Raw genomic sequence first — 54637 nt, forward strand, 5'->3', positions numbered from 1 at the left:
CGCGTCCACGCGCTGACAGCCCGCCGTATTCGCGGTACCGGACGCCGGGCAGTCGCTATTTTCTGCAGTCGCTATCGGGACTGATGTCGATCTGGTCGACTCGAGATTTGCCGCGTTTGACGTTCCCCTTCCGGGACAGTCGCTACGTACTAGTGACCGTAGTGATAGCGGCATCCGGCAATGCGAATCTCATCGCTGTCGACTTTGTAAACGAGGCGATGTTCGTCGGTGATTCGTCGTGACCAATAGCCGTGAAAACCGTGCTTCAGTGGCTCCGGCTTTCCGATGCCTTCGTTTCCGTTTCGTGCGATATCTCGCAGCAGGATGTTGATGCGCTTGAGGACCTTTCGATCCTGCGTCTGCCACCATTCATAGTCGGCCCACGCATCCTCGTCCCAGGTCAACTTCATTCTGTGATGTCGTGCTCGACACCTTTACCGGATTCGAGCCGTTCTATTGAGCGAAGGAGCCGCGCGGCGTTTGCCGGAGATTTCAGCAGGTATGCGGTTTCTTTCAATGACTCGTAATCATCTAGCGAGACGATGACCACCGGCTCATGGCCCGCCCGAGTGATGATGACTTCCTCGCGGTCGTCGACCACAGCGGACAGCGTCGCGGCATATTTTGCTCGAGACTCTGAGTAGGTCATTGTGCGCATGAGATTCCCTTCTAGGCGTACAACTTATTGTACTTTATCATCCAAGTCGCGTAAGAGGTTCCGCTCACGGGCCGCCGATCCGGGCGAAAAGTGGTCCAGAGCGGGCTCTCTCGATGGTGGAGAGGGCCGCCCGGTGATGGTCCGGCCCGGGAACGCTTCAGGTGCCCGCCGTTCACGTCCTCTCAGCTGTCACCTTCCAGCGCAGCAGATCCAAGGCTTTCCTGCCCGGACCTAGGGCGAAAGTCTCGATCTGCTTGAGACAAGTCTCGATTTGCTTGAGAACTGACAACTCAGCTCATTAACAGCACAGGGACTTGCACCGCGATAGTCAACGATATATCTTTGACCCATCGCAGAAACTCTGCGATGGCTCAGCAAAGCATCACGTAGCTGGGCGAACGAAAGGACATGCGATCATGAAACGCAATCACGATATCCACAACAGAAGCTTCCATCACTCCGACCACCACCCGCTTCGGTTCAATCACGAGTCCGCCGGTTCCGGCGAAGGCCGCGGTCGTGGCCCCGGATTCGGCGGCTTCGGCGGACCGGGCTTCGGCTCCGGTTTCGGCGGGCCCGGGTTCGGACCACGCGGTCCTCGCAGGGCAGGCAAGGGCGATGTACGCTCGGTCATCCTCTCCCTTCTGGCCGAGGGCCCGTCCAACGGCTACGGCCTGATCAAGGCGATCGCGGAGAAGACCAGTGGTGCCTGGCGCCCGAGCCCCGGCTCGGTCTATCCCACGCTGCAGCAGCTCGTCGACGAGGACCTCATCGTCTCCGTCGGCGACGGTCGGAAGACCGAATTCGAACTCACCGATGCCGGCAAGACCTACGTCAGCGAGCATGCGGATGATTTCGCCAAGGCCTGGGAGGCGACCCCCGGTCGCTCCGAACAGGCTGGAGCGTTCTTCGAGAGCGTCGGCAAGCTGATGGGCGTCGCCCAGCAGTTCCGTCACTCGGCAACAGACGCCCAGCGGGCTGCCGCCATCGAAAAGCTGGATGAGGCGCGCCGCGCCCTCTACCTGATCCTGGCGGACTGAAACCAGAACGCGATCACCCCGAAGGCCGGGTCCCGCTGCGGTGGGACCCGGCCTTCGGTGCGTTCACGGCGGGGCGAGTACGCCCGCCGGAGTATGGCCCGTGGCTGCTCCGCGGGGTACGGTTGCCCCATGAGCACGTCGAAGGCACAGCCTGTCGCAATCGCGACACGGCTTCTGAGTGCCCTGGCGGCTGTGCTTCCGGGCGGATTCGCGGCGCTTCTTCTCGTGTCCATCGCGTTATCGGATGGCAGCCACAGTTCGCTCACCGTTCTCGGCATCGCCGCTGTGACGGTGGCGGGTGCGGCAGCCATCGGCTACTCGCTCGTGCTCGTGGGTTCCTCCGAGATGACCGTCGGCGCGCGAGCGCAGGTGCGGCGTTCCGTCGCCTTCGGCAGGCCTGCCCCGCAGCATCCGACCACCCCCGGGCGTCCGCGCACTCGGGCACCCTCGCAGTCGATCCCGGCCACCTAGCAGAGCCCCGCGCAAGCGGATGCCTCGTGGCCACACTCGGTCACCCATCCGTTTCGACTGCAAGGACTCTCATCGTGGACCTCTTTTCGTTTGCCCCCATCGCCTCTCTTCTCGACCTGGCCCATTCCCTCGTCGAGGGTCTCGCGGCGCTCGTCTCTCCCCTCGCCGGTGCGGCCAGCGCAACCGTCGCCATCATCCTGCTCACCGTGATCGTGCGCACGGTGCTCATCCCGGTGGGCGTCTCGCAGGTGAAGGCTGAGGGTACTCGCCGTCGACTTCACCCGCAGATCCTCGCCCTGCAGCGTCGACACCGGAAGGATCCGCTGCTGCTTCAACAGAAGACGGCGGCGCTGTACAAGGCCGAGAACACATCGCAATTCGCGGGCATCGTGCCCGCCCTCGCCCAGGCGCCGGTGCTCTCTCTCGTCTATGCACTCTTCATCCGCGTCACCGTGGACGGCCATCCGAACGCGCTCCTCACCGAGCGCCTGTTCGGAGTGCCGCTCGGCACCACCTTTGGGCACCTCGCAACGACCGGGGCGGCCGGCATCGCCGTCTACCTCGTGCTCTTCGCGATGATGGCCGGCGTCGCGTGGCTGTCCCGGAGAGTCGCACTGCGGCTCGTGTTGCCGAATCCGGATGCGCCGGAATCGGCTGCCACGATCGCCCGGGTTCTGAGCTGGATGCCGTTCCTCACCATCGTCTTCTCGGCATTCGTTCCTCTCGCCGCGACGATCTATCTCGCGGCGACGACCGCCTGGACCCTCGGCGAACGGGCGCTGCTGCGACGCCGCTATTGGCGCGCCGGGGAAACGGATCCGCCTCTCGCTCCCGCGATGAGCTGATGCCGGACGGGGCTCGGCGAAGCCCGCCGGGCCGTTCCGCGCCCGGCTCTAGCCGGCCATCGCCCGTCGCACCGCGTCGATGGCGATGGCCAGGTCCGCGTCATCCGTCGACCAGTTGCTCACGGAGATGCGCAGGATGTCGCGGTCCTGCCACCGCGATCCGCTCATCCAGACCGCGCCATCGGCGATGAGGTTCCGGGTGACCCGGCGGGTGTTCTCGTCATCCCCGAACGCGAGGCTCACCTGCGTGAAGACGACATCGTTGAGCACCTCGACACCGGGGAGAGACGAGAGTCCATCGGCGAGAGTGCGGGCGTTCGCGGCCAGACGCTCCACGAGCGCGATCACCCCCGAGCGTCCGAGCTCGTGCAGGGCGGCCCAGACGGGAACTCCTCGCGCCCGGCGCGACAGCTCCGGCACCCTGTCGAAGGGGTCTCCCGGTCCGTCGCTGGCATTGATGAGATAGCTGGTGTGCACCGCGAAGGCCGATCTCACCGCTTCCGGATGGGCGACGACCGCGATTCCACAGTCGTAGGGGACGTTGAGCGTCTTGTGCGCATCCGTCGCCCAGGAATCCGCCATCTCGAGCCCGTCGAGGTGCTTTCGGTAGAGCGGACTTGCCGCAGCCCAGAGACCGAAGGCGCCGTCCACGTGCACCCACGCGCCATGGTGATGGGCGATCTCGATCGACTCGCGCATCGGGTCGAAGGCGCCGGAGTGGAGGTTTCCGGCCTGGAGGCAGACGATCGCCGGCCCGTCGACATCGCGCATCGACTCGGCCAGAGCCGCGGGGATGATGCGCCCCTCGCGGTCGGCAGCCACCTCGATCGGCAGTCCAAGCCCGAGGTAGCGCAGGGCGAGATCGACGGAGGCGTGCCGCTCGCGTCCGGCGAAGACGGCGATCCGCGGGGCGCCACTCAGCCCGTCTGCCGAGAGATTCCAGCCGATCCGGTCGAGCACCTGCTGGCGCCCCGCCGCGATTCCCACGAAGTTCGCCGTGGTTCCTCCGGTCGTGAATCCGACATCCGATCCGGACGGGAGCCCGAGCAGGGCGAGGATTTCGGCCCCGGCTGCCTCCTCGATCGCGGCGACACCCGGTGTGGCGAAGCGCATCCCGGCGTTCTGGTCCCAGGCGCTCACGAGCCAGTCCGCCGCCATCGCCGAGGGGAGGGTGCCGCCCATGACCCAGCCGAAGAATCGACCGGAGGGGACCGCCATCAGGCCGGGCTCGACGATCTCGGAGAGCGAATCGACGACGTCTGCGGCATCGCGACCGTGCTCGGCGAGGGGCTGCATCAGGGTCTCAGCCACCTGGTCGGCTGTCAGCCGCGGAGGCACCGGTCGGGTGGGGATGGATTCGAGCCAGTCCCTGGCATGGGCATGGGCGCGCTCGAGGGGCTCTCTGTAGGCATCCGGGTCGGCCGTCACGGTCTGAGGCTAGACCCGCCGGATCGATCGCGGAAGGGTGAAATTGGCCCACCGGCCAACGGGCAGAATGAGACGATGACCATCACCTCGCCCTACGGAACCTGGCGCTCTCCGATCACCGCCCGCGACATCGCCGCGAGTGGGCATCCGGTGCAGGGTGGATGCTGGGTCGGCGAGCAGGCGTGGTGGTGCGAGGGGCGACCCGAGGAGGGCGGACGCTACGTCGTGGCGAATGCCGCGGGAGACGTGCTGCCCGCCCCGTGGAACGCCCGGAGCCGCGTGCACGAATACGGGGGAGGGGCCTGGGCTGTGACCGCCGATCGGGCGTTGGTCTTTGCCGAATTCAGCGACCAACGGCTGTACCGTCTGGATGACGGCGGCTCGGTTCCCGTGCCGCTCACGCCCGCGGGACGCGGCTTCCGCTTCGGTGACATCAGTATTCGGGGGTCGGAAGTGATCGCCGTCCGCGAGATCCACGCGGATGGCTCGGTCACCCGGGACATCGTGGCCGTGCCGCTAGACGGCACCGGGGCCGTCGAGGGCACCGGGGCTGTCGAGGGCACCGGGGCTGTCGAGGGCATCCGCTCTCTGGCATCCGGGTCGCATTTTCTCGCCTTCCCGCGTTTCTCGCCGGATGGCGCGAGGCTCGCCTGGATCGGATGGGAGCATCCCCAGATGCCGTGGGACGGCACCGAACTCCGCGTGACCGAACTGGAGAGCGGAACGGTCAGCACCCTCGCGGGTTCGGCCACCGAGAGTGTGCTGCAACCGGAGTGGATCGACGATGCCACGCTCACGATGGTGAGCGACCGGAGCGGCTGGTGGAACCTCTATTCCGTGACCCTTCACGGGGAGGTGGCCTCACTCCATCGGGAAGAGGCAGACTTCGGCGGCCCGCTCTGGCAGCTCGGCAACCGGTTCTACGACCTGCTCGACGATGGGCGGATCCTCGCGGTACGCACTCTCGGATCGGACGATCTCGTGATCGTCGACCCGGCCGATGGCACCTCGCAGGCCGTCGATCTGTCGCTGACAGGTATCCGGCTCGGGCCGCGTCGCGGCAGCCGCGTGCTGCTCACGGGAGGCAGCTCCGCACAGAGCGGTGGTCTCCGCGTCTTCGATCTCGACGACGGCTCCCTCACCGATCTTCGCTGGGACGTGGAAAGCATGCCGGATGCGGCATACGTGCCGATCGCGGAGGCGAGGACCTTCCTCGGTGCGCGCGATGTCCACAGCTTCGTCTATCCGCCGCGCAACGGCGACTATGACGCTCCGGCAGGCGAGAGACCGCCGTACATCGCCGTGGTCCACGGCGGTCCCACGGGCCACAGCTCCGGTGGGTACTCGCCCATCTACAGCTTCTTCACCAGTCGAGGAATCGGAATCATCGACGTGAACTACGGCGGGTCCACCGGCTACGGCCGTGAATACCGCAACCGGCTTCGCGGCCAGTGGGGCGTCGTCGACGTGGAAGACGTCATCGCCGCGGTGCGCGGGCTCGCGGATGCCGGTCTCGCCGACGCCAGTCGCCTCGCGATTCGCGGGGGATCGGCCGGCGGGTTCACGGTGCTCGCGGCGCTCACCCGATCCTCTGTCTTCGCGGCCGGAGCCTCGTACTACGGCGTATCCGACCTCGCCACCCTCGCCGCCGAGACCCACGACTTCGAGTCCCGCTATACGGATGGCCTGGTGGGCCCGCTGCCGGAAGCATCCGCCCTCTACGCGCAGCGATCGCCCATCACCCACGTCAATGACCTGACAACACCGGTGTTGTTGCTGCAGGGACTCGATGACGAGATCGTGCCACCGGCCCAGTCGGAGCTCTTTCGTGACCAGCTGGCCGCGCAGGGGCTCCCGCACGCCTACCTGGCCTACGAGGGTGAATCCCATGGGTTCCGGCGAGCGGAGACGATCGTCGATGCCACGGAGAGCGAGCTCTCGTTCTACGGCCAGGTGATGGGCTTCGATCCGCCGGATGTGCCGCGGCTCACGCTCTCGTAGGGTCGGGCCGTCGGAACGGCCGCGTCATCTTTCGCCCCAGACCATCGGGTCGCCTTGCGGGTGCCCCGCCGACCGAAGTGTGCGACTCAGCGGCGCGGCGATGACACCGCGTGAGTATGCGGCAGGTCCCCGAAGGCCACATTCTGCGCGATATCGAGGGTCACGGCGTCGCTCGCGAAGGCCAGGGTGACGGTGCGCGAATACGGGGTCACGACATCGAGCGCCCTAACGACGAGGGTGTCAGGGGAGACCCAGGCGCCGCTGGCCCACACCCGAGAATCGGCGGAACCCAGCCACCGGCCGTGTTCGAAGGCGAGCTCGGTGATCGCGCCGTGCTCGTCGACGATGAGTCGTCCCGGCTCCACCGTCACCGCCGAGACGGTGGGGTGGTCGAAGGAGAACCGCACTCCGGCGACCAGCTCCGCCGTTGCGCTCGTGGCGTCCCCGGCCACGGTCGGGATACTGAGATCTGCGAGCACCCCGTCCAGCGGGCTGTCCGCCGGAGGAAGCGCCGAGTCGCCGAAGGCCGGGAGCAGGTGCTCCCACACGAGGTCGAGGGCGAGCTGCGCGACCGGCAGGGCGGAGGTGAGCACCACGACGGAATCCTGCTCGGGAAGCACCAGGCAGAACTGTCCGAACGCGCCGTCCGCCCGATACCCGGCCAACCGGTTGCGCCAGAACTGGAAGCCGTACCCCTGGCGGCCGTCGAGATCATGATCGGCCGCAGCGGTGACCACCTGAAGGGAGGTGGCTTCATCGATCCACTCGGCGGGCACGAGTTGTCTGCCGTTCCACTGCCCCCGCTGCAGCAGGAGCTGACCGAAGGTGGCCAGCTGTTCGGTCGTGATGCTGAGCCCCCACCCTCCGGCGTCGATGCCCTGAGGGGAGCTCTCCCAGGTGGCATCCGTGATTCCGAGCGGCTCGAAGAGGCGTGGGCCGAGATAGTCGAGCAGGCGCTGTGCGGTGAGGCGCTGCACGATCGCCGAGAGCACGTGCGTCGCGCCACTGTTGTAGAGGTAGTGCGTGCCCGGCTCGAACTCGAGAGGCTGAGCGAGGATCGCGCGAGCCCAGTTGTCACCGTGGGTGCTGTCCGCGAGCGAGACGGTGTCGACGGCGTGGCCGGTCGTCATCGTGAGCAGGTGGCGCACGGTCAGGGCACCGAGGCGCGCGTCGATCTCGGTCGGGAGATCATCGGGCAGCAGGTCGACGACGCGGTCGTCGAGGGACAGGAGCCCTTCGCTGATCGTGAGCCCGACGGCCATCGCGGTGAAGCTCTTGCTCACCGAGAACATCATGTGCGGATGCCCCGCCGAATAGGGCGCCCACCACCCCTCGGCGATCACCCGACCGTGCCGCACGATCATCATGCTGTGCAGGCTGTCGAGGCCCGCGTCGGCGGCGCGGATGAAGTCGAGGATGGCGGACGAGGCCATGCCCTCGGCCTCCGGGGTGCTGCGGGGGATCGTCATGGCACCATTCTGCCGTGCCCGCAGCCCCGAAGCGGTCAGCCGGTCGGAGAGGCCGCTGCCCTCAGTCTGATGCGACGGGAGTTGTTCGCCCCGCCGTCATCCATCTCCACCTGGCCGCTGCGGGACTTCACGAAGTCGGTGAAGCTCTTGTATCCCAGGGCCGACTCGCTGAACGCGGGGTCCATGCGCCGCATCTGTTTCTTGACCTCTGAGCTCGGCATCCACTCGCTGTCGCTCTTGGCGATCCCCAGCCGGAGTGCCCGCATCATGAGGTTCGTGGCCGCGCGCGGGGAGAGCTTGATTGGCGCGTCGTCATCGGTCACCAGCGACTTCGGCCGATCGGCAGCGGGCTGTTTTCGCGGCGCTTTCGGCGGAGGCTCGGATGCCGTCACGGCAACCTCTGCTGGCGGATCGGCCATCGCGACGGTGTCGTCCTCGCCGGCACTCACCAGACCGGGCAGGTCGTCGTAGTCCTGGAACTCATCGCAGGCGGCCACCAGGGATCGGCTGGTGGCACCGGCGACGCCGATGCCGACGACGTAGCGACCGAGCCGCTTGCAGCGCTGGGCGAGAGCGATGTAGTCGGAGTCTCCGGCGACGATAACCACGTGGGTGAGATCGTCGAGACGGAAGAGGTCTTCGACAACGTCGACGGCGAGGCGGATGTCGGCACCGTTCTTCATCGCCTGGGTTGTGGGAAAGAGCTGGGTGAGGTCCACTGCCCGGTCGATGAGCTGCTTCTGGTAGCTGGCGTTCGCCTTGGCCGACCAGTCTGCGTAGGCGCGACTGATCACGATGGGCCCGAACGAGGAGGCGTAGTCGAGCACCGCGCCGAAGTCGACGGTCGCCTCACGGAGCCTGGTGCCGATGACCCCGGCGGCGCCGGCGACAGTGGCGCTGTCGGGTCCGAAGTTGCGCGCGCCGTCGGTGCTGAATCGGCGTGCACCATGGAGCTGGTTGTATCTCGAGACGACGATGTTGTCGAAATCGATGTAGACGGCTACACGGGTGTCGGTGGCTTCAGGCATGCGGCGCCTCTCGGTTCGGTGGGCACCAGTCTCGTAGCCCACATGTTAGGCGCGCATCCGCGCCGTGGCCAGACCGCGCGCCCACTCGAGTCTGATCTACTGGAGGTGAGGAGGAGCACTGGATGACGGATGCACGGGCGAGTGCCAGCGAGACGTCCCCCGATCCCCGTCGCTGGCGCGGGCTCTGGGTACTGCTTCTCGGCCAATTTGCCGCGCTGCTCGATGTCAGCGTCACCAATGTCGCCCTTCCGTCGATCGGGCGCTCCACCGGCTCCAGCCCGTCGGAGCTGCAGTGGATCGTCACCGGCTACGTCTTGGCCTTCGGCCTCATGCCGATCATCGGGGGCCGACTCGGTGACATCGGGGGCCGTCGCCGCATCTTCATCGTCGGTCTCGTCGGATTCGTCGTCTCGAGCGCCGCTGTGGGTCTTTCCCCCGATCCGGTGTTCATCATCGTGGCCCGCGTCGTCCAGGGGCTCTTCGGGGGCGTGCTCGGTCCCCAGGTGTCGGGATACATCCAGAACGCCTTTCCCCGGGCGGAGCGGGGTCGCGCATTCGGGCGACTGGGGCTCGCCCTCGCGGTGGCCACCGCACTCGGCCCCGTCGTCGGTGGGCTGCTCATCGCCCTCGGCGGCCCGGAGTTCGGCTGGCGGCTCGTCTTCTTCATCAACCTGCCGATCGGGATCACGGCCATCGTGCTCGCCCTCGCCTGGGTGACAGAGGCACGAAAGCCCTCATCGACCCGGCGCCAGAGCCTGGATGTGCCCGGCGCGATTCTGCTCGGGATCGCCATCCTCTGCGTACTCTTCCCGATCGTGGAATTCAGCACCTTCCGCTCGGGATGGATCTTCCTGCTGCTCCTCCCCGGGGCCGCCTTCGCCGCCCTGTTCCTCCGACGCGAGGCCCGGCTCACCTCGGCAGAGGCCTCTCCGTTGCTCGATCTGCGTCTCTTCCGCCAGCCGTCCTTCACCATCGGGGTCACCTTCATCCTGTTGTATTTCTGCGGTTCCACCGGTCTCCCACTGGTGCTCACGCTCTACCTTCAGCAGGGGACCGGGTTCGAGCCGCTCCAGGCGGCGCTCGCTGTCACCTCGCTCGCCGTCGGTTCCGCCGTGTCGGCCCCGATCGCTGGCCGACTGGTGCCTCGCATCGGTCGTCCGCTGGTGGTTGTCGGCGTCAGCCTGTTCATCGTCGGCGCGGCCTGGATCGCGATCGTGGTGGCGGCCGCTCCCGCGCTCACGGATCCCGGTGCGATCATCCTGCGCCTGGCCTTTCCGCTCTTCCTCATCGGGGTCGGCGGAGGCGCAGTGATCACGCCCAATCAGACCCTCTCCCTTGCGGATGTCGACAGGCGGATCGGAGGATCGGCCGGCGGTGTTCTCCAGACCTCCCAGAGAGTCGGTGCGGCGATCGGGCAGGCCGCGATCGGGGCGGTGTTCTTCGCTGTCGTCGCCGGCGGTGCGGCGTCCACGGCGACGGGCACGCCGGCCGCGCATCCGCAGGACTTCGCGACGGCATTCGTCGCCGGGGTCATGGCCGCCGTCGTATTCTCCCTCGCGGCCCTGGCCCTCGGCCTGCTCGACCTGCGGGCCACCCGCCGGCGGTCCGCGGCGCGCCTAGGCTGACCCCATGGAATCGTCGAAGGCCAGCGCAGCGCGACCGACGAGATGACAGTCTCAGCGGGCGCCTATCTCGACACCGTCGACGCGGTCATCGGCGAGTTCGAGACCAGGCCGACCGGGCTCAGTACCGAAGAGGTGGCTTCTCACCGGTTGCGGTTCGGCAGCAACGTCATCGTCGAGCTCACGAAGGAATCGGGACTCCGACACTACCTGCGCCAGTTCGCCGACTGGATGATCGTGTTGCTGTTGACGAGCGCCGCCATCACCGGGGTGCTCGGTGACCTCGGAACTGCGGCCGTGCTCGTGGGGCTCGTCGCGCTCAACACGCTGATCGGATTCGTGCAGGAGTATCGCGCGGAAAAGACGATGGAGGCGCTGGAGAGGCTCGTCGCACCCACCAGCGAGGCCTACCGCGACGGTGAACTCGCGGAGATTGAGTCGAAGAGCCTCGTGGTCGGGGACGTCGTGCGCCTCGCGGAAGGCGTGTCCGTGCCCGCGGACGTGCGACTGATCGAGGCGACCGCGTTCTCGACGAACGAGTTCGCCCTCACCGGAGAGAGCGATCCGACCCGTAAGAACGCGAATCGGATCCCGCACGAAGTGCCGGTGGCCGATCGTCACAACATGGCGTTCGCGGGAACGACGGTGGCCACCGGCCAGGCCTTCGCCGTGGTCGTCGCCACGGGGCTGCAGACCGAACTGGGTCGGATCGCCCGACTGAGCCAGTCGGCTCCGACCACCCGGAGCCCGCTGCAGCTCGAGACCTCCAACATCGCCAAGTACGTGAGCTTCGGGGTCGGCGCCGTCTCGATAGTCGTGCTGGTGATCGCCGTGCGGGCCGACCTTCCGATCAAGGAGGCCATGCTCTTCGCCGTCGGATTCGCCTGTGCCCTCATTCCCCAGGGTCTTCCGGCAGAAGTGAACACCGCCCTCGCGTCCGCGGCGGGCGCTCTCGCCAAACGGAACGCCCTGGTGAAGCGTCTCAGCTCCGTGGAGACGCTCGGAGCGACCCATGTGATCTGCACCGATAAAACGGGTACGCTCACCCGGAACGAGATGACGGTGACCGAAATCGTGATCGGGACGATGCCCTATAGCGTCACCGGGATCGGGTACGACCCGACCGGACGGATAGAGCCGGAGACAGCGGATGCGGATCACCGGTTGCGCGACTTCCTCGCCGTTGGGGTGCTCGCGAGCAACGCGCGGCTGGTGCCACCGGGCGACGACGTCCGGCACTGGCACGTGGTGGGCGATCCGACCGAGGGGGCGCTGCTCGTGGCAGCAGACAAGGCCGGCATGGACCGCGCGGCCCTGCTCGCCGGCACCGTCGAGATCGGCGAACTGCCCTTCGACTCGACGCGCAAACTGATGACCTCGATGCGCCGTGACGCCGGGGGCGCGGTCACGGCCTGGGTGAAGGGCGCACCGGAGAGCATCCTCTCCCGGTGTTCGACGATCGACGACGGCACGCGGATACGACCCATCACCGCGGAGGATAGTGCCGCTCTTCTCGCGCTCCACACCGAGAAGGCGGGTCGAGCTCTGCGCAACCTGGCGTTCGCCCGGCGGTCGATCACGGCTGTCGAAGCCGCGAGCGCCGAGCTCGCGGTGATCGAGAAAGATCTCACGATGCTCGGCCTGGTGTCCATGATCGATCCGATCCGCACTACCGTGCCGGACGCTATGACTGCTGTGCTCGCCGCCGGCGTGAAGGTCAACATCGTCACTGGCGATTTCTCCCTCACCGCCGCCGCGATCGCCCGGCAGGCCGGTCTCGTCGGGGACGACGGACTCGTCATCGTGACCGGCACCGAACTCGCGACGATGCCCGACGCCGAGGTCCTCGCCCACGCCCTGCGCGGGGGAACGGTATTCAGTCGGGTCGCTCCGGAAGACAAGGTGCTCATCGTCGACCTCGTGAAGGACTCGGGGTACATCGTGGCGGTCACCGGGGACGGGATCAACGACGCCCCCGCGCTGCGCCATGCGAACATCGGCGTCGCGATGGGGGAGTCGGGAACGGATGTGGCGAAGCAGGCGGCCGAGATCGTGCTGCTCGACGACAGTTTTGCGACCCTGGTCGGTGCCGTCCGCCAGGGGCGCACCATCTACCGCAACATCAGCAAGGGCGTGCTCAGCTGCCTCACCTCCAACGTCGCGGAGTTCGTCGTCAACTCCGTGAGCCTCGGTCTCACCTCCCTCTACGGTGTGCCCCTCGCGCTCAACGTGCTGCAGATCCTGGCCATCGACCTCTTGGGCGAGATCTTTCCGATCGCCGCTCTCGGGCGGGATCCGGAGGAGGGCGAGACGATGAAGGAGGCCCCGCGAGACCCGCGCGCACGCATCCTCAATGGCCGGTCGCTCTGGGACCTCGCGTGGTGTGGAGCGCTCATCGGAGGTTTCTCGATCGTGAACTACCTGCTCTTCTACCAGCGCAGCGGGGTCGACCCGTTCGTCGGCTCGGTGCCGTCGGCCGTCCTCGCACCGGCCATGTCCATCAGTTACGCGACGATCATGGTCTGCCAGCTCGTGAGCATCATCCAGCGCCGCAGTATCCACGGATTCTTCACGCGCTACCAGTTCTCCAACCGCACCTTCTGGCTTGCCATAGCGCTCGCCATCGGCATCATGGGCGTCATCCTGTACGTGCCGCTGGTCGCTGGCTTCTTCGGCACGGCACCCCTCGGAGCGGTCGACTGGGCCTTCGTCGGCACGGCCGCCGTCATCTTCCTCGGAATCCGCGAGGGTGCGAGGCTTCTCGCTCGCGATCGATCCCGCACGAGGATCCGCTAGCCCCACGCTCTGATCTTGCGCTGGCGACGATGGATTGGGGCCTCTCGCGGACTGACTCCTCGCGACGGCGCTAACCTGATGTTTTCCCAACCCTGACGCGAGGGAGGCGTAGCCGTGGACCAGCACTGGGTCGCAACAGACTTCGGGGGGCTCGATGTCTTCCGCCTCGACGGGGTGGAGGTCGCCCCTCCCGCACCCGGGCAGGTGACGATCTCGGTGCGTGCTGCCGGCATGAATCCCGCCGACTTCAAGCACATCGCGCGCGGTTCCGATCGCTCGCTCCTGCCGATCGCGGTCGGGTACGAGGTGGCGGGGGTCATCAGCGCGATCGGCCCGGACACCACCCTCGCGTCCGGTGGCGGCGCTGTGGGCGACGAGGTGATCGCGTTCCGGGTGCAGGGCGGATACGCCACCGCAATCACCGTCGACGCGAGGAACGTGTTCGCGAAACCCCCCTCGCTGGGATTCCCGGAAGCGGCGAACCTGTTGCTTGCGGCCACCACCGCCTCCGAGATGTTGCACGTCACCGGAGTCACCGCCGGCGACACCATGCTGGTGCACGGCGCATCCGGCGCGGTGGGGGTCAGTGTGATCCAGCTGGCGAGACTGCTCGGGGCACGCGTGATTGGCACGGCCAGTGAGGGCAGCTTCCCGGTGCTCGAGCGGTTCGGCGCCGAGCCGGTCGCCTACGGCGAGGGTCTCGAAGAGCGTGTCCGGCGCCTGGCCCCCGAGGGCATCGCCGCCGCGCTCGACACCGTCGGCACTGATGAGGCGGTGGATGTCTCGCTCGCCCTTGTCACGGACCGCGGCAGGATCGTCACGATCGCCGCCATGCAGCGGGCAGAGGGTGACGGCATCCGGGTGATCATGGGTGCGATTCCGGCGAGCGCCTCCTATCGCGATGCCGTGCGCGCGGAGTTGATCGCGCTGGCCGGGGAGGGAAAGCTCGTGGTGCCGATGGCGAGGACATTCCCGCTCTCCGAGGCGATCGACGCCCTCACGCTGCTCTCGGCCGGGCATCCGGGCGGCAAGCTCGCCCTCATCCCCTAGCCTAAAATCTCAGGGAATGCTCGCGCTGGACAGGAACTCTTGGGGAAGATCCTGGATGAAGGGGCTCGCCAGCACGCCGCTGACCGTTTTACCGCTGTCCGGGGGACGAATGTCCACAGTTCCGTCTTCGTTGATGGAGAAATCTCCACTAACTTCAGCATAGAAATTTGCGGGAGTTCGTTCCCGGAACGCGCGAAGATCTGCCGGTGCGTCACTGATGCTTCCCCGATACTCGCCATTGTCGGCGGTTGCGGGGGTTCGAAAAGTGGTGTCGCCGCACGCCCGATTGATGCCGATGAGGTATCCGCGGTTGCCGTTTCCGCTTCGCGGCTGATCTCTCGAGACCTCGATGAGCTGGCCGAGGCTGCCGCCAGTGCCTCCGTCGAGGTAGAACAATGGCCGGTCGTTCTGAGCCCCATCCCCGGAAGTCGATTGTTCCGCTCGGGAGATCGGCTTCGCCATCAGCGTGACCCGGGTTTGTGACGGGGTGGTGAAGCTCGGGGCGAGAGAGGGATCGCACACCAGGACCGAGAACAGCGCGATCGTGTTGTCTGGGCTGACGAGGACAGTGGCGGCATAGCTTCCGCTAACGAAGAGTTGCTGGCTCCATTCGGGGGCAGCCGGGATCACGCGTTTGGCAATCGGGGTCCCGGCTGCCTCGATCACCTTCGCCACCGGGTATCCCGTGTGGACGGACAGCAGAGGCTCCGTCGTTGGCGGCGTTGTGGTCGGGCTCGAGGCGGAGCTCGTCCCTGTTGCTCTCGGAGTTGCCGACGTCGGTGTCGCCGCATTGAGTCGATCGACAAGGAAGAACGCGAACCCGGCGATGGTGACGACGCTCGCGATCGCGCCGAGTATTGCACCGACAGGTACTCGCCGGGGTGCCGTCGCTTGCCCAGCGGGCAGGCGAGATTTCGAGTCAGTCATGGAAACGCTCCATCGAAAGGCGATACTGCGTGCGGGTTTCCACATCTTTGCAGTCCGGGGCATCCCGACGCTATCGCCTCCACGTAAATTTGCTTGGGCAAGCGTGTGTTAGTCCCGTAGCGTGGCAACCGCGTCTCCCCGCACCAGACACGCCCGCAGGCTGTTCGCTCGGAATCATCTGACACGATCAGGAAAGAGGTACTGAATGTCCGGACGAAGCGCCACCGCCGTCACTGAACTTCTCGCCACAGCCACCATCGATCACTCGTGGGATGTCGCGACGATGCACACGCCGGTCGGCCTCTACCCGCGGGCCGGCCTGCTGCCTGCCGTGATCGAGGTTCGCGACCAGACCGGCGACTGGGATGGTGTCGGTCAGACACGGCAGCTCATGCTCTCCGACGGCGGAAGCGTGATCGAGCACACGACGAACGTGGATCGGCTCGAATTCTTCGCCTACAACCTCACCGACTTCCAGAAGATCTTCGGTGTGATGGTGGAGAGCGCCCGCGCGGAATGGACCTTCACCGAGGCGCCCAACGGCACTCTCATCCGGTGGCGCTACACCTTCCATTCGAAGGCGGGATACGGCCTGCCGCTCGCCGCGATCATCAAGTTCCTCTGGGGCCCGTACATGGCGCGTGTGCTCCCGGGTATCGTCGCGGAGATCGAGCGCTCGCGCTGATCTCCGCCTCTCCCACCGCCCCTAGGCTGGCGGGGTGAGAGTCCCCCCGCTCGACCGCGAGATCCTGCGCCTCGCTCTCCCCACCCTTGCTGCGCTCGTCGCTGAGCCCCTCTTCCTTCTCGTGGACACCGCCCTCGTCGGACATCTCGGCAGAGTGCCCCTCGCGGCCCTCGGCATCGCGAGCGTCGTGCTGCAGACCGCTGTCGGCCTTCTCGTCTTCCTCGCCTACGCGACCACCCCGGCGGTCGCGCGACTGCTCGGCGCCGGAGACCGCCGGGCAGCGGTGCGCGCGGGAGTGGATGGCGCGTGGCTCGCCCTCGCGGTGGGTTCCGTGCTACTCGTGGCGGGGCTGGTCTTCGCCCCCGCGGTCATCTCGGCCTTCGGTGTCGCCCCGGATGTCTCGGCCGCGGCACTGCGCTACCTCGAGATCTCGGTCTGGGGACTCCCCCCGATGCTGTTCGTGCTCGCCGCCACCGGACTGCTTCGCGGCCTTCAAGACACCCGCACCCCGCTGGCGATCGTGACCCTCGGTTTCGCGGCCAACGCCATCCTCAACTCCTTCTTCATCTACGGACTCGGCTGGGGCATCGCCGGTTCGGCCGCGGGTACCGTTCTGGCCCAGTGGGGGATGGCGGTGCTCTTCGCCGTCTCGGTGGTGCGAGCCGCCAGGGCGATCGGAGCGCGGCTCAGGCCCGGGATTGCCGGACTGTCCGTTGCCGCGGCATCCGGGGGCTGGCTGCTATTGCGCACCGCTTCGCTGCGAGCGGCGATGCTCGCGACGGTTTTCGCGGCGAGCGTGGTCGGAGTGACAGCGCTCGCGACCCTTCAGGTGGCGCTCGTGGTGTTCTCCCTGCTCGCCTTCGCGCTCGATTCGCTCGCGATCGCGGGGCAGGCGATGATCGGGCATGGCCTCGGAGCGGCCCGGGTCGACCGGGTGAGGCTCGTGACCGCCCGCCTGGTGCGCTTCGGTGTGATCTCCGGCCTGCTGATCGGAGCCGTGATCGCCGCTGTATCGCCGGTGCTCCCACGGGTCTTCACGAGCGATGACGCTGTGCTTCGGGCGCTGTTGCCCGTGCTCCTGGTGATGGCCGCGGGAGTGCCGCTCGCGGGCTTCGTCTTCGTGCTGGACGGGGTGTTGATCGGGGCAGGGGACGGGCGGTATCTCGCGCTCAGTGGAATCCTCACCCTTGCCGTGTACCTTCCGCTGCTCGTGCTGGCCGGCCAGCAGCACAGTGCGCTTGCGGTGTGGTCGGTGTTCGGCCTCGGCTACATCGGGGCACGGGCGCTGGCGCTCGGGCTGCGGGTGCGGGGCACTGCCTGGCTGGGCAGACCGGCTCCCGCGCTCCAGTAGAGGCTTGACTCGACGTCGACGCTACTGCGAGTGTTGCAGCGGAAAACAGCCGAGGGAGCGTCAATGCCTGAGTTCGCGGAATCCGCCGATGGCACGTCCATCGCCTTCGACAGGGTGGGCACGGGGCCGGCCCTCGTGGTCGTGGGCGGGGCATTCAACACGCGGCTTTCGCCGTATCCGCTCGTGACCCTGCTGTCCGAACGATTCACCGTGTACAGCTACGACCGGCGCGGTCGGGGGGACAGCGGCTCGGCAGTCGACGAGACTGACAGCGTCACGCGGGAGGTGGAGGATCTTGCCGCGGTGGTCGCGGCAGCGGGTGGTTCCGCCAGGGTCTACGGTCACTCCTCGGGGGCGATTATCGCCCTCGAGGCGGCGATCGCTGGCGTGCCGCTGACGAGCATCGCTGTCTACGAGCCGCCGTACTCCTTCGATCCGCAACATCCGGAACCGGGGGATGACTTCGGATTCCCGGCGGCGATCGCCGCGGGGGATCGGGATGCGGCGGCTCGTGCCTTCCTGCAGATCACCGGAATGCCCGCCGGTGCCGTTGCCGGAATGACGGCTGCGCCGTGGTGGGGCGGCTTGGTCTCGACCGCCCTCACGCTTCCCCACGACATCGCGCTCACGGGCGACGGACGGATTCCCGAGCGACGACTGGCCGCGGTCGAGGCTCCCGTGCTGGCGATGGATGGTGGCAGCAGCCCGGAGTGGGCCGCTCGTGCGGCGATAGGCATCGCGTCCGCGGTCGGGCACGGCACGCGTCTCACCGTCGATGGCCAGAACCATGCGGTCGACCAGACGGTACTCGCACCGATCCTCTCCGGGTTCTTCAGCTCCTAGCCATCCTTCAGCTCCCAGCCAGAGGCAAGCGGTGGCGATACCGGGAAGCGTCGATGCGACGCGAGGTCGTCGGTGGCGCGTAGCGTTGGTTCCACCATGAAAGCAATCGTCTATAGCGAAACCGGCGCCCCCTCCGTTCTTCGGCTCGTGCAGCGGGCCCTCCCCGAACCCGAAGCCGGGGAGGTGCGGATTCGAGTCGTCGTCTCCGGCGTGAACCCCACGGACTGGAAGTCCCGCCGGGGGGCGAAGCCGGGGGAGGCGCTCGACTTCGCGGAGGTCGTGCCGAACCAGGACGGCGCCGGGGTCATCGACGCTGTGGGTGCCGGCGTGCACAAGTTCGCCGTGGGGGACAGGGTCTGGACGGCGATCGCGGCCTTCCAGAGCGCCAGCGGAGGAACAGCGCAGGAGTTCTGCGTGCTGCCGGAGAACCGTGTCTACCCGCTTCCGGATGCCGCCAGCTTCGATGTCGGTGCCACTCTCGGGGTGCCCGCCATGACCGCTCATCGTGCTCTCACCGTTGCCGAGGACGGTCCCTCCCGGCTCTCACCGGGTGCGCTCTCCGGGAAGACCGTCCTGGTCGCCGGTGGAGCAGGAGCCGTCGGGCACGCCGCCATCCAACTGGCCCGCTGGGCCGGGGCAACCGTCCTCACGACCATCAGCTCCCCGGTCAAAGCGACGCTCGCCGCCGCGGCTGGCGCCCACCACGTGGTGAACTACCGCGAATCGGACGCCGCGCTCGAGATCCGCCGACTCGCGCCGGACGGAGTAGACCTGATCGTCGAGGTCGCCCCCGACGCGAATGCAGAGCTCGACGGCAGGGTGATCCGCAATCGTGGCTCGATCGCCGTCTATGCGAGCACCGGTGAGCCACTGGTGCTGGACATCCGGGTGCTCATGACACTCAACGTGCGCTACCAGTTCCAGTTGCTGTACACGCAGGGGCAGGATGTGCGGGATGCTGCCGCCGAGGACATCAACGCGGCCATCGTCGACGGCGCACTTCCCATCGGGGATGATGCCGGGCTGCCGCTGCACCGGTTCTCGCTCGCCGACACCGGCCTCGCGCACGCCGCGGTGGAGGGCGACGTCGTGGGCAAAGTACTCATCGATGTCGAAAGCGGCAGCTGATTCCAGCCTGAGCGCGAATTGCTCGATTTCTGGGTAATCGCTGGGCATACTCGGCGCACGCTCGATGTTGGCCTCCAATGGAAATGCAACGAAAAGCTAGGAGATACACACAATGACCCATGTCCCCACCATCACCCTGAACAACGGGGTAGCCATCCCGCAGCTCGGATTCGGCACGTACCAGATCACCCCGGATGACGCGAAGCAGGCCACCCTCGATGCCCTCGAGGTCGGGTACCGCCACATCGACACCGCCGAGATGTACGGCAACGAGAAGCAGGTCGGCGAAGCGGTGGCGGCATCCGGCATCGACCGCTCCGAGATCTTCGTGACCAGCAAGCTCAACAACGGATTCCACGCGCGGGATGCCGCACTCACCGCTTTCGACGGCACCCTCGACGCCCTCGGCTTCGACTACCTGGACCTGTTCCTCATCCACTGGCCGCTGCCGACGATCGGCGACTTCGTCGAAACGTGGAAGGCGATGCAGGAGATGTACGAGTCGGGACGCGTCAAGGCGATCGGCGTCTCCAACTTCCAGCAGGCGCACCTGCAACGACTGTTCGACGAGACGAGCATCGTGCCCGCCGTCAACCAGATCGAGGTTCACCCCTACCTCGTGCAGGACGACCTCCGCGCCTTCGGCGAGGCACACGGCATCGCGACCGAGGCCTGGTCACCCATCGCCCAGGGCAAGGTGCTCGATGACGAGGTCATCGTCTCGATCGCCGAGAAGGTCGGCAAGACTCCCGCGCAGGTCACCCTTCGCTGGCACATCCAGCGCGGCGACATCGTCTTCCCCAAGTCGGTGACCCGCTCCCGTGTCGAGGAGAACTTCGCGCTCTTCGACTTCGAGCTGTCGGACGATGACATCCAGTCGATCACCGAGCTCGATCGCAACGAGCGCACCGGGCCAGACCCCGACACCTTCGACTACGTGCCGAAGGCGTGACCGTGGGAGCACTCGTTCTTGCCGGTGGCGGCATCGCCGGAATCGCGTGGGAGGTGGGCGTGCTCCTCGGTATCGAGGAGCAGCAGCCCGCCGCTGCCGCGCGGCTCTTCGCCGCCGATTCCACCTTCGTTGGAACCTCTGCGGGCTCGGTCGTGGCTTCGCAGGTCGCCGGGGGCGTACCCCTTCGCACGCTGTTCGAGCAGCAGCTCGAGCAGCACAGCGCGGAAGTGGGCGCCTCTTTCGATGTGCAGGAGTTCCAGGAGACCCTCGCGCGTCTTCTCGAGGGGGTCACCTCCGCCGAGGAGGGACGTCGTCGGGTCGGCAGGTTCGCCCTGGATGCCGTTACCGTGTCGGCCGGCGATCGCCGCGCGGTCATCGGCGCGCGTCTGATCGCGAAGGATTGGCCAGAACGGCGCCTGCTGGTGACCGCGGTGAACGCCCACACGGGGGAACTGCGTGTCTTCGACCGGGATTCCGGTGTCGACCTGATCGACGCCGTCTCCGCGAGTTGCGCCGTTCCCGGGATCTGGCCGACCGTCGAGATCGACGCCCAGCGCTACACCGACGGGGGAGTGCGCACGATCGCGAATTCCGACCTCGCCGCAGGCTCGGACCCGGTGCTGATCCTCGCTCCTCTCGCCGAGGCGAACGTGCCCGTGGCCATCCCGGCCCACGAGCTGGCCGCGCTTGCGCCCGCGAGAGTGCACGTCGTCGGCGCGGATGAGGCATCGCTCGTGGCATTCGGCAACAATCCCCTCGACCCCGCAACGGCATCCGTCTCGGCGCTGGCGGGCCGAGAACAGGGGCGGCGCGTCGCCGCGGAGATCGCGGCGTTCATCGGCTAGTTTCTCCGCCCCTTTTCTCTGTGGCGAGATGCGAAAAGTTCACCAGCATCCTCGGTTGCAACAGGCTCAGCGTTCCCGAGACGGAAACGAAGAGGAGACTCTAGAGTCGGCCTCGTGACAGTGGCGAAGGGGCGGCGGTACCGCCGGTTCAGTCGTCCAGGTCTGGCAGTTCCAGATCCGCTGCCGCGGCGACCGCGGTGTTCAACGGTGGCCTGCTTCGACGGGGATGGATGATCGCCTCGTCGGCGAGGTAGACCTCCCGAGCCGCGCCCGCGTCGGACTGTTTGACCGATGAGATCCAGATGGATTCGGGGTGCACGTCGTCACCCGATCGCACATCTTCGGCGGTGCGCAGCTTTGCGATTCGGTGAATGAGGCCGCCGAAACCGATCTTGACCACTACATCGATGGCGCACAGCGCGATCTGCATGGTCGTGGTCCAGGCACCGCCGAAGGCGAAGATCTGAATGAGGAAGACCAGCGGATAGACCGCCCACCCTCCGAGCAGTAGCGCGGTGGCCTGGCGCAGCAGTTGCGCCGCCTCCGGGGTGAGTTCTCGTGCGGAGGCCCGCACGGTGCGAAGCAGAACAATCGTGGTGAAGATCCAGAACACGCCGCTGATCACACCCCACAGCAGGAGTTGGGCGGTGTCCTCACCGCCTCCGAAGATGAAGGTGCCGAGAAATCCACTGAAGATCATGAGGAAGGCACCGGCCCCCGCCAGCCACTGCGTTCGCCGGGCCGCCACGCCGACCAGGGTGCAGACGGCGAGCAGCTCCACGGTGAGGAGGGGCACGGTGATCGACCAGTCCATGAAACGCGGCGCGAAGGCCAGAATCGCCTCGGCATTGGGTCGATAGCCGTTGCCCGTGGCGTCATAGCCCCGCAGGAACTCCACGACGATGAGCACATAAGTGAGGCTCGCGATGATGGTGATACTCAGGCGCGCTACGACGGCGCCGCGATAACGCGAACCCACCTCATTGCGTGTCGTCCAGCTGCGCAGGAATCCCGCGAACAGTGCGAGGCCCGCGATCACCAGGAAATACAGCGACAGCAGGTATTCCGGCTGGGTGAGTGTCGCGTTCCAGGGAGCGTTGCTTGCGGAAATCATTACTCTCCAGTGTGCGCCGTGGTCGCGGCGCTACGGGAGGGCCTTGCGATCCGTCGGGAAAAATGAGAGACGGGCTGAATCGTCGATGTCATGAGCTCATCCCGCTCGGAGGTTCCGGGGTGAAGAACAGGCCGCTCGCGCTGTTGGCGGAGAGCATGAGCACTTCGATCCACTCGCGGTTGATGCTCGGGATGCGGCTGCCGGAGTAGCGGTAGAAGAGGGTGCTGCTCGGATCCAGCCAGATGGTGCTGCGTCCGCTTCCGAGCTCTGGAGCATTCACCCAGGTGAAGATGAAGCTCTCGTTGCGCCGGAGCTTGTTTGTGATCACGATCTGAAGGTGCATGAGCGCTCGATCGTCGAAAGCCACCTCGATGGTGGAATTCCCATACACCAAACTGCCCATGCTGTGTGTGTTCTCCTCGAGGTTCTGTGAGTACTGTATCCGAGGAACAGGGCGATCTCGTGCCGCGGCGATCAGTGAGAGGCGAGTTGCGCCGGTGCCTCCGGGATTTCGTCCGTGCGCTGCTTGCGCACGAAGAAAGCGGCGGGGATCGCGAAGAGCGAGATTATCGCGCCATAGGTGAAGGCGACGCGGATGCCGGCCGCCGTCGCCGACTCCGAGGAGGCTCCGGATGCCATGAGAGTGGCCGCCTGCGCCGACATCACCGTCACGAAGAGTGCGGTTCCAGCCGCGCCGGCGAGTTGTTGCACGGTGCCGACGATGGCGCTGCCGTGTGAGTACAGCTCCGGCTTGAGGGATCCGAGGCTCGCGGTGAACAGGGGAGTGAAGAGCAGGGCGAGACCGATGCTCAGGGCAACATGGGCGGCGAGCACCCACAGGAACGAACTGTTCTCGTCGAGCATCCTCATCGCCCAGAGATCGGCACTCACGATGCTCGAGCCCACGATGAGAAGCACGGTCGGGCCGACGCGGTCGTAGATGCGACCGACGATGGGGGCGAGGAGGCCCATGATCAGCCCTCCCGGAAGCAAGAGCAGGCCGACGGTGATCACCGGAACGTGCAGTACCCCGACGAGATAGAACGGCAACAACACGATGGCGCCGAACATCGCCATCATGCTGATCGCGAACATCACGATCGAGAAGGTGAAATCGCGGGTCTTGAACGTGCGAAGGTCCAGCAGGGCACGGTCGCCGCGCTGGAGGCGCACTTGGCGCAGGATGAAGCTGGCGAGGGCCACGGCACCGATCGCCAGCGGCAGCCAGGTCGCCAGTGGGGTGGTCGCGGTGCCGAGGTTGCTGAGGCCGAAGACCAGACCACCGAAACCCAGGGCGGAGAGCACGACCGAGAGCAGGTCGATGCGGGTGGCCGCCGGTTCGGTCACATTGGTGATGAGGCTCGCGCCGACGATGAGTGCGGTGATCGCGATCGGCAGCACGAGGATGAACATGAACCGCCAGTCGAGCACGCTGAGGATCAGACCCGAGATCGTCGGGCCGATGGCCGGCGCGACAGAGATGACGATCGAGATGTTGCCCATCATCTGGCCGCGGGTGGCCGCCGGAACAAGGTTCATCACGGTGGTCATCAACAGCGGGAACATGATCGCGGTTCCGCTCGCCTGAACGATGCGGGCGACGAGCAGGATTTCGAAACCGGGGGCGACCGCCGCGATCAGTGTGCCGAGCGTGAAGAGTCCCATGGCCGCGATGAAGAGCGGCCGGGTGTGGAAGCGCTGCAGCAGGAAACCCGTGATCGGGATGATGACCGCCATCGTGAGCAGGAACGCCGCCGTGAGCCACTGCGCGGCGCTCGGGGTGATGCCGAGGTCCTTGGTGAGCGTGGGAAGCGCGACGCCCATGATCGTCTCATTGAGGATCATGACGAACACGGAGATCAGCAGCAGGAAGATCACGAGGCGATTGCGCGCGCCGATCGCGGCGGCTGGTTCGCCGTGAAGGGCGGTGGATTCGGTGGATTCGGTGGAGACGGTGCTGGTCATCGTGATTCCCGTCGGAAGAGACTGATCGTTGGTGGGGCCGGCGGCGCAGGGCTGAGCGCGTGGGCCGCGGTTCCCGCGAGGTGCAGGGGAGAAGCTGGATGCTGCGGGGCCCGGGTCAGTGAGCCGAGCGATCTCTAAGAGAGCATTCTCACAGTCTGCAGTATTCCCCCGACAGGAAGAAAGGTCTGGGAACGCATCAGCGGGCCAGCGCCAAGGACGGATCGCCGGCCTCGATGCGGCGGAGTTGGTCTCTCGCGGTGCGTTCGACGAGCACCGGAACGTAGTCCCGGATCGGATTGCCGTCGAGCAATGAGCGTGTATCCGCGACCACCTGCTCGACCCGTGCGCGACCGAGGGTCGGGAACCGCTCCGCCAGCCGGTCGATGACCTTGGCGATGCCCTGGTCCTCCTGCACCTGATCCATGGGTCGATTGTTGCGCCCGGAGGCCCGGGCCGTCAACCCGCGGTGTTCAGCTGATATTCGCTCGCAGGTCACCGACGCGGGCCGCGGTGCCGACGCGACGAGCCGTCACGCGCAGGAAACTTTGTCAGGCGGCCGACACGAGCGGACGAGCATCGCGGTGTGGCGGGTGAACCTCGTGCTGCAAGCGCGATCTCGCGCCGTGTTCGACGAGATTCGGGATGTACGTGGTGATGGGGCTGCCCGACAGCGCGGCGTATTCCTCGGCGACAGTGGACGCGATGTGCTCCCGCCGGGTGGTCGGAAAACGGAGCGCGAGGCGTTCGACGATTCTTCCGACAGCGGCTTCCGTTGACAGTGGGGGCATGTCGCAAGTGTGCGCCCTGCAGCGTGGCCCGTCAATGCGCGCGGTCGGTGAACCCGCGCGATGTCTTAACCCTGCGGTCGACCGGAGTTAACGCACATCGCCTACCGTGGCGTGATCGAGGGAGCGCTCTAACGTCAGAAGGAGCACAGGACATGAATTACGCGGAGGCATTCGACCTCGTCGAGGCGGGCCAGGGGCGCTGGGATGTGCAACATCACGGCACTCTCCTGATCGCGGGACAGGTCTGGCGAACGAGTGACGGTTTCGAGCTGATGGACTGGCTCGACCGGCCCACCGGTCACTTCGACACCGTTGAGGATGCGTTGAGATTTTTGGCGAAGTCCACCCTCGGACGTTCCCGCCGCCGGGAGGCATCCTGAGCCGGATGCCTTCGCGGGTTTGGGTCAGACGAAGTCGTAGAGCCCGTCGAGCGCCCGCTCGAGGGTGGGGAAGCTGCCGATCCGCTGCGACTGGTCGTCGGTGAGCACATAGCCGGCGGGGGTGCGCGTGACGGTGCCGGCCAGCTCACCGGTGACCTGGTGCCGGATCGTCCACCGACACAGTCCGCCCGACTCCACGAGAAACCACTCGGCGTGACTCACCGTCGCCACACTCATCGGATCGCTTCGCGGCGCAGGGAGCGCGTGCGGATACTGCTGCCGGTGCCCTCGAGAATGTGAGTGAGCGTCGTGCGTGCGCTCGTCGGAAGGGTGATCACCTCGAGTGGCTCCTGCGCGCCGGCGAGCACAAGCTCGACGGGCAAGCCGGAGTCGAAGATGCGCACGCCGGCGATGGCGGCCACCGCTTCACGGACCGCAGCAGTCTCTCGCCGGTGGGGCAGATAGACGAGCGGGGAGTCCGCGGCCTCCGACCGCACCCAGCGCAGGTAGCGGTCGACGGGCATCCGGCCGTCCGTCGGCAGGGCACTGCCCATCAGCACGCGATTGCCGGGCACGGCGATCGGCCGCGCGGTGCGACGCACCCAGTCGAAACGGTGCGAGGTGACGGGGATGCGCTGGTCGCTCAGCAGCACGGTGCGCACCGCCCCGAACTCGAAGGCGGTGGCGATCTCGAGGCTGTCGCGCGCGGCGAGGGCGAGCATCCGGTCTCGGGCCAGAATGCCGAGAGTGGTGAGTGCGGCCGACTCGCGGTGGTGCGGGCGGCCGAAGCTGGTGCGGCCGACGAGGGCGTCGACGATCTCTGCGGCCTGCGATCCGTCGTCGAGAAGGGTGAGGGAGTGCGGCGGGCGCGCGGTGATGGCGAGTCGGAACTGGCCGGAGAAAGCGTCACCCACCGCCCAGGAGCGGTGGCGGGACAGCAACTGCCATGGGATGCCGAAGTAGGGCAGGCACTGTGCGAAGCGGGCACCCCGGGAGAGCAGCTCCGCGGCCGTCGCAGGCATCTGCGGGCTCGTGATGCGGAGGGCAACGACGATCCGGTGCGGTTGGGTCTCTGCCCACTCCGCAGCGGCGACCAACTGGAGCGGAGACTCGACCCAGGCGATGGCGGGAGATTGCGCGGTATCAGCCGAGCGCATCGAGGCCCCTCGTCGTGCTGAGGCCGGACATGAGCGTGATTGCGATCATGACCCCAGCCTTGCCGCCTCGGGTGGCTCACAGCTTAACGGCGGTCGACGATCAGTCAAAGATGGGTTGTCACCGCCGTCCACACCGCGTCACTCACCCGCTTGGCATCTCGTTCACACCCTGAACTAGTGGTGAAAGTCGAGCGTAGGGTGACAGGCATTCCCCGTTTTCTCTTCGAAAGCCAGTGATGTCAGAACCCTCCAGCCCCGGCACCAACCTCAAGGTCATCGCCCTCGCGATCGCCGGCGCGGTCGGTGGCTTCCTCTTCGGTTTCGATTCCTCCGTCGTCAACGGAGCGGTCGACGCCGTGCAGAAGCAGTTCTCGCTGAGTGCATCCCTCACCGGCTTCGCGGTGGCGAGCGCCCTGTTCGGATGCGCGGTCGGCGCCTACCTCGCCGGTCGGCTCGCCGACCGCTTCGGACGCATCCCGGCGATGATCGTCGGGGCGATCCTGTTCCTCGCCAGCGCGATCGGCTGTGGGCTGTCGATCGGAGTCTGGGACCTCGTTGTCTGGCGCCTCGTCGGCGGGCTCGGCATCGGCATCGCATCGGTGATCGCACCGGCCTACATCGCGGAGATCTCGCCCCGCCAGTTGCGCGGTCGGCTCGGCTCCCTTCAACAGCTCGCCATCACCGTCGGAATCTTCGCTGCGCTGCTCTCCGACACGCTGTTCGCCAACGCCGCCGGGGCGGCCGACGCCACGTTCTGGCTCGGACTGGAGGCCTGGCGGTGGATGTTCCTCGCCGGCGTCGTGCCGGCCGTCGTCTACGGCGCGATCGCGTTCTTCCTCCCCGAGTCACCGAGATTCCTCGTGCTCAAGAAGCGCGACGACGACGTGCGCGCGATCTTCGCCCGGATCTGGCCCGACGACGATGTGGAGCGGGCCATCCGTGACATGAGGGATGCGATCCACACCGATGAGGAGGGTTCCAAGAAGGGAGCTCTCCGAGGGGATCGCTTCGGACTCAAACCGATCGTCTGGATCGGCATCATCCTGTCGATCTTCCAGCAATTCGTGGGGATCAACGTGATCTTCTACTACTCGACGACGCTGTGGAAGTCGGTCGGATTCCAGGAGAAGGACTCCTTCACGATCTCGGTGATCACGGCTGTCACCAACATCGCGGTGACCTTCGTCGCGATCGCCCTCGTCGATCGGGTGGGTCGCCGCCCCATCCTGCTGTTCGGATCCGCCGGCATGACCCTCTCGCTCGGCACCATGGCGCTGGCCTTCAGCCAGGCCGACATCGTGAAAGGTGCGCCCTCGCTCCCGGGCGCGTGGGGGCCGATCGCGCTCGTCGCCGCCAACGTCTTCGTGGTGAGCTTCGGCGCATCCTGGGGTCCCGTGGTGTGGGTGCTGCTCGGCGAGATCTTCCCCACCCGTATCCGGGCTCGGGCGCTCGGGGTCGCCGCGGCGGCACAGTGGATCGCCAACTTCCTCGTGACGGTGTCGTTCCCGCCGCTCGCGGCCCTCTCCCTCGTGCTCACGTACGGGCTCTATGCCGCGATGGCGCTGCTGTCGTTCCTGTTCGTCTCCCGCTTCATCCCCGAGACGAATGGGATGTCGCTCGAGGAGGCGAACACGCTGCTGCCGCAGAAGGGCAGTGCCACAGCCGGCGGGGCGGCGGCGCAGAGGGATCCCGCGCGCGGCTGACCCGCTATCCCGCCGTCTTCGCGCGCGAGACGTCACATCTGGCGCCCTTCTCGGCCTTAACCGACAGTCTGTGACGCCTCACCGCGAGATCAGCCCGGAAATGGCACCCCGGTGAGCTCCTCCGACACCGTCCACAGGCGGGTGGCGTCGGCGGCCGACAGGGCGCGCTTCGGCACGGCGGCGGGCTTCGGCGGGCCGGTGAGCTCGGCGAAACCACCGGGACCGTAATACGCTCCGCCCACCGCATCCTTCGCGATCGCGGCATACAGCGCCGGAAGGACGCCCTGCGGCGCCTGTTGCCAGAGCCACGGGATCCCCGAGGTCAGCTTCAGGTAGGCGGTCATCGCACCGCCGCTCGTGCCGCCGGACTGAGGACCCGTCACCTGGAGGTTGGTGAGGGTCGATCCGGGATGCGCGGCCAGGCTGCGGATGCCCCACCCGGCTGCATCGCTTCGACGCTGCAGTTCGCGGGCGAAGACCAGCATCGACAGCTTGGACAGGCCGTAGGAGCGCTGCGGGCTGTAGTGTTTCTCGGCCTGCAGGTCATCCCAGTCGAAGCGCCCGGCGCGCGCGAGGATGCTGCTGAGAGAGACGACGCGGGCGTTCCCCGCGGCGCGCAGCTGGGGCAGCAGGTGCGCGGTGAGGGCGAAATGGCCGAGATAGTTGCTTCCGAACTGCAGCTCGGAGCCGTCTGCGGTCGTCCCGCGCTTCGGCGGCATCATCACCCCCGCGTTGTTGATCAACAGGTCGAGGGCGCGGCCCTCCGCCGTGAACATGGCGGCGAAGGTGGAGATGTTGTCGAGCGAGGACAGGTCGAGCGGCAGCATCCTCAGTCGCGCCGTCGGCACGTCCGCGCGAATGCGCGCGATCGCCTCTTCTCCCTTGGCCCAGTTGCGCACCGCGAGCACCACTTCGGCACCCGCGGCGGCCAGTCGGGAGGTGAGAGCGAAGCCGAGGCCGCTGTTCGCGCCGGTGACGATCGCGAGTCGTCCGGAGAGGTCGGGCACGTCGATGTCGGGCAGAATTCGAGTCATGATCGAAGGCTACGCCCGGCCAGATCGGCCTCCGACCGGCGGTGTGGCAATTTAATGGTGCCCACACGCGTTATCCTGTATATGGTCTCGGACGTGGAACCGCTCGATGTCCCTCCAGGCAGCCATCCGCTCTCATCGCGCTCTCGTCGCGAGCGATAGGCCCCTGCGATACAGAATCAAGGATTGAAGGCATTACCGCATGATTTTCCAAGTCGGAGAGACTGTCGTCTACCCCCACCACGGCGCTGCCACGATCACAGCGGTGAAGACCCGCACGATCAAGGGCGAGCCGAAGGAATACATCACTCTCAACGTGCACGCCACGGACCTGACCATCGAATTGCCGATCGAGAACGTCGAGCTCATCGGAGTGCGCGACGTCATCGACAGCGCCGGCGTCGAGGCCGTCTTCGATGTGCTTCGCAGCGACATGGTGGAGGAGCCGGGCAACTGGTCTCGCCGGTTCAAGGCCAACACCGAGAAGATGGGCAGCGGAAGCGTCTACCGCGTCAGCGAGGTCGTTCGTGACCTGTGGCGTCGCGACCAGGACCACGGCGTCTCGGCCGGTGAGAAGCGGATGCTGCTCAAGGCCCGCCAGATTCTGATCTCAGAGCTCGCTCTCGCTCAGAACTCCACCGACGAAGAGGCTTCTGCCGTGCTCGACGAGGTGCTTGCAACAGTCTCGGTCTAGTCCCGACCGCTGCTGGTCGAGTAGCGAGCGCCAGCGAGCGTGTCGAGACCTACCAGCCCATCGTGCCCGGTTCTCCCTTGAACGGGCCGACCACGCGCGAGGTGATCCAGCCCCCGTAGAAGTCACCGGCCTGTGCCGTCACGGTCTCTCCGGCGACCTCGCACGAGTCCATCGCCGAGGGGTACACCGCCACCCGGTCAAGCAGGAGCTCGTAGCCCGGACTCGGAGTCGGGTAATACCAGCCGGCGGATTCGGCGCGCGCCGAACCACCACGCACGGTCACGTACTTCGCCGCCCCCTTGAACTCGCAGAAGCTCGCCCCCGGCGCCTTCTCCAGTGAGCCCGCGGGAAACGCGGAGCGAGGCAGGTAGTAGACCGGCGGATGGCTCGTCTCGAGCACTCTCACGGCATCCGTGGTGTCGACGATCGTCGCGCCGCCGAAACGGATGCGGATGCGATCGGTGGTGGCTTCGACCCGGGGCGGACGGGGGTAGTCCCACACCGACTCCTGTCCGGGGCCGGGGGTCAGGGGAGTGACATCATTGCGCATGGGGAGATCTTGCTCCTCCTAGCTTGGAAGTCCCTCGACCATTCCTCCCGGCCGGTGGCTCCGAACCAGTACGACAGAGCACACAGTTCCCCCTGAACACCGTCCGACCACCGAGGCACACATGACTCCATTCTCCGATCGTCCCTGGCTCAACTCCTACGCGCTCCGCGTGCCACACGACATCGCGGAGCCCACCGAGACTCTGAGCCAGATGCTGTCCGGCTCTGCGCGGAAATACCGACGGAACGTCGCCCTTCAGTTCTTCGGCGCCACCATGACCTATGGCGAGCTCGGTGACCGGATCTCGCACTTCGCGAACGGGCTTCGCGCCCGGGGAGTGGTGAAGGGGGATCGTGTCGCACTCGTGCTGCCGAACAGCCCCCAACACGTGATCGCCTTCTACGCGGTACTGCGTCTCGGAGCGATCGTCGTCGAACACAACCCGCTCTACACCGAGCGAGAGCTCCGACACCAGTTCGAGGATCACGGCGCGAGGGTCGCGATCGCGTGGGACAAGACGGTGCCGACGCTTCTCAACATGCCCGACGACCTCGGACTGGAGACCGTGGTCTCGGTCGACGTCACGCGGGCGATGCCGCTGCGCACCCGGGTCGCCCTGCGGCTCCCGGTGAAGAAGGCACGTGATGCGCGAGCCGCGCTAACCAGCGGACGCCGCGTGCGCGGCTCGATTCACTGGCACGACCTCGAGTCATCCCGACCGCTGCCCCGCCGTTTCCCCGGCCCGGCTCTCGAGGACACCGCGGTGCTGCAGTACACCAGCGGCACGACGGGAACGCCGAAGGGCGCCATCCTGTCGCACCGCAACCTGCGGGCGAATGCCATGCAGGGGGAGGCCTGGATTCCCGGACTGCGCGCCGGCCGCGAGGTCGTCTACGGGGTGCTCCCCCTTTTCCACGCCTACGGTCTCACCCTGTGCCTCAGCTTTGCGCTGAGCATCGGGGCCCGGCTCGTGCTGTTCCCCAAATTCGATGAACAGCTCGTGCTGGATGCGTTCCGCAAGACCCCCGCCACCTTCCTGCCCGCCGTGCCGCCGATCTACGAACGACTGGTCGCCGCGGCCGCGGACCGGGGCGTGGGCCTTCGCGGCATCCGGTTTGCGATCTCGGGAGCGATGAACCTGCCCACGCGCATCGTGGAGCTCTGGGAGCGGGCCACCGGGGGCCTGTTGGTCGAGGGCTACGGCATGACCGAGTCATCCCCGATCGTCGTCGGCAACCCGATGGGCCCTTCGCGGCGCCCCGGGACGGTGGGCGTGCCGTTCCCCAGCACGGACATCCGGGTTGTGGATCCCGACGACCCCTCGATCGATCGAGGGGTGAACGACGAGGGCGAATTGCTCGTGCGCGGACCGCAGGTCTTCAGCGGCTACTGGAACCGCCCGACCGAGACAGCCGAGACGCTGCTCGCCGGCGGATGGCTGCGCACCGGCGACATCGTCACAGTCTCCGCCGACGGTTTCGTCACCGTCGTCGACCGCATCAAGGAGCTCATCATCACGGGCGGATTCAACGTGGCCCCGACCGAGGTCGAGGAGGCCCTGATCTCGCATCCGGACATCCTGGATGCCGCCGTCGTGGGCATCCGCACTCCGCAGGGCGGAGAGGATGTCGTCGCCGCCGTCGTGCTCAGCCCCGGGGTCACCCTCGATGTGCCCTCCATTCGCGAACACCTGAAGGAGCGGATGGCGGCCTACAAGGTGCCGAGGCGCATCGAGGTCGTCGACGAGTTGCCGCGCAACATCGTGGGGAAGGTGCTGCGCCGGGTGGTGCGGGAGCGGCTGTCGGCGCCATAGGTTCTCGTCGTCTGCCCGCGTCCTCTACCCTCGGATAGCAACACGGGAAGGGATGCGGCATGGATGGCTCGGTCTTGACGATCATCTGGATCGTGTCGTTCGTGCTCGTGACCGTCGCGGTGACGGGGCTCTCTCGGCGGGTGGGCTGGTCGGCACCCGTCACGCTCGTGGCCGTCGGCGCGGTCGCGTCGTTCCTGCCGTGGCTGCCGAAGATCGAGGTGCAGCCGGAGCTCGTGCTCTACGGGCTGTTGCCGCCGTTGCTGTTCGCCGCGGCCATCCGCACGTCCCTGGTGGACGTGCGAGCCCGGCGCGACAGCATCCTCACCCTCTCGGTCGGCCTTGTGCTGTTCACGGTCGTTGTCGTCGGCTTCTTCACCTGGTTGATCGTGCCGGCGATCACCCTCGCGACGGGTTTTGCGTTCGCTGCGGTCGTCGCCCCGACGGATGCGGTGGCCATCACCTCCATCTCCGGTCGCCTCAGGCTGCCCCGACGGGTCGTGACCGTGCTCGAGGGTGAGAGCCTGTTCAACGACGCTGCGGCTCTCGTCGCCCTCTCCGCGGCCATGGCGGCCATTGTCGGCACCCTCAACCCCTGGGCGGTCGCGGCGGATTTCGTGCTCGCCGTCGTCGTGGGGGCAGGGTTCGGCCTGGCGGCCGGATTCGGTCTCTCCGCCATCCGTAAGACGCTGAAAGCGCCAGTGCTCGACACGAGCCTGTCGCTGGTGACACCCTTCGTGGCGTTCATCCCCACCCAACTGCTTCACGGCTCAGGGGTGCTCGCCGTGGTGATCGCCGGTCTCATCATCGGGACCCAGGCGCCGGTGGTGCAATCGGCGCGGGCGCGCATCGCCGATTCCGTGAATTGGCGCACCATAAGGTTCCTCCTCGAGAATTCCGTGTTCCTGTTCATCGGCCTCAACCTCAAAGGCATCCTGCGCGGTGTGGCCGACTCCGGGTTCGGTATCGCCCAGGTCGTTCTCATCTGCGTCGGGATGCTCGTGTTCCTGATTGCGGCGCGATTCGCCTGGATTCTCGCGGTGAGCGGGTTTTACCGTGTCGGTCCGAAGCGCTTCCGCGAGCGCAGTTGGAGTGCGAAAGCCACGGTCGCCATCGGATTCTCCGGCATGCGGGGGGTGGTGACTCTCGCGGCTGTATTCCTGTTGCCCGATGCCACCCCGCAGAAATCGTTTCTCCAATTCCTCGCCTTTGCGGTGGTCGTGGGCACCCTGGTGCAAGGACTCGCGCTGCCGTGGGTCATCCGCCGGCTGAAGCTTCCCCCGCCGAATGCGGACCAGGAGCTCGTGGAGGCCCAGATGCTGATGGCGGAGGCCCGGGCAGCCGGGGTCGTCAGACTCGACGCGGAGAGGATGGAGGCCGATGACGCGGCCGTGGTCGAACGCCTTCGCAACGATGCAACGCTGCTCGGCGAATCCCTCCTCAATCCGGTAGACGACGGCGTGGAGCCCGCGCAGGCGGTATTCGGTCGCCTTCGACTGGCGATGATCGAGGCCGAGCGATCGGCTGTGCTCGCGGCCCGGCGCGAGGGGCGATACCAGGAGCCGGCCGTGCGGGCCATCCTCGCGTCGATCGACGCCGAGGAGATCGCCGTTCGGGCCATCCGCCACAACAATCGCAACGACGGCTGACGGGCTGCCTCAGCCCTCGATGCGGCTCACCCGCACCAGGATCTCCGCCTCGACGCCGGGAGCGAGCGCGGAGCGGATCGCCGTCGACACGGCGAGCGCGGTCACGGGGGCCTGCTGTCGGCCGGATGCGGCGACACTCGCCACGATCGCCAGACCCTGCTGCGCCCGGCGCACCGAGACCATGGCGAGCGGGGTGTCTGCCCCGGCCGTGAGCTCTCGGACCGAGCGCAATAGACCAGGCTCGGCGGCGTAGAGCGCGGCGACCGTGGGAACCGATCGCACGACGGCATCGAGCTGAGCGGCGAGGGAGTCGAGTTCGTCGGTCATGCTTCGTCCTCCTCGACGGGGCGTTCCAGGGTGTGGGCGTCGGTCACCGTCACATCGACGCTCTCGATGGTGAGCTCGGTGTGCTTCAGCAGCTCGGAATAGACGCGCTCGCGAACGGCCTCGGCCAGGACGACGATGGGCGCACTGAGCACGACGCTGATCGTCAGCGCAATGCGCACCGCAGCATCCGGGTCGTCGAGATCGCCGTCGAGGGTGCAGCGCCCCACGAGTACTCCCTCCACGGAGTCGCCTGCCGCTCTCACGAGCTCGTGCACCGCGCCCTCGGTAATGCTGAGACGAGTGTTCGGTTCGGAGCTGCTGAGCGGGATGTCCCGCCCCGCCCGCACTTCGCGCGAGATCGCGGTGAGCACTCCCTGCAACCAGCTCTCCTCGATCCCGGGTTTGTCGCTGGCATCCCGCACCACCAGGTCGCGGGAGAGTGCCCCGACACGTTCGAGGCTCGCGAGCATCGCCTGACATTCGGCATTGCCGTCGATCGCGGCAATGGCGGGCTCCCGCCCGCGGTCGAGATAGTCGCTGAGATCGTCGAGCGAGAATCCGGAACCACCGACGTCGTCGCTGGCAGAGGCTTCGGTCACCGCCACACCTCCATCTCTCTCACTACAGTCTGTCGGGCGCGCGCGAGCTTTCCGCGCACCGTGGTCACGCTGAGGTCGAGCCGTTCGGCGATCTCGTCGTAGGAGTAGCCGCCCACCTCCTTCAGTACCCAACACTGGCGCTGGCCTTCGGGCAGCTCGTCGAGCACGCGGGTGAGCGCCTCCCATCGGGATGTCTCGATCGCGCGCTGTTCGGGGCCGGAACCGTGCTCGGCCACGAGCTCGTCATCCAGCTCGCCGGTCGGCCGCCTGCTGCGGATACGGTCGGTGGCCTTCCGGCTGACGATGCTGGTCAGCCAGGACCGCACCTTGCTCGGGTCCTGCAACGCGGGAAGCTGCTTCCACGCAGAGATCAGGGCTTCCTGCACGGCGTCGTCCGCATCCGCCGCAGAGCCGGTGAGACGGTGGGCGAAGGCGCGCAGATAGGGGGCGTGGCGCCTCACCAGCACGGAGAAGGCGTTCGTGTCGCCATCGGCCGACCGCTCGGCGAGGATGCGGTCGGAGGCCGTGGAGAGGTCGATCACCGGCCATCCGTTCCGTCTCAAAAAGGCTTCGCCCCGGAGCGTGACGAATTGCACACAGTACCCGTCTCAGTCGTGAAAACCAGTGCAAACCGAACCAGAAATGGAGTTCGCCAATGAGTGCAGACAACGACATCAAGAACACCGCGCAGGACCGTCTCGGCAAGGGGAAGGAAGCGCTCGGAAAGGTCACCGACAACGACAGCCTCGTGGCCGAAGGCAAGGCCGACCAGGCGAAGGCCTCGGTGAAGAAGGCCGGCGAGAACGTAAAGGACGCGCTCACCGGCGACAAGTAGCGGAACGACCGGGCGAGTACGGTCTTTGCGGGTCGGCACGCCGGCACGGACAGACCGGACTCGCCCGCCTTGGCCTCCGCGTGTGCCTCCGCGTGTGTCCGGCGTGGCCCGGCGTGTGTCCCTGAGTCGGTCCTCGGGTCGTGCACCGGACTACCCGGGGGAGAGAACCGCCGCCAGGGCCGCGGTGATCTCCGAGCGGGCCCGAGCGCTCGAGATCGTCGCGCTGCCGTCACCCGGCTGCACGCCGTAGTCGCCGAAGCGCGCGTGATTGCTGCCCGGGATCTCCACGAAGACCGCGGATGCCGGCAGCAGGCTCTTGCCTGCCGCTATCTTCGCCGGAGTGCTCAGCCCGTCCCGCTCCCCGCCGATGCTCAGCACAGTGAGATCGGTTCGGGAGAGGTCGTTGGCGCAGTAGCTGCCGAAGAGCACGAGCCCCGCCACCGCGGGTGCCTTGCTCGAATCGGCGAGCATGCAGGCGCGAACCCCACCGAGTGAGTGGCCGCCGACGAACCAGCGTGTCACCCCGCTGGTATCGGCCGTGAAGGTGGCGAGGGGCCGCTGGTCGAAGAACGCGAGGTTGAGGGTCGGCTTGGTGATCACGACGGTCACCCCCTGCTCCACGATGCCGGAGAGCTTGTACAGGTAGGCGTAGGGATCGACCTTCGCACCGGGGATGAATACCAGTCCGGTGCCCGTCGCTCCGCTCTTCGGGGTAAGGATCACCGAATGGTCGGTCGACGTGATCGAGATCCGCGGGTCGCGCCAGGCGGCGAGAGCCGGGCCGCGTTCACCCTGCATCACGATGTTCGCCCAGGTGACCAGGGCGACGATCGCGAGCACGAAGACCAGCAGGATGGCGAGGAGGATCTGGACCATGCGGCGGCCAAGGCGAGTCCGGCCCGGCGCTCCCGCCGTGGGGTTCCGACTCACGGGAGGCGGCGCTTCGATTCGATCGGCACGGGCGCGGGCAGGATGCGCTGGGCTTCCGCGGGCGAGGTTCCGGACGCTATCGCGGCGAGGCGGCGCAGGGCCGTCTCCGATTCCGAACCCGGGCGGGCGTGCAGGATGACCAGCGATCGCGTGTCGGATGCCCCGGGGGTGGCGATGGCAAGACGTTCCGTCTCGAGTTCGAGGGCGCCGACCTGCGGGTGGGTGATCCGGGTGATCGAGTCGACCTCCGCGGGCAGCTCCGCCGCTCCCCAGAGCGCGCGGAAATCAGCGCTGCGAACGGAGAGTTCGCCCACGAGTTGGGTGAGGGCCGGGTCGTCGATGTCCGGACCGATGAGCGTACGCAGCCGCGCGACGGTGGCCACGAGCATCCGGTCCCACTGGGGGTACAGCTCGCGAGAGTCCGGGTCGAGGAACACCGCGCGCATGAGGTTGGTGCCGAGGGCGAAGCGGGGGGAGAGGGCGCGGGCGAGGGGGTTCGCCGCGAGCACCTCGGTGAGCCTTCCCTCGATCCAGGCGACCTGGTGTGGCCAGGTGTCGATGACTCCGGCGAGTCCCTCTGGCGCTTCGTCCGGGGCGATCGGGAGCGCATCGTGCTCCACCGGTGCGGGCCGAGCGAGGTCGCGCAGGCTCGCGGCCGCGTCGTCGTCGAGCTTGAGCGCCCTGGTCAGGGCGTCGAGCACGTCGTCGGTCGGGTTCTGTTCGACACCCTGTTCCAGGCGGAGGTAGTCCTCGGGAGACAGCCCGGAGACGAGGGCCGCTTCTTCCCGGCGCAGGCCCTGGATGCGACGTCGGCCGGTGGCCGGCAACCCCACGTCTTCGGGGGTGAGTAGTTCGCGCCGGGCGCGCAAGAATTCGCCGAACTGGTTGCCTGGTTGCATGTGTCCACCCTACGCAGAAAGGGGCAGGGGGGTCACCAGCCGAATGAGTCTGGGCCCCACCAATCCGATCCTCGAAGGCGCTCCGAATAACCGGAATACGTCGTCGTAGCACCCGAACCGCCTTCACCCGACATCTTGACCCGACATCGTGACCCGACATCTCGACCCGACACGCGGCGACGTGGAGGACTTACCCATGCCACAGTCGAATACCCGGCCGAATCCGCGGCGCCTCGTCCCCGCGCTGGTCGCTTTCGCGATCATCGCACTCACCACCATCGCTGGGGCGAGTCCCGCGCTCGCGTCTCCGGCGCCGCAGACCGGATGGGTGCGGGTCGCGCACCTCTCGCCCGACACCCGGTCCGTGGATGTGCGCCTCACCCAGCTCGGACGGGATTCCGCCGTGGTGCGACTCGACTCTGTCGCGTACGGCGCGATCTCCGCCTACCAGCCCCTCTCACCCGGCACGTACCTCGTCACCATGACGCGCGCCGGGTCGCGAGCCTCGAGCACTCCCGTCGCCCGCTCCTCCGTGACCGTTGTGGAGGGGCAGAGCACCACTGTCGCCGCCTACGGGCGAAACGCACGGCTGCAGCTCACGGCCTTCCCCGACGAACTGGCCACGCCGGCACCGGGCATCGCCCGCATCCGTCTGCTCCAGGCCTCAGCGATGGTACCCACCGTCTCGGTCGTCACCTCCACGGGCACGACCATCGCAAGAAACGCTCGCGGCGGCACCGCGACGGGGTACATCGACGTGCCGGCGGGTACCTGGACCCTCCTGCTCCAGGCGAAGGCACGGGACTTCAGCACCACGGTGTCCCTCGTCCCCGGTTCCGTCACCACCCTGGTCGTCCTCGACACCGCCCGGGGCGCTCTCACCGCCCGCCCGATCGTGGACAGTGCCGCAGCCGAGCAGATTCCTCTCGGTGCCGTGCAGACGGGCGGTGGATTCCTCGCTCGCCATGCCTCGTCGAGCAGCGCCACGACACGCCTCACTGCGGCGAACGTTGCGCCCGAGATGCTGCGATGAGCGGCCGTCACGCTCGGGTCAGCCGTGCACCCTGGGTAGCGGGCATCCTCGCGGGCGGAACGGCCCTCGGCCTGTCGGCCGCCCTCGTCATCGCCGGGGTGCAGGGTGTCGGCCCGGTCGCCGCCGCCCACATCAGTGGTGCAGGAGAGCTCCAGCAGCCGGTCGCGGACTCGACCGGCTCCGGAGGGCCCCTCCAGGATCCCATCGCGACGACGGATGCTCCGCCCCGAGCCGGCATCGTGGCGACCCACCTCGACATTCCGGCGATCGGGGTGTCGACGGACCTCGAGTCCCTCGCCGTCGACTCGAACGGCGTCCTTCATCCTCCGACCGATTTCGATCGTGCCGGCTGGTTCTCCGGGGGAGTGCTGCCCGGCCGCATCGGGCCGGCGGTGATCGCCGGCCACCTCGATTCTGTGGTCAGCCCCGCCGTGTTCGAGCACCTTCCCGAGCTGGTGCCCGGAGACGCCATCAGCGTTGGCCTCTCGGATGGCACCTCCGTGGGTTTCGTCGTCGCATCGAGTTCCCTCGTGCCGAAAGCGGCCTTCCCCACCGATGCCGTCTACGGCACCGTGCCGACCCCGCAACTTCGACTGATCACCTGCGACGGGCCATTTGATCGCTCGACGGGACACTATACGGAGAATCTCGTCGTATTCGCGACCCTCATGCAATCGAATCCGTAGCAAAAACTCTTCGGAATTGGCGCGCTGAAGTACTAGTGTGAGCCGCACAGGGCGTTCGACGACGAGCGATTCTGGCTACCAGGCTGTGCCGTTCTGTCTGCGGCCTTCACGCAAGGAGTGTGCGCATGACCGCAACCGTTCCGTCCACGAACGATGTGGACAGCAAGGGCCTGAAGGGTGGCTCCCTCGGACTCATCTCGAGCATCGTGATGGGGGTGGCATCCACCGCTCCGGCCTACAGCCTCGCCGCGAGTCTCGGTTTCATCGTCGCGAGTGGTGGCGCGCTCCTCGCCGGGGTGAAGGCTCCCGGCATCGTGCTTCTCGCCTTCATCCCCATGTACCTCATCGCCGTCGCCTACCAGGAGCTCAACAAGGCCGAGCCCGACTGCGGCACGACCTTCACCTGGGCGACGCGGGCCTTTGGCCCGATCACCGGCTGGATGGGCGGCTGGGGCATCATCGTCGCCGATGTCATCGTGATGGCGAATCTCGCTCAGATCGCGGGCTCGTACACCTTCACGCTCCTCGGAGAATTCGGGGTCCCCGGCATGGCCGACCTGTCGAGCAGCACGCTCTGGTCGACAGTCGCTGGCCTGCTCTGGATCACCCTGATGACCTGGATCTGCTATCGCGGCATCGAAATCTCGGCGCGCCTGCAGTACTTCCTGCTCAGTATCGAGGTGATCATCCTCATCGCCTTCGCCATCTTCGCGCTCGTGCGCGTGTACTCCGGCAATGCCGAGACCTACTCGCTGGTGCCCAGCCTCGACTGGTTCAATCCCTTCACCCTCGACTTCACCAAGGTGATCGCCCCTGCCATGCTCACCGCGATCTTCATCTACTGGGGATGGGACACCGCCGTCTCGGTCAACGAGGAGACCGCCGAACCGGCCAAGACACCCGGTCGTGCCGCCATCATCAGCACCCTTCTGCTGCTCGTGACCTACGCCCTCGTCGCCGTCGCGGTCGTCGCCTTCGCCGGGGTGGGAACCAAGGGCGTCGGTCTCGGAAACCCGGACAACGCGAGCGACGTGTTCTCCGCTGTCGGTCCGGACCTGTTCGGCAACAGCCTCATCGGGCACATCCTGCTCCTGCTGCTCGCCGCGTCGATCCTCACCTCGGCGTCAGCCTCCACGCAGACCACGATCCTGCCGACGGCACGCACCGCGCTCTCCATGGCCGTCTACCGTGCGATCCCGTCGAAGTTCGCGCGCATCCACCCGAAGTACCTCACGCCCACCTGGTCAACGATCGGTATGGGGATCATTTCGGCGGCGTTCTACCTGGTGTTCACTCTGATCGGTGCAGACACACTGCTGCAGGCCCTGGTCGGATCCATCGGACTGATGATCGCGTTCTACTACGGCCTCACCGGCTTTGCCTGCGTCTGGTTCTATCGCAAGACGCTCACCTCGTCGTTCCGCCACTTCATCATGCGGGGGCTCTTCCCCTTCGTCGGTGGGGCGATGCTGCTCCTCGTGTTCGTCTACGGTCTGCAGCAGTTCGCCCTTCCCGACTGGATTCAGGACGCGAAGGGCAACAACGTCACGATCTTCGGCATCGGTGCGACGGCGGTCGTCGGAGTCATCGGACTGCTGCTCGGTGCCGTGCTGATGTTCCTCTGGTTCCTGCGTCAGCCCGAATTCTTCCAGGGCAAGACGCTTCCACGCCGCTCCGACGACCTGGTGCTCGCACCCGGTGAGGGTCGCATCCCCACCTTTGGCCTGCCGGACTCCGGGCGCATGGCCGAGGTCATCGCGCCGGACCGCTCTAACCTGCCGCCCGGTCAGAAGGTCATGGACGCGACGACCGGGGATCCGGTGACCAGCTCGATCCCGGTGCCCCCGGACGACGATCCTCAGTAGGCGTCGCGTAGGGTGGCGAGGTGAAAATCATCCCGCTGCTCGCCTTCCTCCTCGATGTCGTGCTCGTCGGCGCGTTCGTGCTGATCGGCCGCGCGAGTCATAATGAGGGCCCCCTCGGCACGCTGGTGACGCTCTGGCCGTTCCTCGCGGGGCTGGTGATCGGATGGATCGGCGCCCGCGCCTGGCGGACGCCGCTGGCCCTCCGGTGGTCCGGGCTCACGATCTGGGCGGCGACGGTGATCGTCGGTATGCTCCTGCGCGCGGTGTCCGGACAGGGTGTGCAGATCGGATTCGTGATCGTCACGACCGTGGTGCTGGCGATATTCCTGCTCGGCTGGCGCGCCATCGGCCAGCTTCTTCTGCGCCTTCGCGCTCGCCGCAGCTGAACCGGAGCTCCGTCACGGTCGCCCCACCTGGATGATCGTGAGCGGGACGCCGGTCGCATCCTCGAGGTGGGCCATCCGGCCGAAGGGCGAATCGGTGACCGGGTCGAGCTGGGTGCCGCCCAGTCCGGTGACGACGGATGCCGCGGCATCCGCATCCTCGACGCCGAAGTAGGGCATCCAATGGGCCGTCTGCCTCGCAGCCAGGTAGCCGGTGGCGTCCAAGATGCCGGCGAGACCGACCATCGTTCCCCGCCCGGGCACCGCGTGGTTGAAGACCACCTGACCGCCATGCTCGACGATCGCAGCGCCCGTTGCGTCGGCATCCGCCGTCTTGAGGGAGACGGTCCACAGGTCGGGTGTGCCGGACTGGTTGGCGACCATGCCGGCGACCCGGTGGCCGTTCTTCGAAAAGGGGACGTAGTCGTTGAACTCGGCACCGGCGGTTTCCTGGGTCCAGCCGAGCAGGCCACAGTAGAACTCGATCGACCGCGCGGTGTCAGAGCTCTCGACGTCCACCTCGACAGTGCGCGTGCGACGCCCCGGAAGACGGCGTATTCTCAAGGCACACGGGGAGCCAATCGGGCTCCCGATCCGAGGGAGCTCACCATGGCCGACAAGTCACCGAAAAAGTCAACCTCGAAGACGGCGGCGTCGAAGTCACTCAAAGAGAAGCGCGCCGACAAGAAGACCAAGGCAGCGAACAAGCCCAACGGCTGAGTTCGACCGGAGGCCCGGGGCATCGCTCGAAACGAGCGTGTCCCGGGCCTTCGTCGTCCTCGGGGCTCCCCTCGCTCATCGCGATTGTTCCGCTGTGTCGGCTGTGGGCCGCCGCGATCCGGATCAATCCCGACGGAGGGGAACAATCAGGGAGCGGGGCGCGGGCGGGGGAAGGGTCAGACCGTCTTCATGATGTCGGCGGTGAAGTTCTGCACCCGTGAGAGCAGGCCCTCGGCGCGTTTGGCGACGACCTCGGCGGGATCCGGTTGCATCGGCGATGCGGGCGGCATGATGCGGATGATGAGCGAGCAGGCAAGGTCTGCGCAGATGTAGGTTCCCACCGTGTTGCCGTCGCGGCCGGACTGGCCCGCTCGCGCGGCGGAGAACAGCGCGACCTGGTCGGACGGCTGGGGCGTGCGGCAGAGCGAACACATCGCCGAAATACCCGGTCGCATGCTCGCGCCGGAGGCCCGGAGCACGATGCCGACCGGCCGATCGTCGACCCAGTGCACGAGGTAGCCGCGCAGCGGCGCACCGTGATCCCGCCAGCCGAGATACTCCCGCTCCCCCCAGAGCACTTCGTGCAGGCCCGGGAGGGGCATCCGCTCGATCTCGCCCTTGGAGGCGTTGACGATGCTGCGACGGATGTCGGTTTCGTTGAGCGGTTTCATGGCCTCCTCCGGGCAGCGGCTCCGCAGCGGTGCCGATGGTTGTTTCCAGCGTAATCCGCCCCCAGCCGCATTCGGTTCGCGCCTACCGGAGCGTGACGCAGGTCGTTCACGATGAAGCCATGTTCGCCCCGGCTGCGCTGACTGTCCCCGCCGCTTCGGCTCGGCCGGAATCGCGGGCAGCACTCCTGACCGCACCCTTCTCCTGCTGGAGGCGAGTGACTGCTGTCGGAGTCGCCCGGATCGACACCCGCCAGATCCTGAGGTGCGGTCGGATGCTCACGGTCGCACCGTCCGCCCTGGCCGTCGACGGCTGATCACCGGTACGAGCACACGGGCATACGGGCACACGGGCACACCGTGCAGGCACCAGGGTCGAACCAGCGGGGGGCCTGGCAGCGTGCGGTCCTTCGTGACGACGCGGATGCGCATCGGCCGGTCGGCTGGGTCGAACTCTTCATCGACCTCGTCTTCGTGGTCATCATCTCTGTGCTCGCCCACGGCCTCGAGGACAGCGCGCACTCCGAGCCTCTGCTGCGGTTCGTCCTGCAGTTCGTTGCCGTCTTCTGGGTCTGGAACGGGTTCACGTACTACACGGAGAGGTTCGAGTCCCACGGCCTCGAGAATCGACTGTTCACCTTTCTCGGCATCCTGACCGTCGCGGGCCTCGCCGTCTGGGGAGAGGACGGGCTCGGTCACAACTACCTGGGCTTCGCGGCATCCTTCCTGCTCGCACGCGGCCTCAACATGGTGATGTGGCTGCGCGCGGGGCGGCACGAGCCGCGATTCCGCCGGGCGGCCGCCGGATTCACGGCGGGATATGGCGCGTCGTTCGCCCTGATCGGGGTGAGTCTCGCGGTGGACGAGGCCTGGCGCCTGGCGCTGTGGGGCTTCGCGGTGCTCGTCGACATCGCCGCACCCGCCGTCACCGCGCGATTCCAGTTCGGACTTCCGGGCATCAGCCGGGACAAGTTCCCCGAGCGGTTTGGTCTGCTCACCCTCATCGTGCTCGGCGAGGTGGTGGCGAGCGTGATCCAGGGTGTCGCAACCGCGAACGAGGCGACGGATGTCTCGGTGCCGACCATCGCCGACGCGATTCTCGGATTGGCCATCGGCTTCGGGCTCTGGTGGGTCTACTTCGACTTCGTGGCGAGGCGTCCCACCAAACCGGACTTCGTGATCGCGTTGGTGTGGGTGTACCTGCACATTGCGATGCTCATCGGCATGGTGATTGTGGGAGTCAGCATCAGCGAGGCCCTGCTCTCGCGGGAGGAGGGCGCGTCCGGCACGATTCTCCCGGCCATCGGCATCACTCTCGTCGCGATCGCATTACTCGAACTCACCCTGGATCGCGCTGCGGATGAGCCGACCGGAGCGCGCCTGAGCCCCCTGCTGAAGGCGGGGATCGGCGTCGCGCTGATGCTGCTCGCGTCCGTCGCCACACCGTACTCGGCGACGACGGTGCTCTCGGTCGGGGTTGCCGCCCTGGCGATACCGGCTGCCTACGGTGCGCGTGTCTACTACCGTCACCCCGCCAGGGGATAGCGGATCAGTCGCGCGAAGAGGACTTGGACATCGCGATCAGTGCGATGAGAAAGCCGGCGCCGCCGAAGAAGGTGATCGCGCCGAGGATCGTGTACAGGATCGCGGTTGTCTGGGCCATGGAAACTCCTCGTTCTGCGGGTCTGGACACCGCAGAGTCCACCGTATCGCCTGCTGCCGGGTGGTCAGCGCCGCAGCTTCTCCAACAGCGGGCCGGCAGCCTCGTCGAGGAAGCGCTGCTGGTTGGCATCACCGACCTGCACGAGGGCGACATCGGTGAATCCGGCCGCGGCGTACGCACGGACGGCGTCCGCGATCTCGTCGAGATCGGGACCGCACGGGATGCTGTCGGCGACATCCTCCGGCCGCACGAACTGGCTCGCTCCCTCGAAACCGGCCGGCGTCGGGAGGTCGGCGTTGACGGACCAGCCGCCCCCGAACCAACGGAACTGGTCGTGGGCCATCTCGATGGCGGCCTCCCTGTCCGGACCCCAGCAGATCGGGATCTGGCCGATCGACCGGGACGGCCCCTCGTGCACCCTCGCCCACGAAGCCAGCAGTTCCGCCTCCGGCTCGGTGGTGATCAGGTGGTCGCCGAGAGGGGCGAAGCGGGCGACCGACTTGTCGCCCGACACCGCGACGCCGATCGGCACGCCCCCGTCGGGCAGGTCCCAGATGCGGGCCGAATCGATGCGGAAGTACTCGCCCTGCCAGGTGACCAGCTCGCCGGTGTGCAGCTCGCGGATGATCGTGATGGCCTCGGCGAGCATGTCCTGGCGCTGGGCGACCGGCGGCCAGCCCTCACCGATGACGTGCTCGTTGAGGTTCTCGCCCGCGCCGAGACCCAGGATGAATCGTCCGTCGGCCAGAAGCTGCATGGTCGCGGCCTTCTGGGCGATGATCGCCGGGTGGTACCGAAGCGTGGGGCAGGTCACGTACGTGGCGAGTTCGACTCTCTCGGTGGCCTGGGCGACGGCACCGAGCACGGACCAGGCGTAGGGGGCATGCCCCTGGGAGGTGAGCCAGGGCGAATAGTGATCGCTCGACACCTCGAAGTCGAAGCCGATGCGTTCGGCCTGCACCGCGTAGTTCACGAGCTGCTTCGGCCCGCTCTGTTCGGTCATGAGGGTGTACCCGAAATTGGTCATGCACCCAGTGATACTCCGCGGTCACGCGAAATCAACCCGCATGCAGTTGACTTGCGGGGTGCACTCCGAACCGATAGAACGACTCCGATCCGATCTCCTCGCCGCCCGTTTCAGCGTCGACGGCCTCACCACGCTGTGGGGCACCCGCGCGGATGCCGCCCTGCACCGTGGGCAGCGCGTGCCCGCCTCCCGGGCTCTCACCGGACCGACCGGAGAGACGGCTGCCGGCGTGCTCGCCCGGATCTTCGTGCTGGGGATGCCGGTGACCGCGGGGCAGCTCGCTGTGGCGCTACCTTCGCTCGGCCTCGACGGGGCTCTCGCACTCGGCCTCGTGTCGGTCGATGGTGACCGAGTTCACGCGATACTCGACCTGCGCCCCTACAGCTTCGTCGACTCTCATGGCGTCGGCAGCTGGTGGATCGCCAGCGATCTCGGTGAGCTCACCGTGGGTGGGGCGCTGCGGGAGGATCACGTGCTCGGGGTCGGCGGCGCGTCTCTCACCCTCAGCGGGCTCATGGTCGGTGGGACCGTGGATGCCGCGCTCGATCTCGGCACCGGCTGCGGCATCCAGGCCATGCACGCGGCGCGTCATGCCAGCCGCGTGGTCGCGACCGACATCTCGCCTCGCGCGCTCGAGATCGCGGCGCTCAACGCCGAGTTGAACGGCATCCGCAACATCGAGTTCCGGCTCGGTAGCCTGTTCGACCCGGTCGCGGGGGAGCGGTTCGGCCAGATCGTGTCGAACCCGCCCTTCGTGATCACGCCTCGCGCGGATGGCGTCCCCTCCTATGAATATCGCGATGGCGGCATGGTGGGAGACGCGCTCGTCGCGTCGGTCATCGATGGGCTGGCCGATCATCTCGAGCCCGGTGGCATCGCCCAGCTTCTCGGCAATTGGGAGTATCGCGACGGTGCCGACGGCCTCGATCGTGCCGGCGACTGGGTTTCCGCCACCGGCCTCGACGCCTGGGTGGTCGAGCGGGAGGTGCAGGATGCGGCGCTCTATTCCGAGACCTGGATCCGGGATGGCGGCACCCGCCCCGGCCCAGAGTTCGACCGGTTGTACGGGGCCTGGCTCGACGACTTCGAGCAGCGGGGCGTGACCGCCGTGGGCTTCGGCTATCTCACCCTGCGGGCGACCACACGGGGGCTGCGCCGGCTTGAGCGACTCGATAGCGCAATCGAGGGTGGCCTTGGCGTGCACATCGCCGAGACCCTGACGGCCTGGGACTGGCAGTCCGCTCTCACCGACGAGCAACTCGGCCGCGAGACTCTGGAGCTGGCCCCGGATGTCACGGAGGATCGCCACTACTGGCCGGGTGACGCCGATCCCACCGTCATGACCCTGAGGCAGGGCGGGGGATTCGGCCGCTCGCTGCCCCTCGATACGGGCCTCGCGGCCCTGGTCGGGGCCTGCGACGGCGAGCTCAGCGTTCGGGCGATCATCGCCGCCATCGCGCAACTTCTCGAGGTCGATGAGGCCGCCCTGTCTGCGGAGCTGATGCCGAGCATCCGCGAACTGGTGACGACGGGCTTCCTGCGACCGCCGGCGTGACCCCTTCGGCTTTACCTGGTCCGAACATTCGCAGGATGTGCGCCGAACAATCGCCGTGCAGAGTCACGATCATGAAACCATCACTCGCAGCATCCATCCTCGCAACCACCGTCACTGCGGCACTCCTCGTGGGGTCGTGCAGTGCAGCCCTCGCCGCAGAGCCCGCCGGTTCTGCACCCTCTGCCCCGGCCACGACCGCGCCACGCACTCTGTCGTCGGTGCAGGCCCTCGGGGCCGGCGCGACCGCCGCGCGGATCAGCGCGCTGGATAAGGCCATTCCCCGGGTGACCGCCAACGCCTACCTGAGCGCGACCGACAAGGACCGGGTGCTTGGCACTCTCAACGGCGATCGCGCCGCGATGGTCACCCTCGCGGCGAAGATCGCGGCGGACACCGATCTCACGGTGGCGAAGGCCGACTATCACTCGATCTTCACCGGGTATCGGGTCTTCGCCGTCGCGATTCCGCAATCGTTGTATGCCGCCGCCGCGTCCGGCCTCCAGGATGCCGCGATCCCGGCCCTCCTGTCCGCCCAGGCGACTCTGGTCGCCGCCATCTCCGGCCCCCTCGCCTCGAAGGACACCCCAGCGATCGACGCCACGATGGCGGATCTCGCCAGCCAGATCCGGTCGGCCCAGCAGTCCGTCTCCGGCGTCTCAGTCTTCGCTCTCTCGGTGACCCCCGAGCAGTTCAACAGCAATCACGAGATCCTCGCCGCCACTCGAGCCTCGGTGAAGACCGCGGCCGCCGCGGCGAAGAAGGCTCGGGCGGATGTCGCCTCGGTGAAGGCCGCACTCACGTGATGCGCTCCCGGTGGGCCCTCCCCGCCGCCGGTCTCGTCCTCGTGCTCGGCCTCACCGCGTGTGGCGCTCGCCCGGGCACGGCGGGGCGTGAGGGTCCGGTGCCGAGCCCGGCGTCGTCGGCGGCTCTGCCGTCGCCGGCGGCGAGTGCGTCTGCCGATCCGCTCGCCGACATCGACCGACAGCTGGCGATAGTCGACGGATCGGCGGCCCAGAGCACAGGCGACCTGACGGCGGGGGACACCTCGGCGAGCGTCGGCGACGACGGGCAGTAGTCGAGACCGTGACATCCGGTGCGGAAAGACTGGCAGGATCGGTGCGCTCCGTGCCAGTGTTGGCGGTGCGGGGCGGGGCGGGAAATCAGGCGAGCCACCAGGAGGGCACCATGTTCAGCACCACCGGCGCATTCGGCGGCTTTTCGGTCGATGACATCGATGCGGCACGCACGTTCTACGGGGAGACTCTCGGTCTCGACGTCGCGACAAACGCCATGGGCTTTCTCGAGCTCACTCTCGGCAGCGGAGCGATGGTGCTCATCTACTCGAAGCCCAACCACACGCCCGCGAGTTTCACCATCCTCAACTTTCCTGTCGACGACGTCGAGGCCGCCGTCGATGACCTCAACGCCCGCGGAGTCACCACGAAGATCTACCCGCACGAGTTGATGCCGAGCGACAGCAAGGGCATCGTGCGGGGCAACGGACCCGACATCGCCTGGTTCCTCGACCCCGCCGGAAATGTGCTCTCGGTGCTCAGCGCGCGCTGACCATCCTCCTGTCGGGCTCCGATTTCAAGCCCACCGACCAATATGCTCCCCGGGCATAGGTTGACACTGCCGTGCCCATCGACGAGCGCGGTAGAGGGAGAGAATCGTGGCGCGCACGCGAGCAGAAGACGTGTCAAGGGAAGTCAGCAGTCTCGTTCCGGCTCGGCTCGACCGGCTTCCGTGGACCCGGTTCCACTGGTCGGTGGTCGTGGGCCTCGGGGTCGCCTGGATCCTCGACGGGCTCGAGATCCAGATCGTTGCCTCGGCCGGATTCGCCAAAGACCTCCACATGAGTGCCGTCGAGGTGGGCGCGGCCGGATCCGTGTACCTCGTCGGCCAGGTCGTGGGGGCGCTGTTCTTCGGCTGGCTGCCGGACCGCATCGGCCGTCGCCGGATGTTCATCCTCACCCTGCTGATCTACCTGATCGGCAGCGGGATCGCCGGCTTCTCTCCCACCATGTGGTTCCTGTTCGCCTTCCGCTTCATCGCCGGGCTCGGCATCGGCGGGGAGTACGCGGCGATCAACTCCGCCATCGACGAGCTCATCCCCTCCCACTATCGCGGACGGGTGGATATCGCCATCAACGGAACGTACTGGGGTGGGGCGGCGCTCGGGGCGGCAGCCAACCTCTTCCTTCTCAATCCGGCGCTGGTCAGCGAGAACTGGGGCTGGCGCATCGGCTTCTTCATCGGCCCGGTGCTCGGGCTCGTGATCATCTACCTTCGCCGGCACATCCCGGAGAGTCCCCGGTGGCTGATGAGCCACGGACGCGAAAACGAGGCAGAGAAGACTGTCGACGATATCGAGGAACGGGTGCGCCACGAGGGCGGCGATGTGTCGGAGGTCGACGAGAGCAAGGCGATCATCGTGAAGTCACACGGTCGCGTCGGGTTCATCGCGATGGTGAAGGTGCTCTTCGTCAAGTACCCCAAACGCACCTTCACCGGAGCGGTGATGATGGTCACCCAGTCGTTCATGTACAACGCGATCTTCTTCACCCACGCGCTCGTGCTGCAGAACTTCTACCAGGTGCCGGTCGGATCGACGCCGCTGTACTTCTTCCCCTTCGCGATCGGCAACCTGGCCGGACCGCTGCTGCTCGGTCACCTCTTCGACACGTGGGGAAGGCGCAAAATGATCTTCCTCACCTACGCCGTCGCCGGTGCGGTGCTCGCGGTCTCCGCCTTTCTGTTCAGCGCGGGAGTACTCAATGCCACAACGCAGACGATCTTCTGGTGCGTGTCGTTCTTCTTCGCCTCCGCGGGGGCGTCTTCGGCCTACCTGACGGTGAGCGAGACCTTCCCGCTCGAGCTGCGCAGCCGGGCGATCTCCTATTTCTTCTCCCTCGGCCAACTCGCCGGGGCGCTCGGCCCGGTCGTCTACGGAGCCCTGATCGGAGACGGCAAGGATCGCGGTCCGCTCACCGGCGGCTATCTTCTCGGTGCGGGCATCATGATCTTCGGTGGGATCGTCGCGCTCATCTTCGGCACCAACGCAGAGCGGCAGTCCCTTGAGGATGTCGCGGAGCCGCTCTCCGCCGTGAAAGCTGGCAGCTCGCAGTCCTAGGGAATACCGAACCGTCGCGGTGCCGTTATCTCTGGCATTCGCCCACTCCAGAAACAGGAGAGAACATGTCTGAAAAAGTGTGGTTCATCACCGGTACCTCGCGCGGCTTCGGCCGCGAATGGGCGATCGCCGCCCTCGATCGTGGCGACCGGGTCGCCGCAACGGCGCGCAACACCGACAGCCTCGAAGACCTCGTCGAGAAGTACGGCGACGCCATCCTGCCGATCGCGCTCGATGTCACGGACAAGGACGCCGCGACCTCCGCGGTCGCACGTGCGCACGAGCATTTCGGGCGCCTCGACGTCGTGATCAACAACGCCGGCTTCGGTCACTTCGGATTCATCGAGGAGATCACCGAAGACGAGGCACGGGCCCAGATGGAGACCAACCTGTTCGGGGCACTGTGGGTGACCCAGGCCGCTCTGCCGTTCCTCCGGGCGCAGGGCAGCGGCCACATCATCCAGGTGTCGTCGATCGGTGGCATCACGGCGTTCCCGCTCGTCGGCATCTATCACGCCTCCAAGTGGGCGCTGGAGGGCTTCTCCCAGGCGCTCGCCCAAGAGGTCGCCGGATTCGGTATCTTCGTGACCCTCGTGGAGCCGGGCGGTTTCTCCACGGACTGGAGCGGATCCTCCTCCACGCGTTCCGAAGCGCTCCCGGACTACGCCGAGCTGCACGACGCGGTCGATGCCGCGCGCAAGCAGCGTTTCGCGGCTCCCGGGGATCCCGTCGCCACCCGCGGCGCCATCCTCAAGGTCGTGGATGCCGACCGTCCGCCACTGCGGATCTTCTTCGGTGAATCACCGCTCGGCACAGCCAAGGCGGACTACGCCGGTCGGATCGCGCTCTGGGACGAGTGGAACGACGTGTCGATCGAGGCTCAGGGCCCGGCTAAGTAGCCCGCGCCGGCCCCACGCGCCGCCCCGCCAGCGGTGGATCCGTAGACTGGATCCACCGCTGTCGATCCACCAGGAGGACCCTTCGTGAAAATCATCGCTTTCGTCATCGCGCTGGCGCTCTTCCTGCTCGGCATGGTGCTCATGGGCTACGCCTTCGAGCCGGACGCTCCCCACGGCATCCTCTTCTTCGCCGGCATCGTGAGCGTCGCGGTCTCACTCGCCATCCCCTTCCACGTGCTCAAGCGCGTTGACGGCTAGGCCCGCGAGATCCGCACACTCGATGTCTGACGATTTTGGCATCGGGGCACAGGTGGTCGTTCGTGCCGCCGGCACCGGTGAACTCGCGCCCTGGCCGGACGAGCCGAGCGGTGTCATCGTTCGTTCCGGCGGATCCGCCCTTGCCGGCGTCTGGGGTCGCGGCGGCGGTGGACGGATGTGGTGGGTCGAATTCGACGAGCCCCAGACCAATTCGGATGGCGGCGGACCCTTTCCCTCCGCCCAGGTGCACGAGAAGTTCCTCGAACTCGCACCACCGGTGAGCGACCAGGAATGAGCTTCGGCGACTACGGCGAGGATGCTCTGGCCGGCGATTGGCGCGGAACGAAACGTCAGGCGATCCGGCAGATCGCCGCCGAGCGTGACCTCGTGATCGAGTGGGCGGACACCGGCTTCTGCGGCGCGGTCCTGCGGGTCGAGAACAAGTTGGTGCACCTCGAGGACTATCGCGGGGGCGTGCGGCTCTTCCCCCTCGGGGGCGGGTTCCTTCTCGAGGGTGAGCCGGTGGTGCTCACCGCGCCGGTCGCCGCGGCGAAGGGCACCGCGCGCACGGCATCCGGGTCCTTCGTCGTCGCTGACCAGAAGGCGCGCGTCGCCCTTCCGAGCCGCATCTTCGTGGAGGGTCGGCACGACGCGGAGCTCGTCGAGAAGGTCTGGGGTGCTGACCTGCGGGTGGAGGGAGTGGTCGTGGAATACCTCGAGGGAATCGACGACCTCGACGCCATCGTGCGGGACTTCGCGCCCGGGCCCGACCGCCGGATCGGCGTACTCGTCGACCACCTCGTCGCCGGGTCGAAGGAGAGTCGAATCGCGGAGGCCGTGGCTCGTGGTCCATTCGGCGCTCATGTGCTCGTGGTCGGGCACCCATTCGTCGACGTCTGGCAGGCGGTGAAGCCGGCCCGGCTCGGCCTGACGGCCTGGCCGGAGATTCCCCGTTCGGTGGAGTGGAAGCACGGCATCTGCGCCGCCCTGGGGTGGCCGCACGAGGACCAGGCGGACATCGCGCGGGCCTGGCAACGGATCCTCGGAGAGGTGCGCACGTATGCGGACCTTGAACCCGTGGTGCTCGGCCGGGTGGAGCAGCTGATCGACTTCGTGACCGCCTGACGGCAGCGTGACCGTGCCGGGCCAGCAGCCGGCGCTCTCGTGGAACTCAGTGGGACAGCCCCGCCACCAGGTTGATCGTCGTGGCGAGGATGACCGATCCGAATACGAACGACAGCAGAGTGTGACGCAGCACCGTCGCGCGCACGGTGTGGTTCGTGATGTCGGTATCCGACACCTGGTAGGTCATGCCGAGGGTGAAAGAGACGTAGGCGAAGTCGGTGTACTGCGGAGGCCGATCCTGGTTGAAGTCGATGCCCTTGTCGGCCGTGTAGTACTGGCTGGCATAGCGAAGCGTGTACAGGGTGTGGAGGAGAATCCACGACAGGGCGACGCTCACCAGTGCGAGAGTGGCGAGCAGCCCCTTGGCGATGCCGCTCGCCTGGGCGGCCTGAACGAGCACGAAGGCGACGGAGAACAGGCTCGCGATGCTGAGCAGGATCACGAGCAGGTCGGCGATCCCCCTGGCCGGCTCCTCCCGGCTGGCACGCTCCCGGGTCTCCGTCGGATCGAGACGCGCCACGCGGACCCAGACCAGGGATGAATACAGGAGCGCCGCGACACACCAGCCGACCGTTGGCGCGTAGGTCCATTCGCCGAAACTACCGGTGACGACAGTGGCGGCGACCCCGCCGGCGAGCATGATGACGAGTCGGATGGTGGTGTGATGGTGGTGCATCTGCCGATTACATCACCCGGTGGCCCGATTGCGGGGGATAACCCCCTCGCGCCGCGCCGCTGCCGAGGCCAAGGTGGACTCATGGCTGAATTGAAGAGACCGAAATCGGGCCGCGTGATCGCGGGAGTGTGTGCGGCGATCGCGAACCGCTACGGCTGGAGCGCGACGGCCGTTCGACTGGTGTTCATCCTGTCCTGCCTTCTGCCGGGTCCGCAGTTTCTGATCTACATCGCCCTGTGGATCTTTGTGCCAGCCGAAAAATAGCCAGCCGAGAAGTAGCCGGCCGAAATGCGGCTCACGGCACGGCAGACTGGGGGAGTGACCCCAGACGATACGACCTTCGACTCTCTCACCGCTTCCGACATCCCGCGACTCGTGGAGTTGAACGACGCGGCATCGCCGGCAGTGCCCATCACCTCCGAGCTGGAGATGGCAGCCCTGCTCGATGCCTCCGGATTCACCCTCGCGGCCCGCGACGGCGACACCCTCATCGGATTCGTGATCGGAATGCGCCCTCGCGCCGAGTACTCCAGCGAGAACTTCCGCTTCTTCGACTCGCGCAGTTCGGATTTCCTTTACGTCGACCGCATCGTGATCGACGGCTCGCGGCGTGGCTCCGGCATCGGGCGCGCCCTCTACGGGGCCGTCTTCGCGCTCGGACGCCACGAGGGAATGCGAGAGGTGACCTGCGAGGTGAACCTCGACCCGCCGAATCCGGAGTCTCTCGCGTTCCACGCGCGTCTCGGCTTCGAGCGCGTCGGCGAACAGGAGACCAAGGGCGGCTCCGTCACCGTCGCCCTGCTCGCCGCCGAGCTGTGACCGGGACTAGAGGCCGGTCTTCGCGTCGCGCTTGCGCGGCTTGAGGCTCTCGGCGCTCACCATCCAGGCGTACTGCTCCAGGGTCTCGATGACCTTGTGCAGGATGTCTGCGGTGGTGGGATCCGCTTCGTCGACCTCGTCGTGCACTCGGCGGCAGGTTTCCGCCGCGGCGTCGAGACGCTCCGTCATGAGGCTGACGACCTCCGAGGTGTCGACCTGGTCCGCCGGGAACTTCGGCAGCGTCGTCGTGGCGCTCACGGTCTCTGAGCGACCGTCGGGAAGGGCGTGCAGAGCGCGCATCCGCTCGGCGATCTCGTCGGAGAGACCGCGGGCCGCGTCGATGATCTCGTCGAGGATGAGGTGGGTGTCGCGGAAGTTGGTGCCCACCACGTTCCAGTGGGCCTGCTTGCCCTGGATGTGGAGCTCGATGAGATCCACGAGAACGGACTGCATGTTGTCGGAGAGTTGCTTGGTTGCCTTCATGAGAATGACCGTACACGCGGTGGCCGGTGGTTCAACCCGTCGTCGCTCGCAATACGCTGGGGTCATGCATCCGC

The 54637-nt window shown here is 67.1% G+C and carries 60 protein-coding genes; 35 read left to right on the forward strand and 25 right to left on the reverse strand.

The annotated features are described in order from the left end of the window. Positions 1 to 149: 149 nt before the first annotated feature. Both ABIB54_RS07120 and ABIB54_RS07125 read right to left on the reverse strand, forming a co-directional pair. On the reverse strand, positions 150 to 410 hold the full coding sequence (locus tag ABIB54_RS07120; RefSeq protein ID WP_354574819.1) for a Txe/YoeB family addiction module toxin: 261 nt from the start codon (positions 408 to 410) through the stop codon (positions 150 to 152). Beyond that, positions 407 to 658, reverse strand: a complete 252-nt coding sequence (locus tag ABIB54_RS07125) for a type II toxin-antitoxin system Phd/YefM family antitoxin (protein ID WP_354574820.1) — start codon at positions 656 to 658, stop codon at positions 407 to 409. Before ABIB54_RS07125 ends, ABIB54_RS07120 begins: the two co-directional genes overlap by 4 nt. A 416-nt stretch (positions 659 to 1074) precedes the next feature. On the opposite strand from ABIB54_RS07125, the gene ABIB54_RS07130 reads away from it, so the two are divergent. From ABIB54_RS07130 to ABIB54_RS07140, 3 genes are all read left to right on the forward strand, one after another. Continuing rightward, positions 1075 to 1698 carry a PadR family transcriptional regulator gene (locus tag ABIB54_RS07130; RefSeq protein WP_354574821.1) on the forward strand — a complete coding sequence of 208 codons (624 nt, stop codon included), beginning with the start codon at positions 1075 to 1077 and terminating at the stop codon, positions 1696 to 1698. Positions 1699 to 1827: 129 nt separating this feature from the next. Next, a complete protein-coding gene (locus tag ABIB54_RS07135; protein ID WP_354574822.1) occupies positions 1828 to 2169 on the forward strand; it encodes a hypothetical protein in 342 nt (113 codons plus the stop codon). A 74-nt stretch (positions 2170 to 2243) separates the two neighbouring features. Then, complete coding sequence (locus ABIB54_RS07140; RefSeq protein ID WP_354574823.1) at positions 2244 to 3014, forward strand: YidC/Oxa1 family membrane protein insertase; 771 nt, start codon at positions 2244 to 2246, stop codon at positions 3012 to 3014. 48 nt (positions 3015 to 3062) lie between these two features. Here ABIB54_RS07140 and ABIB54_RS07145 read toward each other — a convergent pair whose 3' ends face one another. Next, entirely contained in the window at positions 3063 to 4442 is a 1380-nt protein-coding gene (locus ABIB54_RS07145; protein WP_354574824.1) for a pyridoxal phosphate-dependent decarboxylase family protein, read from the reverse strand. A gap of 75 nt (positions 4443 to 4517) precedes the next feature. On the opposite strand from ABIB54_RS07145, the gene ABIB54_RS07150 reads away from it, so the two are divergent. Then, complete coding sequence (locus ABIB54_RS07150; protein ID WP_354574825.1) at positions 4518 to 6443, forward strand: prolyl oligopeptidase family serine peptidase; 1926 nt, start codon at positions 4518 to 4520, stop codon at positions 6441 to 6443. Positions 6444 to 6529: 86 nt separating this feature from the next. Here ABIB54_RS07150 and ABIB54_RS07155 read toward each other — a convergent pair whose 3' ends face one another. Both ABIB54_RS07155 and ABIB54_RS07160 read right to left on the reverse strand, forming a co-directional pair. Continuing rightward, positions 6530 to 7912 carry a serine hydrolase domain-containing protein gene (locus ABIB54_RS07155; RefSeq protein WP_354574826.1) on the reverse strand — a complete coding sequence of 461 codons (1383 nt, stop codon included), beginning with the start codon at positions 7910 to 7912 and terminating at the stop codon, positions 6530 to 6532. Positions 7913 to 7947: 35 nt separating this feature from the next. Beyond that, positions 7948 to 8940: an NYN domain-containing protein gene (locus ABIB54_RS07160; RefSeq protein ID WP_354574827.1), complete on the reverse strand. Its 993-nt coding sequence runs from the start codon at positions 8938 to 8940 to the stop codon at positions 7948 to 7950. Positions 8941 to 9062: 122 nt separating this feature from the next. Here ABIB54_RS07160 and ABIB54_RS07165 point away from each other — a divergent pair, with 122 nt between their 5' ends. The 3 genes from ABIB54_RS07165 to ABIB54_RS07175 all read left to right on the forward strand — a co-directional run bounded on the left by ABIB54_RS07165 (position 9063) and on the right by ABIB54_RS07175 (position 14408). Continuing rightward, entirely contained in the window at positions 9063 to 10565 is a 1503-nt protein-coding gene (locus ABIB54_RS07165; protein ID WP_354574828.1) for an MFS transporter, read from the forward strand. A 42-nt stretch (positions 10566 to 10607) separates the two neighbouring features. After that, positions 10608 to 13358 carry a cation-translocating P-type ATPase gene (locus ABIB54_RS07170; RefSeq protein ID WP_354574829.1) on the forward strand — a complete coding sequence of 917 codons (2751 nt, stop codon included), beginning with the start codon at positions 10608 to 10610 and terminating at the stop codon, positions 13356 to 13358. A 114-nt stretch (positions 13359 to 13472) separates the two neighbouring features. After that, positions 13473 to 14408 carry an NADP-dependent oxidoreductase gene (locus ABIB54_RS07175; protein ID WP_354574830.1) on the forward strand — a complete coding sequence of 312 codons (936 nt, stop codon included), beginning with the start codon at positions 13473 to 13475 and terminating at the stop codon, positions 14406 to 14408. Positions 14409 to 14417: 9 nt separating this feature from the next. On the opposite strand, the gene ABIB54_RS07180 is transcribed toward ABIB54_RS07175, so the two are convergent. Continuing rightward, the gene (locus tag ABIB54_RS07180; RefSeq protein WP_354574831.1) at positions 14418 to 15335 is read right to left on the reverse strand and encodes a hypothetical protein; all 918 of its coding nucleotides are present in this window, start codon (positions 15333 to 15335) and stop codon (positions 14418 to 14420) included. A gap of 205 nt (positions 15336 to 15540) precedes the next feature. Between ABIB54_RS07180 and ABIB54_RS07185 the strand changes: the two genes are divergently transcribed. From ABIB54_RS07185 to ABIB54_RS07210, 6 genes are all read left to right on the forward strand, one after another. Beyond that, positions 15541 to 16020 carry an SRPBCC family protein gene (locus ABIB54_RS07185; protein WP_354574832.1) on the forward strand — a complete coding sequence of 160 codons (480 nt, stop codon included), beginning with the start codon at positions 15541 to 15543 and terminating at the stop codon, positions 16018 to 16020. A 34-nt stretch (positions 16021 to 16054) separates the two neighbouring features. Then, positions 16055 to 17371, forward strand: coding sequence for an MATE family efflux transporter (locus ABIB54_RS07190; RefSeq protein WP_354574833.1), 1317 nt, complete (start codon positions 16055 to 16057; stop codon positions 17369 to 17371). A gap of 63 nt (positions 17372 to 17434) precedes the next feature. After that, a complete protein-coding gene (locus ABIB54_RS07195; protein WP_354574834.1) occupies positions 17435 to 18214 on the forward strand; it encodes an alpha/beta fold hydrolase in 780 nt (259 codons plus the stop codon). A gap of 96 nt (positions 18215 to 18310) precedes the next feature. Then, a complete protein-coding gene (locus ABIB54_RS07200; RefSeq protein WP_354574835.1) occupies positions 18311 to 19342 on the forward strand; it encodes an NADPH:quinone reductase in 1032 nt (343 codons plus the stop codon). Positions 19343 to 19454: 112 nt separating this feature from the next. After that, positions 19455 to 20294, forward strand: a complete 840-nt coding sequence (locus ABIB54_RS07205; RefSeq protein ID WP_354574836.1) for an aldo/keto reductase — start codon at positions 19455 to 19457, stop codon at positions 20292 to 20294. A 2-nt stretch (positions 20295 to 20296) separates the two neighbouring features. Then, entirely contained in the window at positions 20297 to 21139 is an 843-nt protein-coding gene (locus ABIB54_RS07210; protein WP_354574837.1) for a patatin-like phospholipase family protein, read from the forward strand. Positions 21140 to 21287: 148 nt separating this feature from the next. Here ABIB54_RS07210 and ABIB54_RS07215 read toward each other — a convergent pair whose 3' ends face one another. The 5 genes from ABIB54_RS07215 to ABIB54_RS07235 all read right to left on the reverse strand — a co-directional run bounded on the left by ABIB54_RS07215 (position 21288) and on the right by ABIB54_RS07235 (position 25006). Next, the gene (locus tag ABIB54_RS07215) at positions 21288 to 22253 is read right to left on the reverse strand and encodes a bacteriorhodopsin (protein ID WP_354574838.1); all 966 of its coding nucleotides are present in this window, start codon (positions 22251 to 22253) and stop codon (positions 21288 to 21290) included. A gap of 88 nt (positions 22254 to 22341) precedes the next feature. Next, the gene (locus ABIB54_RS07220) at positions 22342 to 22656 is read right to left on the reverse strand and encodes a DUF7882 family protein (protein ID WP_354574839.1); all 315 of its coding nucleotides are present in this window, start codon (positions 22654 to 22656) and stop codon (positions 22342 to 22344) included. A gap of 71 nt (positions 22657 to 22727) precedes the next feature. Further along, entirely contained in the window at positions 22728 to 24218 is a 1491-nt protein-coding gene (locus ABIB54_RS07225; protein WP_354574840.1) for a DHA2 family efflux MFS transporter permease subunit, read from the reverse strand. A 196-nt stretch (positions 24219 to 24414) separates the two neighbouring features. Beyond that, entirely contained in the window at positions 24415 to 24642 is a 228-nt protein-coding gene (locus ABIB54_RS07230) for a three-helix bundle dimerization domain-containing protein (RefSeq protein WP_354574841.1), read from the reverse strand. A 124-nt stretch (positions 24643 to 24766) separates the two neighbouring features. Continuing rightward, on the reverse strand, positions 24767 to 25006 hold the full coding sequence (locus ABIB54_RS07235; RefSeq protein WP_354574842.1) for a three-helix bundle dimerization domain-containing protein: 240 nt from the start codon (positions 25004 to 25006) through the stop codon (positions 24767 to 24769). Between the two features lie 152 nt (positions 25007 to 25158). Between ABIB54_RS07235 and ABIB54_RS07240 the strand changes: the two genes are divergently transcribed. After that, on the forward strand, positions 25159 to 25386 hold the full coding sequence (locus tag ABIB54_RS07240; protein ID WP_354574843.1) for a hypothetical protein: 228 nt from the start codon (positions 25159 to 25161) through the stop codon (positions 25384 to 25386). Between the two features lie 24 nt (positions 25387 to 25410). Here ABIB54_RS07240 and ABIB54_RS07245 read toward each other — a convergent pair whose 3' ends face one another. Continuing rightward, positions 25411 to 25623, reverse strand: a complete 213-nt coding sequence (locus tag ABIB54_RS07245; protein ID WP_354574844.1) for a hypothetical protein — start codon at positions 25621 to 25623, stop codon at positions 25411 to 25413. Beyond that, positions 25620 to 26543 carry a hypothetical protein gene (locus ABIB54_RS07250; protein WP_354574845.1) on the reverse strand — a complete coding sequence of 308 codons (924 nt, stop codon included), beginning with the start codon at positions 26541 to 26543 and terminating at the stop codon, positions 25620 to 25622. Before ABIB54_RS07250 ends, ABIB54_RS07245 begins: the two co-directional genes overlap by 4 nt. Positions 26544 to 26779: 236 nt before the next feature. Between ABIB54_RS07250 and ABIB54_RS07255 the strand changes: the two genes are divergently transcribed. Beyond that, positions 26780 to 28246, forward strand: a complete 1467-nt coding sequence (locus ABIB54_RS07255; protein ID WP_354574846.1) for a sugar porter family MFS transporter — start codon at positions 26780 to 26782, stop codon at positions 28244 to 28246. An 89-nt stretch (positions 28247 to 28335) separates the two neighbouring features. Here the strand turns inward: ABIB54_RS07255 and ABIB54_RS07260 are convergent, their stop codons facing one another. Beyond that, positions 28336 to 29280, reverse strand: a complete 945-nt coding sequence (locus ABIB54_RS07260) for an SDR family oxidoreductase (RefSeq protein ID WP_354574847.1) — start codon at positions 29278 to 29280, stop codon at positions 28336 to 28338. Positions 29281 to 29479: 199 nt separating this feature from the next. Here ABIB54_RS07260 and ABIB54_RS07265 point away from each other — a divergent pair, with 199 nt between their 5' ends. Next, a complete protein-coding gene (locus ABIB54_RS07265; RefSeq protein WP_185201090.1) occupies positions 29480 to 29971 on the forward strand; it encodes a CarD family transcriptional regulator in 492 nt (163 codons plus the stop codon). Between the two features lie 49 nt (positions 29972 to 30020). Here the strand turns inward: ABIB54_RS07265 and ABIB54_RS07270 are convergent, their stop codons facing one another. Further along, positions 30021 to 30521: a DUF427 domain-containing protein gene (locus ABIB54_RS07270; RefSeq protein WP_354574848.1), complete on the reverse strand. Its 501-nt coding sequence runs from the start codon at positions 30519 to 30521 to the stop codon at positions 30021 to 30023. Between the two features lie 121 nt (positions 30522 to 30642). Between ABIB54_RS07270 and ABIB54_RS07275 the strand changes: the two genes are divergently transcribed. Then, a complete protein-coding gene (locus ABIB54_RS07275; protein ID WP_354574849.1) occupies positions 30643 to 32334 on the forward strand; it encodes a long-chain-fatty-acid--CoA ligase in 1692 nt (563 codons plus the stop codon). 59 nt (positions 32335 to 32393) lie between these two features. Beyond that, the gene (locus ABIB54_RS07280) at positions 32394 to 33980 is read left to right on the forward strand and encodes a cation:proton antiporter (protein ID WP_354574850.1); all 1587 of its coding nucleotides are present in this window, start codon (positions 32394 to 32396) and stop codon (positions 33978 to 33980) included. 9 nt (positions 33981 to 33989) lie between these two features. Here ABIB54_RS07280 and ABIB54_RS07285 read toward each other — a convergent pair whose 3' ends face one another. The 3 genes from ABIB54_RS07285 to ABIB54_RS07295 are packed head-to-tail and all read right to left on the reverse strand — an operon-like array spanning position 33990 to position 35448. After that, positions 33990 to 34307, reverse strand: coding sequence for a hypothetical protein (locus ABIB54_RS07285; RefSeq protein ID WP_354574851.1), 318 nt, complete (start codon positions 34305 to 34307; stop codon positions 33990 to 33992). Continuing rightward, positions 34304 to 34906 (reverse strand): Asp23/Gls24 family envelope stress response protein, encoded by a 603-nt coding sequence (locus tag ABIB54_RS07290; protein WP_354574852.1) that lies wholly within the window; start codon positions 34904 to 34906, stop codon positions 34304 to 34306. The genes ABIB54_RS07285 and ABIB54_RS07290 overlap by 4 nt, the downstream gene beginning before the upstream one ends. Next, positions 34903 to 35448: an RNA polymerase sigma factor gene (locus tag ABIB54_RS07295; protein ID WP_354574853.1), complete on the reverse strand. Its 546-nt coding sequence runs from the start codon at positions 35446 to 35448 to the stop codon at positions 34903 to 34905. Before ABIB54_RS07295 ends, ABIB54_RS07290 begins: the two co-directional genes overlap by 4 nt. A gap of 113 nt (positions 35449 to 35561) precedes the next feature. Here ABIB54_RS07295 and ABIB54_RS07300 point away from each other — a divergent pair, with 113 nt between their 5' ends. Beyond that, positions 35562 to 35741 carry a CsbD family protein gene (locus ABIB54_RS07300; RefSeq protein ID WP_354574854.1) on the forward strand — a complete coding sequence of 60 codons (180 nt, stop codon included), beginning with the start codon at positions 35562 to 35564 and terminating at the stop codon, positions 35739 to 35741. A gap of 150 nt (positions 35742 to 35891) precedes the next feature. Here ABIB54_RS07300 and ABIB54_RS07305 read toward each other — a convergent pair whose 3' ends face one another. Beyond that, positions 35892 to 36617: an alpha/beta hydrolase gene (locus tag ABIB54_RS07305; RefSeq protein ID WP_354574855.1), complete on the reverse strand. Its 726-nt coding sequence runs from the start codon at positions 36615 to 36617 to the stop codon at positions 35892 to 35894. Positions 36618 to 36667: 50 nt separating this feature from the next. Next, positions 36668 to 37570, reverse strand: a complete 903-nt coding sequence (locus ABIB54_RS07310; RefSeq protein ID WP_354574856.1) for a helix-turn-helix transcriptional regulator — start codon at positions 37568 to 37570, stop codon at positions 36668 to 36670. A gap of 196 nt (positions 37571 to 37766) precedes the next feature. On the opposite strand from ABIB54_RS07310, the gene ABIB54_RS07315 reads away from it, so the two are divergent. From ABIB54_RS07315 to ABIB54_RS07330, 4 genes are all read left to right on the forward strand, one after another. After that, positions 37767 to 38603, forward strand: coding sequence for a DUF4397 domain-containing protein (locus tag ABIB54_RS07315; protein ID WP_354574857.1), 837 nt, complete (start codon positions 37767 to 37769; stop codon positions 38601 to 38603). Further along, positions 38600 to 39289 (forward strand): class F sortase, encoded by a 690-nt coding sequence (locus ABIB54_RS07320; RefSeq protein ID WP_354574858.1) that lies wholly within the window; start codon positions 38600 to 38602, stop codon positions 39287 to 39289. Before ABIB54_RS07315 ends, ABIB54_RS07320 begins: the two co-directional genes overlap by 4 nt. 125 nt (positions 39290 to 39414) lie before the next feature. Then, positions 39415 to 41154 carry an APC family permease gene (locus ABIB54_RS07325; RefSeq protein ID WP_354574859.1) on the forward strand — a complete coding sequence of 580 codons (1740 nt, stop codon included), beginning with the start codon at positions 39415 to 39417 and terminating at the stop codon, positions 41152 to 41154. Positions 41155 to 41174: 20 nt separating this feature from the next. Continuing rightward, complete coding sequence (locus ABIB54_RS07330; protein ID WP_354574860.1) at positions 41175 to 41540, forward strand: DUF3054 domain-containing protein; 366 nt, start codon at positions 41175 to 41177, stop codon at positions 41538 to 41540. A gap of 12 nt (positions 41541 to 41552) precedes the next feature. Here the strand turns inward: ABIB54_RS07330 and ABIB54_RS07335 are convergent, their stop codons facing one another. Together ABIB54_RS07335 and ABIB54_RS07340 are read right to left on the reverse strand one after the other, a co-directional pair. Continuing rightward, the gene (locus tag ABIB54_RS07335) at positions 41553 to 42056 is read right to left on the reverse strand and encodes a VOC family protein (RefSeq protein ID WP_354574861.1); all 504 of its coding nucleotides are present in this window, start codon (positions 42054 to 42056) and stop codon (positions 41553 to 41555) included. Positions 42057 to 42433: 377 nt separating this feature from the next. Further along, positions 42434 to 42928 (reverse strand): FBP domain-containing protein, encoded by a 495-nt coding sequence (locus tag ABIB54_RS07340; protein WP_354574862.1) that lies wholly within the window; start codon positions 42926 to 42928, stop codon positions 42434 to 42436. Positions 42929 to 43285: 357 nt separating this feature from the next. On the opposite strand from ABIB54_RS07340, the gene ABIB54_RS07345 reads away from it, so the two are divergent. Further along, the gene (locus ABIB54_RS07345; RefSeq protein ID WP_354574863.1) at positions 43286 to 44470 is read left to right on the forward strand and encodes a low temperature requirement protein A; all 1185 of its coding nucleotides are present in this window, start codon (positions 43286 to 43288) and stop codon (positions 44468 to 44470) included. Between the two features lie 182 nt (positions 44471 to 44652). Here ABIB54_RS07345 and ABIB54_RS07350 read toward each other — a convergent pair whose 3' ends face one another. After that, positions 44653 to 45615: a TIGR03557 family F420-dependent LLM class oxidoreductase gene (locus ABIB54_RS07350; RefSeq protein WP_354574864.1), complete on the reverse strand. Its 963-nt coding sequence runs from the start codon at positions 45613 to 45615 to the stop codon at positions 44653 to 44655. Positions 45616 to 45673: 58 nt separating this feature from the next. Here ABIB54_RS07350 and ABIB54_RS07355 point away from each other — a divergent pair, with 58 nt between their 5' ends. The 9 genes from ABIB54_RS07355 (at position 45674) to ABIB54_RS07395 (ending at position 52585) form a co-directional block, all read left to right on the forward strand. Beyond that, complete coding sequence (locus tag ABIB54_RS07355) at positions 45674 to 47170, forward strand: DUF7059 domain-containing protein (RefSeq protein WP_354574865.1); 1497 nt, start codon at positions 45674 to 45676, stop codon at positions 47168 to 47170. A gap of 71 nt (positions 47171 to 47241) precedes the next feature. Continuing rightward, entirely contained in the window at positions 47242 to 47973 is a 732-nt protein-coding gene (locus ABIB54_RS07360; RefSeq protein WP_354574866.1) for a hypothetical protein, read from the forward strand. Next, on the forward strand, positions 47970 to 48245 hold the full coding sequence (locus ABIB54_RS07365) for a hypothetical protein (protein ID WP_354574867.1): 276 nt from the start codon (positions 47970 to 47972) through the stop codon (positions 48243 to 48245). Before ABIB54_RS07360 ends, ABIB54_RS07365 begins: the two co-directional genes overlap by 4 nt. Before the next feature lie 110 nt (positions 48246 to 48355). Continuing rightward, complete coding sequence (locus ABIB54_RS07370; protein WP_354574868.1) at positions 48356 to 48736, forward strand: VOC family protein; 381 nt, start codon at positions 48356 to 48358, stop codon at positions 48734 to 48736. 106 nt (positions 48737 to 48842) lie between these two features. Next, positions 48843 to 50303, forward strand: a complete 1461-nt coding sequence (locus ABIB54_RS07375; RefSeq protein WP_354574869.1) for an MFS transporter — start codon at positions 48843 to 48845, stop codon at positions 50301 to 50303. A 65-nt stretch (positions 50304 to 50368) separates the two neighbouring features. Continuing rightward, complete coding sequence (locus tag ABIB54_RS07380; RefSeq protein WP_354574870.1) at positions 50369 to 51202, forward strand: SDR family oxidoreductase; 834 nt, start codon at positions 50369 to 50371, stop codon at positions 51200 to 51202. 84 nt (positions 51203 to 51286) lie between these two features. Continuing rightward, complete coding sequence (locus ABIB54_RS07385; RefSeq protein WP_354574871.1) at positions 51287 to 51460, forward strand: hypothetical protein; 174 nt, start codon at positions 51287 to 51289, stop codon at positions 51458 to 51460. A gap of 22 nt (positions 51461 to 51482) precedes the next feature. Further along, positions 51483 to 51755 carry a hypothetical protein gene (locus tag ABIB54_RS07390; RefSeq protein ID WP_354574872.1) on the forward strand — a complete coding sequence of 91 codons (273 nt, stop codon included), beginning with the start codon at positions 51483 to 51485 and terminating at the stop codon, positions 51753 to 51755. Continuing rightward, positions 51752 to 52585: a DUF3097 domain-containing protein gene (locus tag ABIB54_RS07395; RefSeq protein ID WP_354574873.1), complete on the forward strand. Its 834-nt coding sequence runs from the start codon at positions 51752 to 51754 to the stop codon at positions 52583 to 52585. The genes ABIB54_RS07390 and ABIB54_RS07395 overlap by 4 nt, the downstream gene beginning before the upstream one ends. A 46-nt stretch (positions 52586 to 52631) precedes the next feature. On the opposite strand, the gene ABIB54_RS07400 is transcribed toward ABIB54_RS07395, so the two are convergent. Next, positions 52632 to 53261, reverse strand: coding sequence for a DUF1345 domain-containing protein (locus ABIB54_RS07400; RefSeq protein ID WP_354574874.1), 630 nt, complete (start codon positions 53259 to 53261; stop codon positions 52632 to 52634). Positions 53262 to 53342: 81 nt separating this feature from the next. Between ABIB54_RS07400 and ABIB54_RS07405 the strand changes: the two genes are divergently transcribed. Next, entirely contained in the window at positions 53343 to 53525 is a 183-nt protein-coding gene (locus ABIB54_RS07405) for a PspC domain-containing protein (RefSeq protein WP_354574875.1), read from the forward strand. Between the two features lie 54 nt (positions 53526 to 53579). Then, on the forward strand, positions 53580 to 54080 hold the full coding sequence (locus ABIB54_RS07410; RefSeq protein WP_354574876.1) for a GNAT family N-acetyltransferase: 501 nt from the start codon (positions 53580 to 53582) through the stop codon (positions 54078 to 54080). Between the two features lie 6 nt (positions 54081 to 54086). Here the strand turns inward: ABIB54_RS07410 and ABIB54_RS07415 are convergent, their stop codons facing one another. Beyond that, the gene (locus tag ABIB54_RS07415; protein WP_354574877.1) at positions 54087 to 54563 is read right to left on the reverse strand and encodes a Dps family protein; all 477 of its coding nucleotides are present in this window, start codon (positions 54561 to 54563) and stop codon (positions 54087 to 54089) included. Between the last annotated feature and the right edge of the window lie 74 nt (positions 54564 to 54637).

It is taken from the genome of Frigoribacterium sp. UYMn621 (assembly GCF_040549525.1).
Lineage (GTDB): Bacteria > Actinomycetota > Actinomycetes > Actinomycetales > Microbacteriaceae > Lacisediminihabitans.

Bases quoted from the DNA above. Each gene is read 5' to 3' on its own strand.
- ABIB54_RS07370 (WP_354574868.1), top strand. From the start codon at position 48,356: ATGTTCAGCACCACCGGCGCATTCGGCGGCTTTTCGGTCGATGACATC.
- ABIB54_RS07200 (WP_354574835.1), top strand. From the start codon at position 18,311: ATGAAAGCAATCGTCTATAGCGAAACCGGCGCCCCCTCCGTTCTTCGG.
- ABIB54_RS07350 (WP_354574864.1), bottom strand. From the start codon at position 45,615: ATGACCAATTTCGGGTACACCCTCATGACCGAACAGAGCGGGCCGAAG.
- ABIB54_RS07320 (WP_354574858.1), top strand. From the start codon at position 38,600: ATGAGCGGCCGTCACGCTCGGGTCAGCCGTGCACCCTGGGTAGCGGGC.
- ABIB54_RS07205 (WP_354574836.1), top strand. From the start codon at position 19,455: ATGACCCATGTCCCCACCATCACCCTGAACAACGGGGTAGCCATCCCG.
- ABIB54_RS07280 (WP_354574850.1), top strand. From the start codon at position 32,394: ATGGATGGCTCGGTCTTGACGATCATCTGGATCGTGTCGTTCGTGCTC.
- ABIB54_RS07305 (WP_354574855.1), bottom strand. From the start codon at position 36,617: ATGGTCCAGATCCTCCTCGCCATCCTGCTGGTCTTCGTGCTCGCGATC.
- ABIB54_RS07215 (WP_354574838.1), bottom strand. From the start codon at position 22,253: ATGATTTCCGCAAGCAACGCTCCCTGGAACGCGACACTCACCCAGCCG.
- ABIB54_RS07195 (WP_354574834.1), top strand. From the start codon at position 17,435: ATGCCTGAGTTCGCGGAATCCGCCGATGGCACGTCCATCGCCTTCGAC.
- ABIB54_RS07160 (WP_354574827.1), bottom strand. From the start codon at position 8,940: ATGCCTGAAGCCACCGACACCCGTGTAGCCGTCTACATCGATTTCGAC.
- ABIB54_RS07260 (WP_354574847.1), bottom strand. From the start codon at position 29,280: ATGACTCGAATTCTGCCCGACATCGACGTGCCCGACCTCTCCGGACGA.
- ABIB54_RS07155 (WP_354574826.1), bottom strand. From the start codon at position 7,912: ATGACGATCCCCCGCAGCACCCCGGAGGCCGAGGGCATGGCCTCGTCC.
- ABIB54_RS07300 (WP_354574854.1), top strand. From the start codon at position 35,562: ATGAGTGCAGACAACGACATCAAGAACACCGCGCAGGACCGTCTCGGC.
- ABIB54_RS07245 (WP_354574844.1), bottom strand. From the start codon at position 25,623: ATGAGTGTGGCGACGGTGAGTCACGCCGAGTGGTTTCTCGTGGAGTCG.
- ABIB54_RS07275 (WP_354574849.1), top strand. From the start codon at position 30,643: ATGACTCCATTCTCCGATCGTCCCTGGCTCAACTCCTACGCGCTCCGC.
- ABIB54_RS07135 (WP_354574822.1), top strand. From the start codon at position 1,828: ATGAGCACGTCGAAGGCACAGCCTGTCGCAATCGCGACACGGCTTCTG.
- ABIB54_RS07310 (WP_354574856.1), bottom strand. From the start codon at position 37,570: ATGCAACCAGGCAACCAGTTCGGCGAATTCTTGCGCGCCCGGCGCGAA.
- ABIB54_RS07185 (WP_354574832.1), top strand. From the start codon at position 15,541: ATGTCCGGACGAAGCGCCACCGCCGTCACTGAACTTCTCGCCACAGCC.
- ABIB54_RS07415 (WP_354574877.1), bottom strand. From the start codon at position 54,563: ATGAAGGCAACCAAGCAACTCTCCGACAACATGCAGTCCGTTCTCGTG.
- ABIB54_RS07240 (WP_354574843.1), top strand. From the start codon at position 25,159: ATGAATTACGCGGAGGCATTCGACCTCGTCGAGGCGGGCCAGGGGCGC.
- ABIB54_RS07250 (WP_354574845.1), bottom strand. From the start codon at position 26,543: ATGCGCTCGGCTGATACCGCGCAATCTCCCGCCATCGCCTGGGTCGAG.
- ABIB54_RS07400 (WP_354574874.1), bottom strand. From the start codon at position 53,261: ATGCACCACCATCACACCACCATCCGACTCGTCATCATGCTCGCCGGC.
- ABIB54_RS07380 (WP_354574870.1), top strand. From the start codon at position 50,369: ATGTCTGAAAAAGTGTGGTTCATCACCGGTACCTCGCGCGGCTTCGGC.
- ABIB54_RS07180 (WP_354574831.1), bottom strand. From the start codon at position 15,335: ATGACTGACTCGAAATCTCGCCTGCCCGCTGGGCAAGCGACGGCACCC.
- ABIB54_RS07315 (WP_354574857.1), top strand. From the start codon at position 37,767: ATGCCACAGTCGAATACCCGGCCGAATCCGCGGCGCCTCGTCCCCGCG.
- ABIB54_RS07165 (WP_354574828.1), top strand. From the start codon at position 9,063: ATGACGGATGCACGGGCGAGTGCCAGCGAGACGTCCCCCGATCCCCGT.
- ABIB54_RS07360 (WP_354574866.1), top strand. From the start codon at position 47,242: ATGAAACCATCACTCGCAGCATCCATCCTCGCAACCACCGTCACTGCG.
- ABIB54_RS07170 (WP_354574829.1), top strand. From the start codon at position 10,608: ATGACAGTCTCAGCGGGCGCCTATCTCGACACCGTCGACGCGGTCATC.
- ABIB54_RS07220 (WP_354574839.1), bottom strand. From the start codon at position 22,656: ATGGGCAGTTTGGTGTATGGGAATTCCACCATCGAGGTGGCTTTCGAC.
- ABIB54_RS07405 (WP_354574875.1), top strand. From the start codon at position 53,343: ATGGCTGAATTGAAGAGACCGAAATCGGGCCGCGTGATCGCGGGAGTG.
- ABIB54_RS07225 (WP_354574840.1), bottom strand. From the start codon at position 24,218: ATGACCAGCACCGTCTCCACCGAATCCACCGAATCCACCGCCCTTCAC.
- ABIB54_RS07285 (WP_354574851.1), bottom strand. From the start codon at position 34,307: ATGACCGACGAACTCGACTCCCTCGCCGCTCAGCTCGATGCCGTCGTG.
- ABIB54_RS07340 (WP_354574862.1), bottom strand. From the start codon at position 42,928: ATGAAACCGCTCAACGAAACCGACATCCGTCGCAGCATCGTCAACGCC.
- ABIB54_RS07390 (WP_354574872.1), top strand. From the start codon at position 51,483: ATGTCTGACGATTTTGGCATCGGGGCACAGGTGGTCGTTCGTGCCGCC.
- ABIB54_RS07395 (WP_354574873.1), top strand. From the start codon at position 51,752: ATGAGCTTCGGCGACTACGGCGAGGATGCTCTGGCCGGCGATTGGCGC.
- ABIB54_RS07230 (WP_354574841.1), bottom strand. From the start codon at position 24,642: ATGGATCAGGTGCAGGAGGACCAGGGCATCGCCAAGGTCATCGACCGG.
- ABIB54_RS07235 (WP_354574842.1), bottom strand. From the start codon at position 25,006: ATGCCCCCACTGTCAACGGAAGCCGCTGTCGGAAGAATCGTCGAACGC.
- ABIB54_RS07150 (WP_354574825.1), top strand. From the start codon at position 4,518: ATGACCATCACCTCGCCCTACGGAACCTGGCGCTCTCCGATCACCGCC.
- ABIB54_RS07130 (WP_354574821.1), top strand. From the start codon at position 1,075: ATGAAACGCAATCACGATATCCACAACAGAAGCTTCCATCACTCCGAC.
- ABIB54_RS07255 (WP_354574846.1), top strand. From the start codon at position 26,780: ATGTCAGAACCCTCCAGCCCCGGCACCAACCTCAAGGTCATCGCCCTC.
- ABIB54_RS07265 (WP_185201090.1), top strand. From the start codon at position 29,480: ATGATTTTCCAAGTCGGAGAGACTGTCGTCTACCCCCACCACGGCGCT.
- ABIB54_RS07125 (WP_354574820.1), bottom strand. From the start codon at position 658: ATGCGCACAATGACCTACTCAGAGTCTCGAGCAAAATATGCCGCGACG.
- ABIB54_RS07270 (WP_354574848.1), bottom strand. From the start codon at position 30,521: ATGCGCAATGATGTCACTCCCCTGACCCCCGGCCCCGGACAGGAGTCG.
- ABIB54_RS07325 (WP_354574859.1), top strand. From the start codon at position 39,415: ATGACCGCAACCGTTCCGTCCACGAACGATGTGGACAGCAAGGGCCTG.
- ABIB54_RS07120 (WP_354574819.1), bottom strand. From the start codon at position 410: ATGAAGTTGACCTGGGACGAGGATGCGTGGGCCGACTATGAATGGTGG.